This window comes from Flavobacterium sp. NRK1 (assembly GCF_024054175.1).
Taxonomy (GTDB): domain Bacteria; phylum Bacteroidota; class Bacteroidia; order Flavobacteriales; family Flavobacteriaceae; genus Flavobacterium.
In genome coordinates, this window is record NZ_JAMXLA010000001.1 from 848026 (window position 1) to 905696 (window position 57671).

Here is a 57671-nt window from a genome sequence, read left to right on the forward strand (position 1 = left end):
GTTCCATGAAATTTATGATGGAAGCTTTTCCTGACCGTGCTTTTGATGTTGGTATTGCCGAACAACATGCCGTTACTTTAGCTGCCGGTATGGCTACACAAGGTATGATTGTTTATTGCAATATCTACTCTACTTTTTTACAAAGAGCCTATGATCAGCTAATTCATGATGTAGCGTTGCAAAACCTTCCTGTTATATTTTGTCTTGACCGTGCAGGTCTTGTTGGCGAAGACGGGGCAACGCATCACGGAGTATTTGACATTGCATATCTAAACTGTATTCCGAATCTTATTATTTATGCGCCTTTAAATGAAATCGACTTACGTACTATTTTATATACTGCCCAGCTAGGGCTAGACCACCCTATTGCTATACGCTACCCGCGTGGCAGAGGAGAAAACCTGCATTGGCTTCAGCCTTTTAAAGCTATTGAAATTGGAAAAGCAAACCTTTTAAGAGGAGGCTCTCAGGTAGCTGTATTATCTACAGGTACTATAGGCAATAATGTAACTAAGGCATTGGCACAAATTGACAATGCTTCCTTGTTCTCTCATTATGATTTTGGCTTTATAAAACCGCTGGACGAAGCTCTTTTGCATGAAATATTCAGGCAACATGAAGAAATTGTTACAATTGAGGACGGATGCATTACAGGTGGTTTTGGAAGTACAATAGCAGCTTTCGCGACAAGAAATGGTTACACTTTGAAAATTAGAAACTTAGGAATTCCTGATAACTTTATTGAACACGGAACAGTAAACCAGCTACAACATTATTGCGGAATTGACGTTAAAAGCCTTAAAGATATTTTTTCTGCTTACTGAAAAAATGCCGACTTTTGCATCACATTTCCAAAAAACTGTTCAGAATGAGAATAAAAGCCTGCATACTTGCATTACTATGCATTGCATTTAGCCATACATTAAAAGCACAAATATTAGTAACAACCACTTTACCCGATACCATAACTTACTGGGAAAAAACAAACCGGGTAGGCCTTGATATTAATCAGGTAGCTTTTGTAAACTGGAATGTAGGAGGCAATAACTCTGTGGCAGGTGTTGTAAAGGGTGCCTTCGTAAGGAAGTATGTAAAAGGAAATCTCAACTGGAACAACGAACTTATCCTTAAATTCGGGCTTAACAGGCAGCAGGATCAGGGAACAAGAAAAACCGATGACCAGATAGAGCTTAACTCTACCTTTGGATATAGAACTGATACAATTTCTAACTGGTACTATAGTGCCAAGTTTAATTTTAAGACACAATTTGCCAACGGTTATAATTATCCAAATACCGAAGATGAAATATCTGGGCCTTTTTCACCGGCTTACATCTTTCTGGGGATTGGTAGCGAGTATATCCGTAAAGATTTAGGGCTTAATGCCTATTTTTCTCCTCTTACAGACAAAACAACTCTTGTTTTAAACAATACGCTTGCCGATCAGGGGGCTTTTGGGGTTGACGCTGCAATCAAAGATGCTGACGGAAACATTATAAAATCGGGTAAAAACTCACGTACTGAATTAGGTATATTAATCACCAATCAGTTTAAAAGACAAATTTTTACCAACATAATGCTGGACAACCGTTTTGTATTTTATACAGACTACCTGAATAATTTTGGTAATATTGACGTTGATTGGCAAATGCAGCTTGACCTTACTGTAAATCAGTACGTAAAGGCAAATGTTGGCATGCATATGATTTATGATGACGACATTAAAAACAAGGTTGAACGAGATGGTGAGCAGGTTACCGAAGGCCCAAGAATACAGCTTAAACAAATGATAGGCGTAGGCTTAAGCTATAGTTTTTAAGCATAAATATAGCTACTAAAAAAGGCAGGAAACTTTTAAAGTTCCTGCCTTTTTTAGTATTTGTTAGTGTTTTATTTTGCTCCTGTAATTGTATTATACAATAACACAGCTTTTCCATCTGTAAGTGTAGATACAAAATGGCAAATATGAAGCAGCCTGTCATACAGGTTCATTTTTTCTGTAATAAACTTCTCAGGGAGCAGCTTTACTATAAGCTTGTCATAGTTACTTGCTTTACCTTCAAATGTGTTGTTATAGGCCGTACAAAAAGTATCCAGAAGCGTATTAATTATTCTATATCCAATAACCTCCTTCTCTACTACTTCGCGGCTCTGATAAATATTTTTAATGCTTATATTAATAATGTCCTTCATTTGCGCGGTATATTTACCACGTTCGGTAAGTGCATAAGGATATTTCCCCTGCAATATAGCCTCTTCGTTTTCAAGAAAAACATTTACAGCATCGCCGATAAGGCTGCTTATCGCCAGTGCACGCAGGTAGCTTATGCGGTCTTCTTTAGTAACAAGCGATTTATATTTTTCTACATGAACATTATCCTTAACCAGCTTTATTAAATATTCTAAGGCAAAATCTTCAGAAATAAGTCCCAGGTTAATTCCATCTTCAAAGTCTATAATAGTATAGCAAATGTCGTCGGCTGCCTCAACAAGATACGCCAGCGGATGACGTTCATATCCTATATCATCTCCCGTTTTATTCGGAATAAGTCCTAACTCTGCTGCTACTTCCTGAAAGAAAGCCTTATCGCACTGAAAGAAGCCATATTTTTTATCGGCAATGTTATTAGTTGGTTTTTTAGGCAAAGACTCCTTAGGATACTTCATAAAAGCACCAAGCGTAGCATATGATATTCTTAATCCGCCCTCAATGCCGGGGCGTGAAGCTGTAAGCAGATTAAACCCGTTGGCATTGCCTTCAAAATCTATAAGATCCTGCCATTGCTTATCGGTAAGCTGTTCCTTATACTGCTGTCCTCTTCCTGTTTTAAAATATTCACCTATAGCTTTCTCTCCCGAATGCCCAAATGGAGGATTACCAATATCGTGAGATAATGCAGCCGCAGCTACAATAGCCCCAAAATCATTCATTTGGTAACCATGAATATCCTGAAGGTAAGGATGTTTTTCGATGATCTTTTTACCTACAAGCCTTCCTAACGAACGTCCTACTACAGATACTTCAAGGCTGTGAGTAAGGCGCGTATGCACAAAATCAGTTTTAGAAAGGGGTATTACCTGCGTTTTATCCTGAAGGCTTCTAAAAACCGACGAAAATATAATACGGTCATAATCCACTTCAAAACCCAAACGGGTATCGTCCTGTTCTTTACGTAACCTTTTGCTTGTATCGCCCTGCCTTTTAAGCGACAGTAGCTGTTCCCATTTCATCATTTTATTTATGATTTAGTTTATGCCTGACTTTGCCAGCTCTGCCTGAATAATATTATTTTTAACCTGTGTAAACACTTCATTTTTTGCCTCGGCAAAAGAGATATCATATTTACGTTCTATAGTCTGAAACGCTGCCGGATATTTGGCCAGCAGCCTCTCGTAATAAGTATTAAGCACTTCTTTTGCAGGCGATGTAAATTCAAGCCTTAACTCAAAACGCCGTATAAGTGCTTCGTCTATCATCTTGATCTGATTGGTAGCTGCAATTAAAACAGAGTTAGACGGAAAATTATCTACCAACTGCAAAATTGCATTCACTACACGCTTCATCTCGCTGCTGTCGCGGCTGTCATAATCACGTACCTGCCCTAAAGTATCAAATTCATCAAAAAACAGCACAGCATCATGATAACTCACTTCTTTAAACAATGCAGCTACATTTTTAGCCGTTTCTCCCAGTTTAGATGAAACTATATTAGAGAGGTTAACAACTATAAGTTTCCTGTCCAGCACTTTTGCAATGGCTTTTGCAGTCATGGTTTTACCACACCCCGTTTTGCCATACATAAGCATTTTATTGTTTACAGGCAGCTCATACTGTTCCAGCACTTCCCTAAAGCGGTATTCTTTTAAAAACTGTTCAATCTGTACAGCAACGGCATCGTTAAAAACAACATCGTTAATATCAACCTCGGTTCTGTCTGTAAAAAATAATGCGCTCAACCTGTATTATTTTAATTGCTATGCAAAGTTACTTTTTGTTGTTGAATAAAAAGAAATCACGTGATTTCTTAGGATATTGCTCTATACTCTTATCACTTGGATTATCTATAACCGATTTAATAGTTATTTTATCTCCAACTTTAAAGCTTTTTTCCACATGCTGATAATCAAGCAGGTATTCCCCACAAAAATAATTACCATTCTCGTCTTTCTCTATAAGTCCGGAATACACCCCTTTTTTATCTTTAGACATATTATCGTTTTTCTTCGTTATTATTTATATCCTTCATTTTTGCGGCCCTTTGTGCTTTCTCAAATTCATATATGTCTACCACCAGTGTTTTAGACAGGTTATCGTGAAAACCTATTGGCGGACGACCAAGAAACGTAATTGCTTCAAACGGAATAAGCCTGCATAATGTTCGCAATAAAATACGGGCATTATCGGGTTGTGTACCGTCCCTGTTTACTACCATTGTGTTTGTAACATACTTAGCTGCCGTGCGCATGTTTAACGATTCAAACAGGCCATAGTAAACTATATTTAAACCAAGGCCAAGCAGGGTATATTTAAAATTACCCAAAACAGGAGGGCCTATTAAAAACCCTTCCTGCCCATAATTATCATATATCCAGTTTGAACCCATGGAAACAGCAAGCTGAATTATGGTAACTATTATACTGTCTAAAATAAAGTTTACAAACCTTTTATTGCGGGAAGCAAGCATACCAAAGGTTATTTCAACAGGTTTCTGCATTTTTTTAATTTTGTTCAAGGCCTATTTGGTCAAACGATTGTCTTGATTCCAGAGCCTCTTTATATTTTTTAGCATCTACAACATAAGTACCCGATGCCGAATCATGCCAGCCCCTTGGGTTACTGCCCAAAAAACTTAGTGCTTCAAAACTTAATATTCTGCAAAGGTTTCTTATCATAATACTTCTTGCCTCAGGTTTTGTTCCGTCTTCTGAAACAACTATGGTTCCTGTAATAAATTTACCTACGCTTCTTTGAGTAAACACCTCAATTAAAAAAAGGTAGGTTACCATTACCAGAGTAGTTACAAGCCTGTCGGTTAAGCCGTCCCATTTATCAAACCACAGCGCAAAACCATTGTAGCCAAAAAGCGATAAAATTCCCGCTATAGCACCTAATATGATGAAAATTAAACAAACAACAAGAATATCAATAACAAAATTCAGTAGCCTTTTATACCAAGGCACTAACATTGCCGGGCTGATTGCCACTCCGGTAACTGTTTCCATAAATAATAATTGTTTTGGTTAGAAAACAAAAATAAGGAGCAAATTGCTCCTTATTCTATTTTTATGAAAATTTATTCATCTTCTTTATTAAGATCCGCACATTTCACAATCTTCAGGATCTGCAGTTCTTGAGCGCTCAAGCATAGCCTGAAATTCACTTACTGCAATAGGCTGAACATCTTCTGCTGTTCCTGCTGTAACTGCCGGTTTTGGAGCTGCTGCGATTTCCGGCACCACCTCAACTTTTTTATCATTATTAAGCGTAAACTTAATAGCATCCACAGCACTTTTGGTTCTTAAATAGTACATACCTGTCTTCAGGCCGCTTTGCCATGCATAAAAGTGCATAGATGTAAGTTTAGAGAATGTAGCACCTTCCATAAACAGGTTAAGTGATTGCGACTGGTCGATAAAGTAACCCCTTTGGCGTGACATATCTATAATATCCTTCATACTCATTTCCCAAACCGTTTTGTAAAGGTCTTTTATATCCTGAGGAATGATATCTATATTCTGTACCGATCCGTTTGCTCTCATAATTTCCTGCTTAAGGTTTTCATTCCACAAGCCAAGGTTTACAAGATCTTCAAGAAGGTGTTTGTTTACAACAATAAACTCTCCCGAAAGCACCCTTCTGGTATATATATTAGATGTATAAGGCTCAAACGCCTCGTTGTTGCCTAATATCTGCGATGTAGAAGCTGTTGGCATTGGCGCCATAAGCAGTGAATTTCTTACACCATGCTCCATTACTTCTTTACGAAGCGAAGCCCAGTCCCAACGGCCACTTAAATCAGCATCAGTTAAGCCCCAAAGGTTATACTGAAACTCTCCCTGAGAAATAGGAGATCCTTCAAAACTTGAATAGGCACCTTCTTCTTTTGCCAATTCCATAGAAGCAGTAACCGCTGCAAAATAAATAGTTTCAAATATTTCCTGGTTTAATGCTTTAGCCTCATCACTTGTAAATGGTAAACGCATTAATATAAACGCATCTGCCAAGCCCTGAACACCAAGCCCAACAGGACGGTGGCGCATGTTAGAGTTTTCAGCCTCTTTAACCGGGTAATAATTCCTGTCTATTACTTTATTAAGGTTACGCGTTATACGCTTAGTAACCTGGTATAAATAGTCATGGTTAAACTTACCGTTCTCAACAAACATTGGCAAAGAAATAGAAGCAAGGTTACATACCGCAATTTCATCCGGTGATGTATATTCCATAATCTCTGTACAAAGGTTTGAAGACCTTATGGTACCAAGATTTTTCTGGTTCGATTTTCTGTTAGCCGCATCTTTGTAAAGCATATACGGTAAGCCAGTCTCAATTTGAGATTCAAGTATTTTTTCCCAAAGCTCACGTGCTTTAACTGTTTTTCTTCCTTTGTTCTCAGCTTCATATTTAAGGTAAAGACCATCAAATTCTTCACTATGAACATCATAAAGGCCCGGACACTCATTAGGACACATTAGAGTCCATGTGCTGTCTTCCTGAACACGTTTCATAAACAAATCAGGAATCCACATAGCCAGGAACAGGTCACGCGTTCTCATTTCTTCTTTACCATGATTTTTTCTTAGATCAAGGAAATCAAAAATATCAGCATGCCAAGGCTCAATATAAACCGCAAAGCTGCCTTTACGTTTACCTCCGCCCTGATCTACATAACGCGCTGTATCATTAAATACACGAAGCATAGGCACAATACCGTTAGATGTACCATTTGTACCACGAATATAAGAACCTGTAGCCCTTACATTATGAATAGACAAACCGATACCACCTGCAGACTGTGATATTTTAGCTGTATTTCTTAGTGTGTCATAAATACCATCTATACTATCATCTTTCATAGAAAGAAGGAAACATGATGACATTTGCGGTTTTGGCGTACCTGCATTAAATAATGTAGGCGTAGCATGGGTAAAGAATTTTTTAGACATCAGCTCATAGGTTTCTATAGCCGATTCAATATCATTTAGGTGAATACCAACAGATACACGCATAAGCATATGCTGAGGCCTTTCAACAATTTGTCCGTTAATTTTCAACAGATAAGAGCGCTCAAGGGTTTTAAACCCAAAGTAATCGTAATTAAAGTCCCTGTTATATATAATTGTAGAATCCAGTACCTCGGCATTTGCCATAATAGCCTCATAAACCTCATCAGACAGTAAAGGCGCTTCCTGCCCTGTCCTCGGGTTTACATAATGATACATATCGGTCATCGTTTCAGAGAACGATTTTTTAGTGTTTTTATGAAGGTTAGACACCGCAATACGCGCAGCAAGCTGTGCATAATCAGGGTGGGTAATCGTCATAGACGCAGCAGTTTCTGCTGCAAGGTTATCAAGTTCAGATGTGGTTACCCCATCATATAATCCCTCAATAACACGCATTGCCACCTTAACAGGATCTACCAGTTCATTCAGTTCATAGCACAGTTTCCTTACTCGATCGGTAATTTTATCAAACATTACCGGCTCTCTTTTTCCGTCTCTTTTAACTACATACATATGGCAATAATTTTAGGTTAATAATCGGTGTGCTGCATACAGCACGCCTGCATTTGGTTAGAGGTTTGTTTTTATTAAAAATCGGCGTCAAAGCTAATTTTTTGCGAATCACCTTCATTTTTGATAACTCCCGCTTTCTGGTATTCAGAAACTCTTTTCTCAAAGAAGTTAGTTTTACCCTGAAGCGAAATCATATCCATAAAGTCAAACGGGTTACCCACGTTATATTGTCTTTCGCAGCCAAGCTCCACAAGCAGCCTGTCGGTTACAAACTCCAGGTACTGTGTCATCAGTACTGAATTCATTCCTATAAGGCTAACCGGAAGCGACTCGGTAATAAATTCTCTCTCAATATTTAATGCATCTATAAGAATTTCTTTAATCCTGTCTTTAGACACTTTGTTTATAAGGTGATGATTATGCAAATGCACTGCAAAATCACAATGAACACCTTCATCTCTTGAAATTAATTCGTTAGAAAAGGTAAGTCCCGGCATAAGCCCGCGCTTTTTAAGCCAGAAAATAGAACAAAATGCCCCTGAAAAGAAAATGCCTTCTACAGCTGCAAAAGCAATAAGCCTTTCAGCAAACGAGTCAGACTCTATCCATTTAAGTGCCCATTCTGCTTTTTTCTTAATTGCAGGAAATACTTCAATAGCATGAAACAGCTCATTTTTCTCCGTTTCATCTTTAACATAGGTATCTATTAGAAGAGAATATGTTTCACTATGGATATTTTCCATCATGATCTGGAAACCATAGAAAAACTTAGCTTCTGCATACTGCACCTCATTTACAAAGTTTTCTGCAAGATTTTCGTTCACTATACCGTCAGATGCTGCAAAAAAGGCAAGAATGTGCTTAATAAAATATTTTTCATCTTCGCTAAGCTTGGTGTTCCAGTCGTTAAGATCCTGATGAAGGTCAATTTCTTCAGCCGTCCAGAAACTCGCCTCCATTTTTTTGTACCAATCCCATATATCATGATGTTTTATAGGGAAGATCACAAAACGGTTTTTGTTTTCCTGTAAAATAGGTTCAATTGCAGACATATTGTTTTGACTTTTATAGTATTAAAGAATAGATGACATTGTCGTAAGGGGGAATACAAAGATTGGCATTTGAATTAAAAAATGAAAGCCAAACTTATTCACAATTGACTATAGTTTTTAACAACAGAAAAATTCTTACAACAACCCGCTATATTTGCAATATATTGATTTACAATATATTGCAAAACATAAATATAACGATTTTTTCGTAAAAAACAGAGTGAAAACGTATGTTTTTAAAGGTATTAACGTCTTCTTTGCACAGGGTTATCTTTAAGCTCGGCAGCTACCTTTTCAAGTTCGGCATACCAATCTTCACCAAAGCGGCGAATAAGCGCTTCCTTAACAAATTTATAAACGGGCACTTCAAGTTCTTTACCTAAAGAGCAGGCATCGTCACAAATATCCCATTTGTCATAATTTACCGCAGCAAATTCTGTAAAGTCTTTTATACGGATAGGATATAAATGACACGACACAGGTTTTTTCCAGTCAATCAAACCCTGATTATAAGCCTGTTCAATGCCGCAAAGCGCAGTTTTACCGTCAAAAATTACATAAGCGCAATCTTTATTATCAATAAGCGGCGTTTCAAGATCGCCATCGGTTCCTTTAACCCATGTTCCCTGAGCCTCTATCGCAGCAATACCTTCTTTTCTTAAAAAAGATTTTACTTTATGATATACAGCCTCCAGTATTCCGGTTTCCTCTTCATTCAGCGGCGCACCCGCATCACCATCTACACAACAAGCCCCTTTGCAGGCAGAAAGATTGCAAACGAACTCTTTTTCCAGTATGTCTTCAGACACTATTGTTTTACCCAGTTGAAACATGCCGCAAAGATAAACAAAGTTAGCAATATTGGGAGTAGCCAAAATCCTGTAAAATTGTTTGTTGCTGTTAATTATTAAGGGTAATTTTGCCGATTAAAATATTTAGCAATGGGATTTGACTGGAAAGAAATATTTACTATAAGTATGGTGCTGTTTGCAGTGATCGATATAATAGGCAGCGTTCCTATTATTGTAGACCTGCGAAACAAACTTGGCCACATACAGTCCGAAAAAGCATCTATAGTAGCTATGGTTATTATGATAGTTTTTCTTTTTGTAGGAGAAGAAATACTTAAACTTATTGGTATAGATGCCAGCTCATTTGCCGTTGCAGGCTCATTTGTGCTTTTCTTTCTTGCCCTCGAAATGATTTTAGGCATACGCCTTTATAAAGAAGACAGCCCCAGTACAGCCTCTATTGTACCCATAGCTTTTCCGCTTATTGCAGGGGCAGGAACTATGACTACACTGCTTTCCTTAAGGGCTGAATATGAAAAAATAAATATTATTATTGCTATAATAATAAATATTATTGTTGTTTACGCTGTACTAAAATCTTCTTCGCGCATAGAAAAAGTACTTGGCGTTAACGGGCTTAGCGTAATAAGAAAAGTTTTTGGAGTAATTTTGCTTGCCATAGCTGTTAAATTATTTGCAGCTAATGTTAAACAATTGTTTCTGTAATAATTATATTTCTTAAATTCACGCACTAAAAACCAACCTTACTACTCACTACATTATTCTAAGAACTCTAAACAATGAAAATTTTTATTTACATTTTAATAGTACTTGCACTTGCACTTATAGTATTTAACATTACCCTTCTTGATTTTAATAACATTTTCAGAGGCGACAGTCTTGTAGCATTAATAGGCATTGTAGCTTCATTGTGTGCTGTTTGCATACTGTTTATTTTTAAAGCTTCTAAGAATATTGAAGAAAAAACAAGACACTAAATATGTTTGACGTTTTAATTATTGGTGGTGGCGTTTCAGGCGTATCATGCGCGCTTATTATAGGTTCTGCACTAAAAAGGCCGTATGCCGAAGGCAAAAAAGCAGGAATATTTACCCATCAGAAATCAACTTCTTTACAAGATGCACTTTTTAACAATGCTTATGGCATTCCTGCCGGAACGCTAGGATCAACCCTTATGGAAACCAGTCTTAGTCAGTTAAGTTCATTATATCCGGAAATGGAACAAATAGCAAACGAAAAAGTAATGAGTATTGAAGGTGAGGCGGGAAATTTTACAGTTACAACAAACAAAAGTTCATATAAAACAAAAGCTGTAGTTGTTGCTATTGGATCTGCGGGCACATTTGCCATAGAGGGCCTTATGGATTATGTAATCCCTCATAAAAAAGCCATTCCTGAAAAAAACCGGATTCAGCTTAAAAACGAAGACCACCTGGTAGCCGAAGGCATTTATGCTGTAGGTACACTTGCAGGCCATCGCAGCCAGCTTGCCATTGCGGCAGGAAGCGGTGCGGCAGTAGGCACAGACATTCTTACTTTGTGGAATGACGGCAAGCAGACTCAATATCACGATAGTATCAGAAAATAATCAGATTGCAGCAGGCAAACAAACTTCAATCTGACTCTTAAAATACAAAAGCCCGAAATTCTATTTCGGGCTTTTGTATTTTATACTTAGGCATACTAGTAGTTACTAGTTATGAATGCTTTAAACTATTTTGCCAGTACAGCTTTTACCATATTATCTTCTTTAAGTATCATTTCATAATATACTTTCTCGTTCAGCAACTGTCTTTCAAACTCGGCGGCCAGATAATGCTTCACTCTTTCTTTATGCTTATCAAGTTTAAAAACGAGTCCGTTTTTTGTCAGATACGCAGCAAAAGCCTTAAAGTATTTATCTGTATCCATTACTTTTTCTGTAATACGGGCAGCGTTAAGGCCTTTAAATTCTTTTCTTTCTTTATCAAGCTGTTCAAACACAAAATAGCTTACTATACCACTTTGCATTATCATAGTTACTGCCTCATCGCCGTGCTTACCTTCTAATGGCACAAACATATCGGGTATAATACCGCCCCCTCCGTATACAATACGGCCCTTAGTCGTTTTAAATTTAAGCGTGTCGGCTATTTTAATACTATCGGCAGCATACAATTCACCACTTTCAAAACGCTTCTCAAAATCATTAAAATATTCGTCACCACCATGATCATAACTTCTTTGTATGGACCTGCCCGATGGCGTATAATACCGGGCTACAGTAAGTCTTACAGCACTGCCGTCACCCAAAGGCATTTCTCTCTGCACAAGCCCTTTACCAAAAGAGCGTCTGCCTACAATAGTACCCCTGTCGTTGTCCTGAATAGCTCCGGCAAGTATCTCACTGGCAGAAGCACTATTTTCATTTATTAAGATATAAAGCTTACCGTTTTCAAAATCGCCTTTTTTAGTAGCATAAGTTTTGTCTTCGCGGTTCTTTTTGTTTTTCGTCTTTACTATAAGTTCTCCGTCTTTCAAAAATTCATCGGCTATCTGAACCGCCTTTTCAAGATATCCCCCGCCGTTATCGCGCAAATCAACAATCAGCTCTGTTGCTCCCTGCGCTTTAAGGTTAATCAAGGCCCTGTGAAATTCATCATAAGTAGTTTCAGCAAAACGGTTCACTTTTATATACCCTGTATTTTTACCGGCCATAACAGCGGCATCTACACTTTTTATGGGCACAATATCACGCTGAACATCTATATTGAATTTTTTATTTTCACTTTTCCTGAAAATAGTAAGCCTTACCTTAGAACCCTCTTCTCCTTTTAACTTTGAGAAAAGCGTATCGTTAGGTAGTTTTCGCCCAAAAAGCTTAGTATTATCTGCAAATAATATCCGGTCACCCGATTTTATACCGGCTCTTTCAGACGGGCCTCCCGGAATAGGCTTAATAACCGCTACAGAATCTTTATACATATAAAAATTGACTCCGATACCCACAAAATCACCTTTCATACTCTGAGCAACCTGTTCCATCTCATTTTTTGCAATATAAACGGAGTGCGGATCCAGCTTTTCGAGTATGCTGTTTACAGTAATATCTACAATAGAGTCGGTATTAATATCATCTACATATTCACGGTCAATAAAGTCTATAAGTTTGTTAAGCTTACTTTTATTAGCACTATAAATCATTCCGCGCTGTGTTGACGGAAAATCTAAAAAACTGCCAATAAGCAGTCCTGCCGCAAGCGCGACCGATAAAGCAATAGGTAAATATATTCTGTTAATTTTCATTTATATCAGCTTCCAGATTGGCTATATGTGCCACTTCTACTCCCGCCTTAAGTAAAAAGTCTATACCTGAATTATCTTTATAACCTTCAAGGTAAACAACCCTTGTTATTCCCGCCTGATGAATAAGCTTACTACAATCTTTACAGGGAGACATGGTAATATATAATGTTGCGCCTTCGCAAGATTGTGTAGAGCGGGCCACTTTTAATATAGCGTTAGCTTCGGCATGCAGTACATACCATTTGGTAAGCCCTTCCTCATCTTCACAGCAGTTCTCAAAACCCGAGGGTGTACCATTGTAGCCATCAGATATTATCATTCTGTCTTTAACAATAATTGCGCCAACTTTTTTACGCCTGCAATATGATAACTGCCCCCATTCTCTGGCAATTCTTAAATAAGCCTTATCATATTTATTCTGTTTTCTCTCTTTCATTACAAAGCAATGAACCGCATATACTCAAATATAAGTATTGGCAGCCCGTATAAAGTTAAAAAATTACCAAAATTTATTACCTATAATCATAGGCACTACAATACCTGCTACAAAGGCCGACATGATAAGCACCCAGTCGCGCCTAGATACCCTGAAAAATTCCTGAAGTATATAGCCAATTATTAACACACAAATTACTATAATTACCTGGGCAGCTTCAATACCTAATGCAAACTCCAGCAAAGGCAGCATTTTATTGTCGGCATTTTTATCTAATACCAACTTAAAATAATTAGAAAACCCAAGCCCGTGTATTATACCAAAAAACAAAGTTGTTATTGCTATAAAATTTACAGTGTTGTTTCTAGATGCTTTTTTACCAAGTTTTACAATGTTGTAAATAGCCGCCGTCAATATGGTAATAGGTATAAGAAACTCTACCATTTTTGCATTTAAGCTTACTATGCTGTATACAGATAATATGAGCGACAATGTATGCCCAATGGTAAAAAGGGTAACAAGCAGTATTACATTTTTCCAGTCCTTAAAGGTATAAGGCACTGTAAGCATAGCCAAAAACAGGATGTGATCATATGCATTAATATCTAACACATGGTAAAGACCCGTTTCAAAATACAGCCAAAATTCTGACATAATATTACCTATAATATTTAAAGCGTAAACTTACATTTTTTTTCATAAACTTTTTCTTCCTGACAACGAGCAAAAAGGAACTTTTAATCCGATAAAATCTTTTTAAAAAATTATTTCAGCATGAAATATAGAAGTATATTTGCCGTAAAATATTAACAGAAAAAATATGTCTATTTCAGATCTATTCGATAGTGGATTTAAGAACAGGAATAAAGGGCATTTTTCTGCAATCGTAAGGGTTGCTATGGAAAATGGCCACCTAAGCACTGAAGAACGCCACTTTCTTGACAAATTAGCTAAAGAGCTTGAAATCTCTAATGATGAGTACAAGGAGATTCTTGAAAACCCTTTAAGATACCCTATTAATCCGCCGTACTTGCATGTACACAGGCTGGAGCGTTTGTATGACCTTTCAAGAATGGTATATGCAGACCATATTCTTGGTCCGAGACAAAAAGAAATACTTACACGTTTTGCACTTGCATTAGGTTTTACACCGGGCAACGTACACTACATTGTTGACAAAGCTTTATCATTACTTGTATTAAACGTAGATTTAGACACTTTTCTTTACGAAATGCAACACATGAACAAATAAAAAATCCCGCATTTGCGGGATTTTTTATTTTATCTAAGCCTATCTTCCATATTTGCCCATAAACTCTTCTGCTTTCTCTACCATGTTGTAGCTGCCACAGAAAAACGGCACACGCTGGTGCAATTCTGTAGGCTGAATTTCCATAATGCGCCCAAAACCATCAGAGGCTTTTCCTCCTGCCTGTTCGGCAATAAAGGCCATCGGGTTGCATTCATACAACAATCTTAGTTTACCATTAGGTGCCTTAGAGCTTGTTGGGTATATATAAATACCGCCTTTTATCATATTACGGTGAATGTCTGACACCAGGCTACCGATGTATCTTGAAGTATAAGGCCTGTCGCCTTCTTCAAGCTGGCAGTACTTGATATAATCTTTAACCCCTTGCGGAAAGTGCACATAATTCCCTTCATTAATAGAATAAATAGTTCCATCTTTAGGAAAGGTAAGGTTAGGGTGAGAAAGGTAAAAAGTACCAATAGCCGGGTTAAGGGTAAATCCGTTTACTCCATTACCTGTAGTATATACCAGCATTGTAGATGTACCATAAATAACATAACCCGCTGCGACCTGACTTGTACCCGGTTGAAGGAAATCTTCAAGTGTTACAGGAGTACCTACAGGCGTTACCCTGCGGTAAACCGAGAATATAGTTCCTACAGATACATTAACATCTATATTTGATGAACCGTCAAGCGGATCCATAAGCACTACATATTTATTATTGTGTGCCCCGTCATTACCTTTAATTGTAATAAAGTCGTCATTCTCTTCAGAGGCTATACCGCAAACAATTTCACGGTTTATAAGCGTCTGCATAAAAGTTTCATTGGCATAAACATCCAGCTTCTGCTGATCTTCACCCTGAACATTCTGCTCTCCAAATTTACCTATTATATCTACCAGTCCGGCTTTATTAACCTTGTAGTTTACAACCTTAGCGGCAAGCCGTATTGAGTTGATAAGCCTTGATAATTCACCTGAAGAATATTTGAAATCTTCCTGCTTTTCAATTATAAATTCGCCAAGCGTTTTATTACGTTCTTCCATTACTATATCGTTGTAGTTGTGTTGAGGGCACAAATATCGATATTTTTGTGATATTAAAATAATTTATTATTTAGAAGCAATTTTGCGTGTATTTTTGCCCAAATTTTGCTCATGTTAATACGAAAAGGACACATACAGGATGTACCCGCCATATTAGAACTTATAAAAGAACTGGCGGTTTTTGAAAATGAACCCGATGCCGTAGTGGTAACCGAAAAAGAACTGGAGCGCGATGGATTTGGCAGCGCACCTTTATTTAAAACTTTTATTGCAGAAGTTAATAATGAAGTTGTGGGTATGGCACTTTTTTATTACCGTTACTCTACATGGAAAGGCAAAACAATACATCTGGAAGACCTGATAGTAAAAGAAGATAAACGCGGAACCGGAGCAGGCAGCGCACTTTATAAAGAAGTGATTAAGTTTGCCAGACAGGAAGGCGTACGCCGTGTAGAATGGGCAGTGCTTAACTGGAACACCCATGCCATAGATTTTTACAAGCGATCTGGCGCTACTATATTTCAGGACTGGTTAACCGTTCAGATGGACGAAGAAGGAATTACAAAGTTTACAATAGATTTATAAACATTTTCAGAATGAAAGTATTCAAATTTGGAGGTGCATCTGTAAAAGATGCTGATGGTATTAAAAATGTGTATGATGTTTTAGGAAAAGTTGGCCACGAAGACGTGCTGCTGGTTATCTCAGCTATGGGAAAAACCACAAACGCCTTTGAGGCGGTTATAAAGAACTATTTTGAAAAGTCACCCGAGCTGCAGGCATCTGTACAGGAAGTAAAAAAATACCATAACCAGATTTTAATGGATTTGTTTGAAGACGACAACAATCCTGTTTTTGCAGCAGTAAATGCCATATTTACAGATCTTGAGAACTTTCTTCAGCATAATAAATCACCTAACTACAATTTTGTATATGACCAGGTGGTGAGTTTAGGAGAGGTACTTTCTACAACAATTGTAAGTCATTATTTTAATGCACGCGGACTTAAAAACCAGTGGATCGATGTTAGAGAATATATTAAAACGGATAACACCTACCGTGATGCAATTGTTGACTGGGACCAGACACAGAACAATATTAAAGGACTTAAGAAAAAGACACTTAATATTACACAGGGCTTTTTAGGGTCTGATGAAAACGGATTTACCACTACTTTAGGAAGGGAAGGATCTGATTATACTGCGGCAATTTTTGCTTACTGTTTAAATGCAGAAAATGTAACAATATGGAAAGATGTACCGGGCGTTATGAATGCTGACCCGCGTTACTTTGAAAACGCAATACTGCTAAATCAAATTTCATATCGTGAGGCTATAGAGCTTGCTTTTTACGGAGCCACAGTTATTCACCCAAAAACATTACAACCGTTACAGAAAAAAGAAATACCACTTTTTGTAAAGTCATTCATTAATCCATTATTACCGGGCACACGAGTAAGTAAAGGTGCCGATCTTGAACCACAGGCTTCCTGCTTTATTGTAAAAAAAGACCAGCTATTAATCTCGCTTTCATCGTTAGACTTCTCATTTATAATGGAAGAGAACATAAGTGAGATATTTATGCTCCTGCACAAATACAAAATCAAAGTAACACTTATCCAAAATACGGCTATTAGCTTCTCGGTATGTGTAGATGATAAATTTGGTAATTTCCCGGAACTGAAAAGCATACTTTCTAAAAAATTCCAGGTTACTTATAATGAGAATGTATCGTTATATACTATACGCCATTTTACCGAAAATTCTGCCGATGCTGTCGCAAAAGGCAAAGAAGTATTGGTAAAACAAATAAGCCGCGAAACACTACAGCTTGTTACTAAGGAAAGCGCGAAGTAGATAGTTTGCAATATTAAGTGCTTCTTAAAACATACCCTGCATATTTAGCAGGGTATGTTTTTTAAACGTATAATCGCTATTAAATATAGCCTGTCTTCATGGTGCGTAAAAAATAAGAAATCTTACCTAACACTTCCGCTTCTTAATTCTTCCCTTTAAATACACTACTTTTGCATTTTTTGAGTTTATAGTGTACTATGCTGAAAAACGGGCTTTTACTGGTGTTTTTATGTTGTGTTTCCGCACTTTACGGTCAGGAAATCACTACGCCCTACAAAAACCGTAAAATTGTAGTTACTCAGGACACTATAAAAATAGACAGTGTAAGCATTAATAAAGCCTTTTTTAAACTTAAAGACACCAAAGGCAATGATATAGATACCAGCTTTTACAAAGTAGATTTCCGTAATAGTACTTTGGTTTTCAGAAATGGATTTACTTCGCAGGACACCCTTACTTTACGTTATCTGTCATACCCAGATTATCTTACCAAAAAATACAGTATTTATGACGAAAGCCGTGTTGTGAGCAATGATGCGTCAAGGCCCAACCTGTATAAAGTCACCCGAGACCAGCTTAGCACCTATAAGCCCTTTGACGGATTAACTACATCGGGCAGTATAACACGGGGAATTACAGTAGGCAACAACCAGAGCGCTGTAGTAAATTCTAACCTTGACCTTCAGATTACCGGAAAAATATCCGATAAAGTAAGCCTTCGCGCATCAATTCAGGATACCAATATACCTTTACAGGAAGGCGGTTATTCGCAAAAGCTTGATGAGTTTGACCAAATCTTTATTGAAATGTTTACTGATAAATGGAACATTCGTGCAGGTGATCTCTTCCTTGAAAACCGCCAGTCGCGATTCCTTAATTTCAATAAAAAAGTACAGGGGCTTTCTACCAACTTTACATTTGGCGGGGAAGACAATAAAACCTCTGTTTTTGCTGCTGCTGCATTAGTGCGCGGCCAGTATGCTAAAAGTACTTTTACAGGGCAGGAAGGCAACCAGGGCCCTTATAAACTACGCGGCCCGAATGACGAATTGTATGTACTTGTAATATCGGGTTCTGAACGGGTATTTGTAAACGGTATATTACTGGAACGTGGAGAAAACAACGATTATATTATAGATTATAATGCCGGTGAGGTTATCTTCACCTCATTGTTCCCTATAACATCTGAAATGCGTATTAATATAGAATACCAATACTCGGAACGCAGTTATACACGTTTTGTAACTTATGGCGGCGTAACCCATGAAGCTGAAACCTGGAGCATTGGCGGATTTGTGTATTCTGAAAATGATGTAAAAAACCAGCCGTTGCAACAAAATCTATCGGAAGAGCAGGCTGCAATATTAAAAAATGCCGGAGATGATGTAACCAAAATGACAGCGCCTTCAGCTTTTATAGATTCCTATTCTGAAAATAAAACACTGTATAAAAAAACAATAATAGACGGTGTAGAGGTATTTGAATATTCTAATAATCCTGATGATGAACTGTATAATGTTCGTTTTAGCCTTGTGGGCAATAATCTGGGTAATTACATTTTAGCAAATGCTGCTGCCGTAGGCCGAATTTATCAGTATGTAGCTCCAGTAAATGGTATTCCTCAGGGTAACTATGAACCTGTAGTACGCCTTACCCCACCTACCAAAATACAAATTGCTACGGTATTGGGTAAATATAACCCAAGCGAAAAAACAGTTATAGACTTTGAGGCAGGAATAAGCAATAATGACCTCAACCTTTTTTCGCCTATAGATGACAACGATAATCAGGGAGTTGCCGGTAAAATTAATGCTAAACAACGTTTATATACCGGAAAGTGGGAACTGGATGGCTTTGCTAATTACCAGTTTATACAAAAAGATTTCCGTACTATAGAACGCCTGTTTAATATTGAGTTTAACCGCGACTGGAATCTTGCAAATATTGTTACTACAAATGGCGATCAAAGCTATCTGGTTACAGGTATAGCTTTTCGTATTCCTAACAAAGGACAGGTAAACTACCAGCTTGAAAAATTAGACTTTGCCAATGCCTTTAATGGAATGCGCCATGTAGTAGATGGCGGTTTTAATTTTAAAAACCTGATTATACAAAATCGCGGCAGCTGGATGCATAGCGACAGCGACTACTCTACTTCCTCTTTTATACGTAATGAGGCACTGGCTAAATACCATTTTAGTAAAAACTGGATTGGCGGTACTGTACGGCTGGAAGATAATCAGGAAAAAATAAAGCCATCTAAGCAACTCAGCACATTAAGCCAGCGCTTTAATGAGTTTGGTGCTTTTATAGGCCGTGGAGACAGCACAAAAGTATATGTAGAGTTGGGTTACCTGCAACGTGCCAATGACAGCCTTGTAAACGGGCTGCTTAAAAAAGTAAACACATCACGATCTTATTACCTGAAATCGAGATTACTGCAAACCGAAAAAAGCGACCTTACCGTTTTTGTAAACTACCGTAACCTTAAATTTGAAGATCCTGCTATAAAAAGTGAACCGTCTTTAAACTCGAGAGTATTGTATAACGACAGGTACTGGGATCAGTTGGTACAGGTAAATACAGCGTATGAAACTACATCGGGTACAATAGCCCAGCAGGAATTTACCTATCTTGAAGTAGATCCCGGTCAGGGCGTTTATACCTGGAACGATTATAACGGTAATGGCATACAGGAATTGCAGGAATTTGAAGTTGCACCTTTTCCTGACAAAGCTACATTTGTACGTGTGTTTTTGCCCAATCAGGTATTTGTGCGTACCCATCAGAATAAGTTCTCACAATCGGTTACATTGAACCCGAACCAATGGCAAAACAAAACAGGTTTTAAAAAATTCTTATCTTATTTTTATGATCAGGCTTCTTTTTTAATTGATAGAAAAATAGAACGCGATACTGATAATTTCGATCTTAATCCGTTTTCATCAAGTGAGAAAAGTTTACTGGGGCTTAGCTCAGGCATACGTAACAGTCTTTTTTACAACCGCGGAAAGCAGGATCATTCTGTAACCTATACCTATCTAAAAAACAGGGCAAAAACCCTGCTTACCATCGGCTCTCAGGAAAACAGCAGCCAGAGCCATCAAATGCAGTATGCACATCTTGTTCAAAAAACATGGCTTTTCGGCTTTTTAGGTCAGACAAACAAATCAACCTCGGCTTCTGAAAATTATGGCACTAAAAACTACAGAATAGAAGGTTATGCCCTTGAGCCTAAAATATCATACATCTTTTCGCGTAATGCAAGTTGGGATATTTTTTATGAATACAATAACAAAGAGAACCGCCTTGGTGAAATGGAAACACTAAACCAACAACGCGTTGGTACATCATTTAGCTATGCTTCAGAAAAGCAGTTTACTGCAAATGGCGAATTTTCGTTATATAAAAATGATTTTAACGGTAACCAGCTCTCACCTGCTGCTTACCAGATGCTTGAAGGGTTGCAACCCGGGCAAAATCTTACCTGGAGATTATTGCTGCAAAAAAACCTTACCCAGTTTCTTGATGTTAACGTAAGCTATCAGGGACGTAAAAGTGAATCTACTAAAGCAATACATACAGGAAGTGTACAATTAAGGGCTTATTTTTAATTTACCCGCCTATCAATAAAATTTACAGGCTTACGGCTCATAGGGTTAAACATAATACTATTAAGCTCTTCTAAGGTTGCAAAAATAATTTTAGGCGTTACCCTTAGCTTTGCCCTGAAATGATCTTTTATCTGTACCAATAATTCTTCTGTAGGGTTTATTGCCGCAGCTTTAATGAGTATTTCATCTGTACCCAGGCCGTTAGTACTTATCTCTATAATATGGTTTTGTATTTCGGGGAAAGACCTCAACAAATCAATCATTGCAGGCGGATATAAAGTAGTACCTTTATATTTTATCATTTGTTGTTTTCTTCCCACTACCGGGCCTATCCGCATACTGTTCCTTCCGCATTGGCAGGGTTCAGTATGCAGCTGTACAATATCGCCTGTTCTAAAACGTATTAACGGCATACCCTCAATACCCAATGTAGTTACAGTAAGCTCACCAGCTTCTCCGTTCTTTACAGGATTATCATTTTCATCAAGTACTTCAGCAATTATAAGTTCGGGATGATGATGCCCACCACATGAATATTCGCACTCGGCAAAGGCAGTACTCATTTCAGTAGATGCGTAGGTAGAAAACAATTTAATATTCCATTTTTCCTTAATCTTCTGTGATAATGTATTATCTGAAAAATCCTGATTACGGAGTGGCTCACCAATACATATAGCGCCTTTAATACTGCTTGCATTATAATCTATGCCATTAGCCTCGGCATATTCTACAAGTTTTAAAAGAAATGACGGTACTGTAATTAAATAAGACGGATTATATTTTAAAATAGAATCCCATTGCAGTTCCGGCACTCCGGCCCCTACCCTAATAACACCCGCTTTAATTTTGCGTAAGCCTAAAAAGTAAGCAAGCCCCGCCATAAAACGCCTGTCTATTGTTGTCATTAACTGCACAACATCGCCTTCTTTAATTCCGGAGCATATAAAAGATATAGCCTCATTATAGGCCAGTCGTTCAAGGTCTTTATCGGTAAGTCCAAAAGTTACCGGACGCCCTGATGTGCCCGATGTAGTGGTATAATCTATTATGTGCGATTTAGGTACGCATAAAAAATCATCATTATATTCCTGCAACTGCTCTTTTGTGGTAACTGGCAATTGCTGTAAATCTTCCAGCTTAACTATATTTTCTATAGCAATGGCATTATTACGAAAAAGCGAACTGTAATAGGGTGAATTTTCGGCAGCATAATATAAGGCCTCTTTAAGTCGCTGCTCCTGATATGCTTTTATTTCTGCTAATGATGCCTTTTCTATAGAAGGAATATCCATGCTATTTTAGTTTCTTATTTATCCTTTTAAGATATTCTTCTGTTTTCTCTCTGTCAGGAAGTGTTGTAACTTCTTTAGTAAGTGCTCTTTTAAATTCAGCACTTGCGGCAGTATAATATCCTTTATTGTAAAGATATACTCCTGCTTTGTAATACACCAGCCAAAAATCAGGATTTAACAACTGATAATCCTTTATGAATTCAGTGTCTAAATGATGTTTGTTATTTATAGCTTTATCAACAACTCTATCCTGAATTCTAAATTGCTCATACTTTTTAAAAGCTTCAGAATCTATAAAATCATCTTTAGGAATGGTTAGCGAATCTATAACCATAGACTGCAAAGTATCTGAATGTTCTTTGCCAAAAACAGCATTCAGATCATAAGCTACATACTCACCCAGCTGATAAGGATTAGCAGATACCCAAACCAGTTTTTGTTCCGGTTTAAATACTACAGAGTGGTGCGCCAGCAGCTGGTTAATAGCTTTTTCATTACCATAACCCAGCAAAGCATCTTTTAATCCATCCTTATTACGCATAATAGCTGCTGCTTTTACCGGATTTACTTTATCCTGTTCAGCCAGTAGTTCGGTCATTCTTTCGAAGCGATATTCAGAATGACTGTTTTGTATTGTACTATTATTGTTTTCGTCATCTTTATAAGCCTCACTCTGAAAATGATTGGAGCATATTAACTGCGAAGTATTATCTACATCATATACTCCAAACTTTTTAGGCGAAACTTCTATAAGCACCGCTTTATGATCATGAGCGCTCCCTACCATAATACTTTCCGATACAAAAACCTCTCGTTTCTTAGCAATGGCAACAGCTTCATCAATATTTTTAGCATACTGCAAGATCTCACGGGAAAGTATAGATATTGGTGTTTTAGCGATTATTGGCATATCTGATTTACCAGCATTAATAGTAACCGTAAGTCCTTCACTATTCATTCCTGAAAGGTTCCCTATCATACCTGCCCAGCCCACCGACATATAGGCGTAACCTTTATCTGGCTTAACAAACGATATTATCTTATTTTTTGCAAATTCATCTCCGGCGTAAAAATCGAGATTACGCGCTATAAGCAGGGAACCATCTTCGGTTTTATCATCCCATGCTGCAAAAGATGTGCAGCCCACTAAAGCCAGATCACTAAGAGCATGCCCAATATCGTGGGCCGCATGCAAATATAAAACGCGCAAATAAGGTGGCGCTACATTATCATACTCATGAGATACATATTGCGACAGCCCATAAATTTCTGTTTTATATTCCTGTGGTACATGCAGATATAATTTTCTGTTATACCATTTTAAAAACTGCCTTAGCAGGCTTTGCTTAAATTTAGAAGGTACTATTTCTTTTACCTTATCCAGAAAAACGTGCTCCTGAAATTTCATCAGATCTTCAGATATTGCGCCTTCGGTCAAACCTCTTTCCAAAGCATCACCCTCAACATACATTTCCCAAAGGCCGTAACGGTTCTTTAGCAGAAAGTTTTTACCACTTATAATTAAAGTATCATTCTGCTTTTGGATAACAGGAAGCGTAGAATTATAACCCTCAGTTACAGGTTTATCATGAAGTGACTTATATGTACCACATGATGCCAGCAGTAATGCTGAACAAAATAATAAAAATACATATATACTCCTTTTCATAACCCGTACTACAAGTTAACCTCGCTGTTTATTTTATTTATAAGATAATCTTTACCTACAATTTCACCGCATGTTACTACGGCTCCTATGGTTACGCCCAATACACCGTGCATATTAATGCTTTGCCCGGTAAAATACAAATTATCAATTTTGGTTTTGGCCGAAATAAAGGTCTTCATAGGGTTGTTTGAATCTTTTACATATCCGTACAAATTGCCATTATGCCCCCCTATATAATCTCTGTATGATAATGGTGTTGACGCGTGTACCGATTTGATACAATCCCTTATTCCCGGGAATTTTTTCTCTACTTCTTTTAAGAACTGCTCTGTTTTCTGATCTTTAAAACGTTTATAGGCCTCGCCTCTGTCTGTTTCCTCGGCAGCTGTGTTATATGTATGCTGCCATTGTGCAACCTCATTAAAATCCATTGTGGTAATAAGCGTCATGCTTTCAGCATATTCATCCTGTTTTGCCGACACATTCATTGACGCCATATAGCCTTCCGGCCACGACTCCTGTGTAGCATGCATGCTTTGCCATACCAGAGAACTATCTTTAAAATGATAGTAATTATGATTGAGGTATTTAAAGGTATTTGGTTTAAATACTATATAAAGGCTGAAAGCAGAAACTACACACTCTAACCCCTGTACCCTGTTGTAAAATGATTTTCTGAATTTATCTTTGCCTATAAGATTAAGCGTAGTTTTAGGCTCTATATTAGATATAAATATATCGCCAAAAACTTCTGTACCGCCTTTAGTTTTTGCCGAAACGAGCTTATTATCTTCAAAGCCAAAACCTGTAACTTCTTTGTATTTATAAGTTTCTCCTCCGTATTTTTTAAGCTGTTTTATAAGCAGCTTGGTAATCTGGCTGCCACCGTTAATACACCGCCAGGCACTTTGCATATAAGAATTTACAGAAAGGGCATGAACATATAAAGGCGATTTATCTGCTATACCTGCATATAGAAAATTAGAACCCGCCAAAACTGCCCTTAGTTTCTCATTTTGGGTAATGCTGTCTATATACTCTTTTGCATTTTGAGCCAGTACTTCAGGGTCATATTTTACATCACTGTTGTTAAGATTGTACAGTGGAAACGTGTCGCAGGTAGCTATCAGCTTTTGGCAATAAGCCTTAAGGCTTTCTTCTTCATCAGGAAAATATTTTAATAGCTGTTTTACAAAGTTATCATATCCCTGTGCATGTGGGTATTCCTGTTCATCATTATCAAACGAAATAATATCATAAGCATCCTCATCCATTCTTTTTAGCCTGAGGCCGTCCATTATACCTATATATTTAAAATAGCTATAAAGGTTTTGTTCCTTATCAAGTCCGCCAATATAATGTACCCCTGTATCAAAAATGGTTTTATCTCTTACAAAGGTCTGCAGGTTACCGCCAAACTGATTGTTTTTTTCCAGCACACAAACGCTGTATCCTTCTTTTGCTAAAATAATAGAAGATACCAATCCGCCTAAACCGCTTCCCACTATAACAACATCATACTTTTTTTTCATCTGCTTATCGCTTCCTGGCTATTACAAAACTATCTTCTTCATATTCAATATCAAAACCATCGGGCACTATAACTTCAAATGGTTTTATAAAAATAATACGTTCAGCCTTTAATGCTATATTCGTGTTTATTATTACTGCTTCTGCAATAATAACCGAATAATTTGTCTTTTCAGCATCCTCAACTGAAGAAAGATAATAAATATCCCGTTTTGTATTTATGTAGTTCGTCTTGGCAATTTCCCTTTTTTCCTGATTTTCTATATAGCAGTATATTTTTCTCTGAGGCTCCTGCAGGGCTAAAAGCACACTCGTTTCACCATAATTATCTGCTATATGCAATATGGTTTCTTTTGACCCTACAAAGCTGTTAAGCCTGTGATATATTGCAATACTGTTTTTTACATTACTCTTTACGGTGTCAACAACATCCGATTCTTTGTAAGCAAAGCTATGCAGTATTTTTCTTTTAAAATAATCAGGCGCTTCCCTTTCAGTTCGCATAAGCCTGAACTGTTCCTTAAAGTAAGCACCTATACCTTTAGCTTTTTCGGAAAAAGTTACACCAAAACGGCTGTTATCAGGAGCTATACGGTCTAATATCTTTAGCGTAAGGCTTCCGTCATAGATTATGAAATCGCCTTTAGGAAGCACCTCCGAATTACCATGTATAAGTATGGGTACTATATCAAGATTAAATTCCTGAGCCAGGTAAAATGCTCCTTTATGAAAACGCTGTATTTGATTGCTTTTAGATCGTGTTCCTTCCGGAAATACAACTAATGAATATCCTTCTTCCACTTTTTTACGCAAATGTTCTACGCCTCCCTCTATACCCTGCGATACCGGATAAAAACCTGCAAGTTTAACCCCTATTCCAAAAACGGGGGAATTGTAAACCCAGTCGCTTACCAGATAAATTATTTTAGGGCTTAACATACCTATTGCAAGAATATCAAGAAAAGAGGTGTGGTTAGCTATAATAATGGCTGGCTTATCAAAAGTTTCATTATTAGGATTAAGTATCGTTTTCTTTACAAAAGGATTCAGATACAGCACAGACTTCATGAATTTAGACATGACATACCTAAATGCCTGTATTTTCCATTTCTTTTTAAGTGGTAATATATTTACAAACAGCAGACTTATAATGGATAACATAAACGATCCCAATCCATAATACGCAAATAAAAATAAAGATTGCAAAAGTGTTCTTAATTCAAAAGGTGCATTCCCTTTTTTTACCCTTTGGGTAAAGGCAAGCCTGAAAAGTATAGGGTAAAATACAAATGTTATAATAAGGGCTCCAAAAACTCCTATTAACGATACGGAAGAAATAGATTTTAAAGCCGGATGACCTGCAAATATAAGTGCACCTATACCTAACACTGTTGTTAATACAGCCAGTAAAATAGAAGTTCTGTAGGTTGCCATTTCGCTTTTACCCGTAGTAAATTCTTTTTGCAAAGCACTGGTCATAAAAATACTGAAATCTACTCCATGCCCCAACACAAGCGTACATACAATTGTACTGAAAATATTAAGGCGCACATCAAACACTGCCATAATTCCTGTGGTTACAATACCCGTAATAATAATTGGAATACTGCTTATTATTACCAGCTCAATGCGCCTGAAAAACAAAAACAATATAAGTACTATAGCAATAAATGAATAATTTATGAGTGATGTAAAATCGTTTTTAAGGCCTCCCAAAAAAGCTTCATTCATCTGCTGCCTGTCAATCACCATCACTTTTTGCTTTGCTGAAAGCGCCGAAACAACTTTATCTCTTTGCGCATCAGATACTTTTACGACCGAAGAAACAGTATAAAATCCATTTTTCTCGGTTATAAATTCATTTAAAAAAAGTGCTTTTACCTTTAGATAATCTTTAAGGCTAATAGTAGTGAAATTATTACTAAGCAGTGCATAAAAAGGATCATAAGCATTCGGTTTAAAGCCCAGCTTATTACCTTCGGCGATTAGACCTGCCTTAACCTGATCTTTTCTTTGCGGTGTCCAGAAACTATTCCACTTATCAATCTTTTTTTGCTGTTCTCTTTCAGACAGTACTATACCGCCAATAGAACTGTAGGTTAAAAGCTTGTGCTCTTTTTTATCGTTATTAAGCTGATCATAGAGATTATTATTGTTTTGCAGTACGGCGTCGGAATCATTACCATATGCCGTAACATATAATGATTTAGACATAAGGTTTGTAGTGCCCTCCAAATGTTTTTCTGCCAGTTTAATATCGTCAGGAACATAATTAAGCTGAGAAATGTCTTTATCATAAACTACCTTATTAAAAGTAAAGAAACTTATGATTATAATTAAAACACTAACCGCTACAAGCAGTTTATTCTGATGAAATGAAAATCCTGCAAGCTTATCTAAAATTGTATTATGATGTTGTAATTCAGAACTTTTAGGCCTATATAAATGAGGAATAATAAGTAATGTAAATAGCGATGTAACCATAACACTAACCGCAGCAAAAATACCTAAGTCCTGTAATGCACCGGAGTTTACAAACAGCAGGCATAAAAATGCTACCGCAGTTGTGCTGCTGCTCATAATAAGCGGCTTGGTTATATCTTTATAAAGTATCCTTATATCGCTATTATGCTTATAGTGCGTAAGTATGTGCAATGCATAATCTATAGTAACCCCAAGTAATATTGATCCTATACTTAATGATATTGCCGATATTGTTCCTCTTAAAAAATACAGTAGCGCAACAGCAAACAATACCCCAAAAATGGTAGGGATTAAAATAATAAAGGGTATAAAAAACTTCCGGTAATACACCATCAATATCAGCATTAGCAATGTAACAGCTATCATTGTGGTAGTTTGTATGTCTTTTTTTATCTGTTTTGCATTGGCAACAGCAATATTTGTTGCGCCAAAATATTCTATTGCTGCAGTTTTGCTGTAAGACGCATTTAAACTGGCTTTAATAGCATCTAATTTATTAACAAACAGTGTATTCTTTTTGGTTTCATTGCCCGGAAGTTTCGGACTTATAAAAAGCAATACCTTTTGATTGTCTTTTGTTATTACATAACCATCCTGCAAATGAAAATCATCACCCATGCCTAACTGGCGCAGTTTTTTAAGTCCCGTAAATGAAATTCCAAAAGGATCTTTCAGTATAAAATCTTTTGTTACCAGCCCTGATGGCGATATGATAGATCTATAATTAGCATTTACGGCTGCAGCAATACTGTCTGGCTGTAGCTGCAGGGCTATGTGGTTATAATCTTCGTCATCAAGAAACAAGGGCAGGTTATTATAAACAAAATCAAATGTTTCCTGTATATTTTCATCCTCTACCTTACCCTGAATACTGTTTATATATTGCTTACAGCTTTGCAGACTGTCTAAAAAAACATTCGCCACACGTGTAAGATCTTCGGGTTTGGCACCATCCTTCGCATTTATTATAACCGTTATCTTATCCGAAAAATTAAGCTGACTCAGCACTTTAGTTGCTACGTCTGCCTTTTCATTTTTAGGGATAAGGCGTGTAATATCTTCCTCAAAATTAATTTTTGATGCAAAGTATCCAAACAGCAATAACAATCCCAAAGCTATACCGGCAGATAAAACTTTGTTCCTGTTTATAAAAAAATGTATGCCAATAAATATCTTATGCATTACTATGTGTTTTATTTCTATTTGCAGCAATAAGAATAATATATCCTGTCATGCCAAATATAAAAGATGCTGCTGCCGCAAGTATAATACTGCCTACAAGATATTGAGACAAATTTTGTGTTACATAATCTACCGCCGAAGCCTTATCATCAGGAATAACACCCTGCACAAACAAAGATCCTGTTTTTAACGACAAATAAATAATAAGAGGAATTAATGGCGGAACACTTATATTAGAAAAAGCAAAAGCTATAAGTTTATTAAGACGGAATACATAAGCCAGAAAAAGCACTATAATAGTTTGAAAACCCCATAACGGTGCAATACCGATAAATACCCCAAGTGCTATTGACAATGCTTTTTTTGTATTGCTATCGCCACTTTCAAGCACGTTTTCAATAAAAAATTGCTTCAGGCTTTTTTTTTTAAAGCTATATATAAAATCACGTGGTTTTATATATAACAGGCTAATAATAACCAATACTGTATTGAGTACGCTTATTCTTGTAAAGTCTTTAAACGGACGAAAGTGAGAAACCCGTTCATTCATATCATACAAAACCTTTACAGGAACGTTTTTTACCGGAATGCCTTTCCAGGCAGCGCCGACTATTACCTCTATTTCAAATTCAAACTTGGTAGTGAAAAATTTTGACGGAATCTGTTTTAACGGATACAACCTGTACCCCGATTGAGTATCTTCCAGCTTATTACCTGTTTCAAACCAAAACCAAAAGTTAGAAAACTTATTACCAAAGCTGCTTTTTTTGGGTACGCCTTCCTGAGCCATATTGCGGCTGCCTATAAGCAATGCCTCACCATCGCTTTCAATAGCCTCAATAAAAACGGGTATATCATCCGGAAAATGCTGGCCGTCAGAATCTATTGTAATAGCATAGTCATATCCTGCTAAGAGGGCTGTTTTAAAACCTGCACGCAATGCTGCACCCTTGCCTTTGTTTTTAGGCAAGTGAACCTGAACCAGATGCGGATAATTACTTAGTATTTGAGGGGTAGTATCTGTAGAACCGTCGTTAACAACAATTATATTACCTGTGTATTGCAATACACCGTCTATTACCCGTTTAAGGGTCTTGTGATTATTATAAGTGGGAATAATAACACAACACTTTAGCCGGTCTATTGAACTATAATATTGTGGAGCTGTGCTCATTACAAAAATTGCTGTTTTAAATAGTGCGCAAAGATACCCTTTTAATTTTTTTTGCCAAACAGAAGTTTTATTTACAAAAACATTAAAAAACCTGCTAATTAAAAGTAGCTTTTTCTTCTTTTGTAAATGATTTGGAATTATCAACAAACCCCATGGTAAACTCCTTAAGACCTGGCTTCTGTCTTTTATAATTGCTTATTAAAAAAGCTTTGTCTTCTGCTATTTTTTTATTGTAGCCTGTAATTTTCGGAGCATTCTCCTGTATGCTCAGCCTAATTAATCTGGCTTCATAATTATCAGCGTCTCTTTTTATTACTGCTTCCAGTAGTTTAGCACCTTCTGTAAATAACTTTTTTTTAGAAAGCAGCCCTTTTTCATACTTTGCTTTTAAGGTAAGCGATGCTGCCTTGTAGGCTACCAGAGTGGTTTCGGAACTATCGTTGCTCACATCTTTAAGCGATGCATATAATTCATCCGCTGCCTGATCAGATTTAGCGGCGCTTAAAAACTTCTCCCTAACTGATGTGATATCAGTTGGCATAAACAGTATTACAGCTATAAAAAATGAAAGTAATTTCATGACATTTACATTCCTATAAATTATACTTAAATATGGTAAATACTAAGCTATATACCTAATTCCTATTATAAATACAACTTAACTTTAACGCTACTGTATCATTAAAATATGATGTATTTTTCACTTTTACAGTGCCATCATCACTTACTATAATTTCAAGATCCAGTTTTAACTCCGGATTAACTTCAGGGTTAATAAGTGCCATAAACTTTATATTGCCTGCACTTTTCATTGTTAGTTTAGCACTTATGACTTGCTGGGTAAGTTCTTTAATGATTTGCATCATACAAACACCCGGAGTTACAGGGTTACCCGGAAAATGACCTTTAAACACTTCGTGGTCTTTGTTTAAAGTAATAGCAGCAGTATATTTCTGACCCTCTGTATTTACAATTGAATTTATTTTATAAAAATCTTTAAGCAACATTATTTAGTAGTTTTAAAAGTATAAGCAAGTCCAAACTGAATAACACTGTTAAGCTTTATATTATCATAACCGTTATAGTTGCCGTTATAATAATAATCGTCATACGTGTTGCCAAATATGTCAACCAGGCCTAATTTATAACGGGCTTCTAACGTAAGGCCTATAGGCAGTGTATAGCCTATACCGCCACAAATTCCAAGATCTATACCTACAAGGTCTCTTTTTGCCTGTCCTGTAAAATTATCTCCCACTTTAAAATCAAGGGTAGGCCCCACAAGCACATTAAAGCTTTCTGCAAAAGTAAACTTATTCATTACTCCTGCAGAAATGTACTGAATAGAATAATCCTTTTCAACCTTAGCCGGACTTACAACAGGATCAAATGACACATCTTCAAATGATACTTTAGAACCCTGCCTTGAATAATTGATCTCCGGCTGAAGAGTATAAAAACCGGCCAGTTTTATTGCAACAAAACCACCAACATAAAAATCGGCTTTTAAGTCCGCATTAGTATTGGTAATAGTAGAAAGGTTTAAACCGCCTCTAATACCTGGCTGTACAGTTACCTGAGCCTCTGCATGTAATGCAAAAAGGAAAACAAGTATTAAAACAATTTTTTTCATAGTATATTTTTGGTTGGTTTATGATATTATTTGGTTGTCCCTTTTGCATCAAAACTGTATGAAACTCCTAATTGCAATACAACATTAGTATTCCAGTCGTCAACAAAATTATTAGAGTTGTTATAATCGTCTGACTCTAACACATCTATTATACCAAATTTAGCTCTCCCTTCAATAGTTAACCCAAAAGGAAGTGTGTACCCTAAACCTGCCGTTAGTGAAAGGTCAATTCCAGAATTGGTGTTTACATTGCTATAGGTTTCAAAATCAATTGCAGGTCCTGCCATAAGGCTAAACTCATCTGTAAATGTAAATTTATTTAAAACGCCAAACGATAAATAATTTACAGATATATCTGAAGGTGCATGACCAACATCACTAAGATTTGAAAAATCTGCCTTTGCACCCTGAGCCGAATAATTAATTTCCGGCTGTAATGAATAAAACCTCGAAAGCTTAATTGCTACAAAACCTCCAACATAAAAATTAGATTTAAAATCAAAATCCGTATCTGAAAAGCGTGCAAAGTTAACTCCTGCCCTAAATCCCGGCTTAATAGACGTTTGTGCATAAGAAGAAACACTAAAGCAACAGGCAAATACTATAACAGAAATATATTTTTTCATAGTATAGTATTATTTGGTTGTTCCTTTCACATCAAAGCTATAAGAAAGCCCCAGCGAAAAAACAAGATTAGTTGCTGTATTGCCATAGGAATACTGATCATCATTATCATTATAATAATAGGTATCTACAGTTTCAATAATTCCCTTCTTAACCCGTGCTTCAATGGTAAGCCCCATTGGCAATGTGTATCCTAACCCAGCGGTAATACCAAGGTCAACATCATTATAAGTATAGCGTCCAGAGTTTGTTATAATATCAAATGTTGGTCCAACATGTATATTAAAACTATCGCTAAAAGTAAATTTATTTAATCCTACAAGAGAAATATATTGAAGTGATAAATCTATATTATTCTGTGTATAATCTCCTATGCCGTTATCATATATTCTAACATTTCCTTTACCTCCCTGCCTTGAATATGTAATTTCAGGCTGAAGCGTATAAAATCTTGAAAGCTTTAATGCTGCAAAACCTCCAATATAAAAATCGGTTTTTGTATCGAGATCGGTTTCTGTAATTCTGGAAAAATTAATACCTCCCCTTATTCCGGGCCTTAATGTAACCTGTGCGTTTGCAGAAATGGCCGCAAGAAAAAACAATGTAAATAGTAAAGTCTTTTTCATAATGATTTATTGGATATAGTTCAACTCAATTTTAAGTTTAATGTTCTTATGGTCTATTACAATTTTTCTCGCTAATGTATAACTTTCATTGCTGTAATCTATTACAATTTTTTCTTTTGATTTTGTGGCATTTACAAGCTTAAAAGGGGTGCCTGAAGCTTTTTCAAAAAATAAATAATTGTAACGTTTTCCTGCCTTCGATTTATAAACTATACTATTTTCTTTTTCATATTGCTGCACTATGGAATGGTGTTTTTTAAGCAATAGCATAAAATCCCGTTTAAGGGTATTAAATATTATTTTCCTGTTCAGCTCGTCAAGAATATAATTTACTTTAAAACTAGTATCGGTAATTTCAAAATCAAAAAGCTTGTTACCAAATTCCGTAGTAAAAGCAGCACGATAAAGGGTATCATTAATTTTTTTGGCAATAAATATTCCACCAAAATCTTTGCCATATATAGAGATATGGGCTTTGTAGACATAATCTGTTTTAGGGTCAGAAAAATACGTTACCTCATAGCTTTCGGCCTGAGGCTTTTTTTCTTCATACCCTTTTACAGTACCAACGGCACATGAAGTTAGCAGGTAACTGCTAATTATTAAAAACAGAATCTGCCAGCTGCGCATTGGTCACTTTATTTTTAAATACAATCGTAGTGTAATCGTTAGATGGTTCAATCATTTTAACCTGAGAAACCATATTAGCCTTTTTATCAAAATAAAGTTCCATTTGTTTAATGTATTTTTTTAAGGCAGCATCTTTAGGAATAAGTTTAGTAATGTTATGTTCCCCGGATTTATAATAATTTATTATAAATTCATTTTCATCAAACATATCACCACTCACACTGCCTACAATAAGTTTATTAAGCTTACCAAACATTTTGCTATTCCCCACATTCATTTCGCTTTTTTTCCCTGCATCGTTAATAGCTATCGTATTATTTTTAAATACCACACTATACTGATAGGGTTTTGTATATTGCCATAACAGCTTACCTGGCGATTTAAAACTCATTTTACCCGAGGTCTCAATATCTTTCGATAAAAAGTCCATATGCTTATATTGCACAAAATCTGTAGTGAGCGTTTTTGTGTTTTTTGCAGTGGCATTTACCGCATTTTTAAAAGAAGTAATTTCTGCCGTGCTCATTTTTTGTTCCTGTGCATTTAATCTCAACATTCCGGCAATTAACAAAAACACATAAAAAAAACTATTCTTCATAAGCAGGTATATTTAATAATTCATTTACCGTTACGGCATTATATTTTTCCTGCTGCAAAAGTATCAATAATTGTTCCAGCACATTAATTGTTTTTTGCGAAGTATCATGCAGTAATATAATACTACCCGGTGCAAGTCTTTTTTTTATACGCATAAATATTTTCTGTTCCTGCTTAATAACTGTATCAAGGGAACGGATATTCCATCCTATAACATAATGACATGTTTGTTTAAGTACTTTACTCAAATTAGGATGGGTTACACCATAAGGAGGCCTGAAAAGCAACGGTTTTAAACCATAGTTTTTAATTATCCTATCTGTAAAAGTTACCTCATCCATGACTTTTTGCACAGAAAAAAAACCCATTTTTGGCGAATGTGTAAAAGTATGATTCCCCACAGTATGCCCCTCTTCAATAATAGTTTTAAAAATATCCGGATGCTTTTCTATTTGCTGCCCAATACAAAAAAAGGTTGCTTTAGTATTATATTTTTTCAGCAATGCCAAAACTTTGGGTGTTTCAGGTGTTGGCCCGTCATCAAAAGTAATGGCAATTTGCCTACCAGGTGTCTTAAGATTTTTATTCAGGGTTTTGATATGATAACCGGACTGAACAAAAGCCGATCCTAATGCTGCAATAGTAAACCATAACAGTATAGGCAGCCCAAACAGCCACCACGGCAACGGATTAAAAATTGAAAAAACAGCCAGAAGAAAAATTACAGCCAGAAGAAAGCCTGTATTTATTTTGTGGGTCAGCATTTTGATATAAGAGTAAAGCTATGATCGTACCCTCTGTATTGATTATAAAGCAATATATTTTTATAGTCTTTAACTTCTACGGTATTCACTTTTAATACATGTGGGATTTGCTGCATTTTTATGATGTGTGAAGCCACCCACAACCCGAAAGCCGAAGCTGTATTAAATTCACCGCTAAGGTGCTTATAATAAACCTGTGGAATAGTGGCAAAAACACCCTTAGCCAGTGTGGCATAATAATCATCAAAGCCTGCGTCGCCATTGTAACCAAGCACAACGGCATCAATATCTGTGCTACTAAGACTATTTTGATTTAAAAACAGTTTCAGTTTAGCTTCCAGCTCTTCCTTTTCCAGTATGTTGTAAACAGATACATCTTTAAGCTCTGCATAGGTAGTTTCTTTCTTTTCATTTTCAAGCACAAAAAAAACCGCTCCTTCAGAAAATACAGTCCCGTTAGTATCAGAATCCAATAAGCTGTATGGCGATTGATCTTTGTTTTTTATTACGCCAGATAGCTGTAAAAATTTCAGTGTGTTTTCAGAAGATTCTTCTACACCTCCTACTAATATTCTTGTGGCTTCATCTGCCTCAATCTGCATTTTTGCATCTATTAGTGACGATTCAAATGAAACAGCGCCATTTACATAAGTAAAGTTATAAGCCTTGCATTGCAAACCTATGGCAATTTGTCCGCCTACAGTATTATGTGTAGATTGTATAAAAGATGTAGGTGTTAAAAACTCCTCTTTATTATCTATAAGTGCTTTTAAAAACTTTTCAGAATCTACACTGCATCCCATACCTGTACCGGTAATTATAGCATCTAAATTTTCGGCTCCGGCTTCTTTTATGGCACTGGCAGAAGCAACTATGCCGTTCTTCACACCCTTTGCCATTCGTCTTGCAGCAGCCGGAGCTATAAATTCCTTATAATCAGGCTGTGAAACGTCAAATATATTGTCATTTTCATTTATAATGATCTCTTCCAAAAAAGCCGTATTTATGGTTTTTTGGGAAGAAACACATCCGGTACCGTTAATAAAACATTTTTTCATTAGCTTTTTGAAAACAACAGGGTTGAACAGTTACCACCAAACCCAAAAGAATTTGACAGTACATTATTAATTTGCTTTTCTTTTAAAACCGTTTGCGGAACAATAGTAAACTCTTCCATAGGCGTTTTAAAATTAAGATTAGGATAAACAACCCCATGCTGTAATGCCAGCACGCTGTACACAGCTTCTACAGCCGCAGCAGCAGCAAGAGTGTGTCCTGTAAAAGGCTTGGTGGAGCTAAAATCAGGCATAGCATCACCAAAAGACCTTATAAGTGCCCTGCCTTCAGAAAGATCATTGTTAGGCGTTGCCGTACCATGCGCATTAATGTAATTAATATCTTCAGGCTTTAATCCCGAAACTTTAAATGCTTTTTGCATAGCCAGAAAAGCACCATCTCCATTTTCGGAAGATGCCGTCTGGTGGTAAGCATCATTGGCATTACCATAGCCAGACAGGTATGCCAATACTTTTTTATTTTGTTTTTTAACTACTTCATCACTCTCCAATACCAGAAAGGCAGCCGCCTCTCCCAGATTAAGCCCTTTCCTGTTATTATCAAAAGGCGTATTGTAAGTATCGGAAAGTATCATAAGGGTTTTAAAACCATTTATGGTAAATTTAGAAAGCGCATCTGTACCACCTACAATTACACGATCCAGCTTTCCTGATTTTATAAGCCTTGCCCCAAGCATAATAGCATTAGCTGCCGAAGAGCATGCAGTACTAATTGTAGTAACCATACCCTTCAACCCTAACTCATTGGCTATTTTGTGGGTAGAATCTCCCGCATCATGCGCTAGAATATACCTTCTGTTCTCTTCGCTTTCCAGATAATCATAAAAAAAACGCTCCGTCATATCCATCCCGCCAACAGTGGTTGCAGATATAAGACCTGTACTGTATTTGTTAATATCGGTTATGCCAGCATTCTTCACAGCCTGTTTGGCCGCAATAGTACCAAGCATTGCCGTACGCGAAAAGTTATTATGGGCAGGCAATTCAAGCTCCAGAATAAGCTCACTGTTTGTTTTTTTTATTTCGCCTACTATAATTTCATTTTTATGTATGGTGGCAATATTTTCTATTTTAGTAATACCCGGTTTACCATTTATAAGGGCATTAAAGTTTTCATCAACGGTGTTACCTATTGAAGATATAATACCCATACCTGTTATGGCAACTCCTTTACTCATTATTACTTAGTACGGTTTTCTGAAATATATTTTGCCATTGTCTCTATAGACTGAAATATGGCTTTACCTTCTTTAGGGTCGGCAAGCTTAATACCGTAATCTTTATCAAGCATTACTATAAGTTCTAAGGCATCAATAGAATCAAGCCCAAGTCCGTCTCCAAAAAGAGCATCATTGTCATTAACGTCTTCTACCTGAATATCTTCAAGATTTAAAACATCGATAATTTTTTCTTTAAGTTCCTGTTTCAGTGCTTCCATGCTTAACTTTGATATATTGTTTGTATGTTTTTTGCCGTATGTTCCGGTCCATTCTCTTTAGATACCAGATACATAAAGGCTTTATATTCGTCTTTAAAAAATTCTACCCATCCGCATAAAACGTTTTCCGCCTTGCCTGTATCCAATAAAATTGAAGCATAATTGGCAAAAAACGCCGGATTGAATGCCTCAAATATAAAGAAACTATTTTCAGTATAAAGTTTATGCCTTATGCTAATTTCGCCTATGCAAATATTAGGCAGCGTATATACAAATACCGCCGGACTGGGGTAATAATTTTCCCTGTCGGCAATAGAATCATTATATTTTACATCCGTATCCAGACTGGATGATGCATTGGCAAATAAAAGTGCTGTATTGTTACTACCATCTGCTATCTGGCCTTTAAGAAGCAAATCGGCAGCAAGAAAAGATAACTTACTAAGGTTATCCATCTTAAAAAATTTAGGGTAATCTGTTTCAGTAAATTTATACGCCTGCTTAGCAAAATCAGTAAATAGTGTTCCCTCCGGAACAGTAAAAAACTCCTGCCCGTTAAGACTAATTTTACCGCCTTCTATAATGCAGTAACCTGATATACTATATTTATTTGCCATTATTAACTTTTTGAAAAACCACTGCCGTATTACAGCCTCCAAAGCCAGATGCTGTTTTAAGGAAGCAGTCTATCTTTCTGTCTTCATTTTTTACTATCACATTTATGGGCTGCGATACTCCCGGCTCATCATACCCTAATGAAGCAAATACTTTATTTTGAGCCATAGATTCCAGCGCAATAACAGTTTCTAAAAGTCCCGATGCTCCTAATGTGTGCCCATAATAGCCCTTAAAACTATTTACAGGTACATGGTTTAATCCTGTTCTGTTAAAAGCAATAGCTTCCATTTCATCATTAAAAGGTGTAGCCGTACCGTGTGCCGAAATATAATCAACTGCGCCGGCAGTAATCTCAGCTTCGCGCATTGCACTTTCAATACTTTTCACCAAACCTTCGCCCGTACGCGATGGCCCCGATATATGATTCGCATCGTTTATAGATCCATCTCCCGCTATTTTTGCTTTTGCACAAGTACTATCTGTAGTAATAAGAGCAGCAGCAGCAGCTTCACCCAATGTTACTCCTTTCCTGTTGGCTGAATACGGCCTGCAGGGTTCAGGGCTTAAAGCCTGAAAAGAATTGAAGCCGGATAGTACAAATTCAGATACTTCGTCGCCACTTATTACAAATACATTATTATAAATTCCTGCCTGAACCAGTCTTTTTGCTACAGACACTGCCATAGTACCCGACACACAGGCATTAGATATCACTATTGGCTGTGTTGTAAACCCAAAAAAATCTGCAATATTTTGTGCCAGCTCCTGCAGGTAAGCTTCTTTCGGCAAATCTGCCTTATTAGTAAGCGAAGTTATATTTCCTTTGGTTGTAGAAAGTATCAGTGCCGTTTTATCATATGGCATGCACACCGATTTTTTTATTACAGGTTCCAAAGCCAGCAGCATCATTTTTTCCAGCCTTGTATAAGCTTTAGTACTAAGAGCAGCAAAAGCCGTATCTAATTTATCATTATGTATAACCCCTGCAAAAAAAGGTTCAGGTAACAGCGCACTATTATCCTGATAGCTAATACCTGTCAGGCCGTTAGCTATAGCCTGCATATTACTCTCTACAGTAAACCCAAGCGGGGTAATGCAGTTAGTATGGGTTATATATACATTTTTTTTGTTCATTATTTATCAAGTCCTTTTTTTCGTCTCCACTCTTCAAAAAAAGGCGGATAATTAAGCACCATCATTCCTTCAATATTCACAAAAACCTGAACTGTTTCGCCTGTGCACGCAAGGTTATTATTGCCGTCAAATATTTTATACCTGAAAATAATTTTTGCAGCAGGTGTATTTACAATTGTAGTTTCTATTCTTGCCACATCACCATAACGCAAAGGCAGTTTATGTTCGCAGCTTGATTTTACTATGGGGGTAGTATATCCATACTTATTTACATCAAGATAGCTTATACCATGCTCACGGCCAAATGCCTCGCGGCCATCTTCAAAATAAGTAATATAATAACCATGCCATACAATACCTAACGGATCGGTTTCGTTAAAGCGAATCCTTATGTCCTTAGCTATGGTTAGCTCTTTAACCTCCTTATACTGCTCTTTTCTTTTCATCATAAATAATTGATATAGCCACCATGACTATGAAAAAAAGGAGTAATGCTGCAAGCAGCGGCAAAATTCCAACTAGTGTAGTATGTCTTAAAAGCACATCATAAAAGGCCTCAAGCCCCCAGTTCATAGGCGATGCTTTTGCTATATACTGCATTACTTTAGGCATTGCAAAAACCGGAACCCATACCCCGCCTATTGCTGCCAGTATTACTACCGATGTTGCCCCAAACGGAGCCGACTGTTCCTGTGTTTTAGCCATTGTACCCAGCAATATTCCAAAACCTATTGCTGCCAGTCCGCTAAATAATGCCACAACGCTCATTAATAAAAAGGTTCCGTTAAGCTCTAATACCGGCAATCCTATTTGAGGAAAAACATACATACCCATTCCCAGCATAAGAAAAAACTGCAGCATACAAATTATAAGATATGTAACTGTTTTACCTGCAATTACTGTAGTGTATGAAACCGGATTTGTTCTCAGCCTTATTTGTGTACCCTGATTTTTTTCTTTAACAATGTTTATAGATAGAGGCACTACTATAAAAAACATAGCAAACAATGTCCATGCTGGCACATTGTGCTGTGTAGAGTTAGGTACCATAGCCTTGTTTTTAAAAACAGGCACAATTTCTTTAAAGCTTATATAGCTTTCCTGCTGAAAAGCCGCAATACTTTCTTCGCCAAGCTGTTCAGTAAAAGCATTATATATAGATTTGGTTTCTATCTGCGAAATCATTTTATCTACCGTACTTTTTACAGCAGTTTTAAAGGCGGTCTGAGAAGCGGGGTCAAAATAAAGCCTTACCTCTTTAGGTGCTGTTTCCTGCTCTTTTTGTTTTGTTGCAATTGAGTCGGTAGTATCAATACCCTCCATTATTTTAGCAACATTACTATCTACTTTTGCCTTGAGTCCCGAGCTTAAATTTTGCGGAATGATGATTGCCAGCTGATAATCGCCGTTAAATACTTTTTCTTTTGCAAAAGCCTCGTCTATAGGTTTTCCGTTATTTTGGGTTATAACACTAAAAGTGCTGCCCGAATCAAGGTTTTTTAAAACCATTTCAGACACATTTCCTTTATCATTATCAACCAATAAAATTGGTATTTTGCTGTCTGTAGCCGTTTTAAAAGTACTATCCTGTATAAGTGTTATGGTTATAACCAGGCATAAAGGCATTATAAATAAAATTACCAGTCCGCCCATATCGCGCTTTAGCAATAATATTTCCTTATATATAGACATTCGCAATTTATACATCTCTCAAGTCATTTCCGGTTAATGATAAAAATACATCTTCAAGGGTGTGGGCATTATGAGTAATTTCTATAATTTCATTAGGCGTTCCCTGTATAATTATTTGTCCATTATCAATAATTGCAATATGCGAACATAAGTCCTGCGCTTCTGCAAGATGGTGCGAAGTATATATAATCGTTGTTCCTTTCGCGTTAACCTGTTTAAGATAATCTATAATTACATTTTTAGAGTGTACATCAACCCCTACGGTAGGTTCATCCAAAAATAGTACTGCAGGCTCATGTAAAAGTCCGGCAATAAGGTTTATCCTTCTTTTCATACCTCCGGAAAAAGTGTCAATTTTTTTATTGGCAAATTTTGAAAGTCCAAGATATTGGAGGGAATCGTTTATTTTTTGTTTTAGATCCTTGCCTTTAAGGCCATACATACTACCAAAATACAAAAGATTTTCATATGCGGTGAGTGTAGGATACAGTGCATATTCCTGTGGCACAACACCTATTGTTTTTTTAATTGCTTCCGTATCATTTTTATAGGTATAACCATTTATGGTAAAGCTGCCTAGTGTTGGCTTAAGCAAGCCGCATAATATAGAAATAAGTGTAGTTTTACCGGCACCATTGGGTCCAAGCAATCCAAAAATCTCTCCTTTGTTTACCGTCAATGATAAGTTGTCAACCGACAGGAAATCGGCATCTTTATATTGTTTTGAAAGAGATTGTATTTCTATTATTTTTTCTATCATCAGGTTTATATTGCTTTTTTAAGCTTTTTAAAAAATTGCTCTTCCCTGTTTGCAATAGCTGTAAGATGATCTGCAAGCATAGTATAAACATCCTGTTTAGCACTACGCTGTTTATAGACTCTTGATGCTTCTAAAGCAAAATCACGCCACATATCGCCTATTTCAGTCATTTCATACGACAGGTTTTTCAGCTGTTCATTTTCAAGAATTTTTGCCGCTTCTTGTAAAAACGCTCCATATATAAAACGGAAACCTCCTCCTCCTGTACCTATTTCCTCCTGCATACGCACTATTTGCGCCAGGTAATGATTGGCTTTTCTAACTCCGAGTTTTACAGGCCACTTTCTTATTTGCTTAGCAACATATTTCATACCGCTTACCCCTATTAAAGGCATAGGAGCCAGCATATCACGGCACGTAGCCTTTATAGCTTTGGTAATTGCTTTTTTAAGATTAATATTCTCAGGAATATGTGTTGGATAATACATTTGGCCCTTAGGTGCAAATGCACCTTTTGCAAAACGAACCCTGTCAAGATCTTCGGAAGTTAAGGTGGTTACACTCTCCATAACCGGGTCACTTATTAAGTAGTCGTTATCTGTTTTACCATATACCACAAGGTTATGGGCATTAAAGTGAAAACGGTAATCGTCAGGAAAATAAGTAAGGTTATATACCCCTACCTGAAGTCCTGAAGGTATATTGTTTTTCAGGTTATCATCCAGTGCTTGAGCCGCAGCTTTAGACCCTGAAAATTTTTGTCTTTTTATTTTTATGCCAAGCCTTTTTGCAAGCCTGCTAAAAATTGCCCCGGGTAAAGGGCGGTAACTAAATGCCGGAGCATGATTTACTTTTATAAACGGAAGATAAACAAAAAACAAGCCCGACCCAATACCAAAAACCATTGGTTCGCTTATGTTAAGCCCGTTATGTTTTAATAAGTTTGAGGCAACACCATTTTCGCAATGTGCAGATTGGTGATGCTTAAAATCAGTCGTCATTATATCAGCCCTTAAAATTTTTTAATTCATCTACCGTAATTGAAAATGCATTTGCATATTTCTGAAGAGCCTTTTTACTCAATCCCTTAAAAATTTTAGGATTAAAATGCCTTTTTATACGCCATTTCCACATACCTACATAGCCCGCCAATATACCTACATCCATTTTACTATGTTCCATAAAATACAATATAGGGCTTGCTTCGCCATTAGCTACCTTTAATCTGGCCTGTTCTGTACGTTCTTTTATATCTTCTATAGCATTGCTTAAAGCAATAGTTTTAGGCTCCCAGCCAGAACTTAATGCTGTGGTATAATTGCCATTTTCATCGGTAGCATAGCACAATTCGCGCATATTTACCGATTCTATATTACTTTTATCCTGTGGTACTTCATTTTTTTTCATAGCCCCTGAATAAATAAATTTATTTCACCTTCTAAAAGCAATTCATCGTTACAATAACTTTTGCAGCTCATCATGCAGGTTGTATAAACTCCCGTATCAAACCTCGAAATAAGCTTAGCCTTTGTTATAATTTTACTGCCGGTTTTTGGCAGTAAATGTATTTTTATTGTTTTTATAGAACTTATAAATCCTATAACGTCTGCAATGGGCTCGTCTCTCTCTTCATCTAAAAAATATGACTGAGCCACAATTGCCGAACAGGTTTGTGCTGCATTTTCTATAAGTCCCGCTTCGCAAAAACTGCCATTTTCTATAAAAATATTACCTTCTTTTACCTCAAAACCTGTTTTAACATTTTCTGTAGTTAAACTCAATATCACATCAACCATAAGCATTGGCTCACGATGCGGAAGATAATTGTGTATGTTTATAACCTTATCCATTAAGGTTTATTTGGCCAGCACCGTTTTCATCTGGCCTGATGCTATTTTTATCGTATTACATCTCGTTACTATATCTACAAGTGTAACACCCATAAATTCCTGAATAACATTTACCTCTGTTACCAGATCTTCTCCGGGCAAAGGCAGCTCAAGTATTTCAACATCTTTTACAGAGCCTATGTAACCTTCGGGCGCTGACTGCTTATTTAAATAAAACTGATATCCTGTATATAATGCTACAGACTGTGCCATATGTTCTACAATACCCGACTCATTAAACCTGCCGTTCTCTACAAAAATATTATTAGTATCAATCGTTAACCCTGAGGTTAATGTATTTTCGCCAAAAGCAAACAATTTATCAACCATTACAAAAGGTGCCTTTTGTGGTATAAGACTCTCAACAATGCTTTTTTCAAGTATTGATTCCATATTAGCAAACAGTTAAATAAGCAATTGAATAGCTAAATCTCCCGCTTTCAGGCACTATAAGCAACAGTTTTTCTCCTTTTTTTAATCGTCCTGAATTAAAAAGCTCCTCAACCATAAGGTAAATGGAGGCTGCACCTACATTACCTACCCTGTTAAGATTTAAAAACCATTTGTCTTCAGGTATATTTATTTCTCTTTCGAGTAAAGAATGATATAATTTAGAACCAAAGAAGTTAGACGAAACATGAGGCAGCAGATAATCTATTTCTTCAGCATTCACTCCGTGTTTATCAAGAGCTTTTTTTGTACTGTCAGATCCCAGATCCATTACATATTTATCAAGCAGCTTTACGTCCTGCTTTACAGAAAATATAGATTGTTTAAGCCATTCTTCCGGCGTATAGTCCTGCCAGGGTTTTAATGTACCATCTTCAAGCTTATCACCTCCTGCATACATGCATGCTTCCAGTTCATGTGCATAGGAAAATGATTCCATCCACTCAATTTTTAACGAAACCTCTCCCCTTGGCTTATCCTCAAGAAGAAATGCCCCGGCACCGTCTGAAAGCATCCAGCGTAAAAACTCTTTTTTAAAAGCAATAATTGGCTGTTCTTCCAGTGTTTTTAGGTTAACAACCTCATTATTAAACTTTTCTGCCAGCATCCATGTAGAAGAACGCTCTGATCCTGTACAAACTGCATTTTTTGAGTTACCCGATTTTACACTTAGGTAGCCATATTTAAGTGCATTCATTCCTGCACAGCAAACCCCGGATGAAGCATTAAGTTCTAAAGACCTGTTGTCCATTAAACCATGTACCATTGATGCATGTGAAGGAAAAAGATTATCTGGAGACGAGGTACCGCATGAAAGTACCTCTACATCATTTTTTGTAAAATCATCTCCATACAACTGCTCTATTGCGAGATGCGTAAGCTGGGCATTATTATGGGTAATATTACCATTTTTATCTATAGCATAATACCTGTTTTTTATACCGTTATTACGTAATACAATCCGGCGTGCTTTAGAGGCGGTATCATTTATCAGTCCCAGTATATCTTCCATTTCATCATTAGAAACCGGCTCATTAGGCAAGTATTTCCCCGCTCTTGTTATATAAACATCAAACATAGTTGTCTATCCGTTGTTATGCGCTCTCAACGCCTTTATAATATTTTACTGCCTTTTTGTTTTTATTTATTTTAAAAGGATAAGTAAGAACGTGCAAGATATATACAATTGGCGATATAACCCAAATTGCAAGAACCAAATAAATCACAAAAATTTTGAGTAATTTTTTCCTTTTTTCAGTCCTTTTTATAATAAAAGACGCCCATTTACTAAAAATAAAATTACCCTTTTTATCTACTGCAACAAGGTATGGACTAACCCTCACCGCATCCTGCAGCAAAAGCTTATCCTGAAGGGTGTCAAAATTATTTTGGTTTAGTGCGCTGATTATGGTATGGCCAAATTTAACCGAATCATCTATATCTTTTTGAGATACTCCCGGCAACGGAAAAATGCCCAAATGCTTTTCTTTTTTTCCGCTAAACATCCATTCAACAATGGTAATAACGCTTATAAGATTACCTGCCCTGTCTACCAAAGCAATATTACCTTTTAGCAAGGCATTATTTTGTTTAAGAAGGACTTTTATTTTTTCCTGTGCCAAATACCACATGTTCCTGCTTCCACTAATGGTTACAACAGGTGTATTGTTAAGCAGTATTTTTGCTTCGGGACTTTTTAAAAATGAATTAATAGGAATAGAGGGTGAAAGAAACCATACCTGATAATGAAATAAAACCAAATCATATTTCATTTCCATTATTTTCTGCGGTACGGGTTTTAGTTTTGCAGGTATTTGCAAAAAAGATTCAGGAAAAGCATCAAAAAATAATTCCTTATTCCACGGAAAAGGGAAAGGTTTTTCCATCTCTATCTGATGAAATACTACATTAATATCCGGATCGGCAAGTAACGGCTCTGAAATGTTTTTAGCTATCTCCTTTAATTGTCCTGATTGTGAATAGTAAACTACAAGAACGTTTTTCATTTATTTAGCTATGCTTTATCCTTTTTTCGATTATATAACTTCTTTAAAATGCCTCACCTTATCTTCGCGCTTTTTGTGTACCCATTCCGGCCATGTTGCAGCATCTTCTGCATCATATATTCTTAATTGCTGACTCTCATCTGCAATAAGCAACTCCTCGCGGGTACAGTTTAAAATTACGGCAGCAGCATCAACTCCGGAATAAGTTGCACCCGCCACACCGTGCGATAATGTACTGGCGCCGCAAAGATAGAGATTATCAATCTCAGATTTTTTTTTGTAAGCAAACGGGCCTACATATTTTAATGTTTTCTCTGTACCGTAAACATTGCCGTTTGTACTGTTTACATAATACTGGTTTGTTTTTGGCGTACCCAATTCTATCTGTACAATATTTTGCTTTGCTCCTGGTATAATACGTTCTACAGTATTCATAAACTTTGCAATAATTTTTTGCTTAAAAACATCATACTCTTCACAATGATAATCTTCTGTCCCCTTAAAATCAGGAAGGCTATTATAATCTATATAAGTAACCGCCTCAAAATTATGATACCTGCCATTAAAGCTAACCGGATCTTTTAAAGTAGTGCAGCTTATAAACATTGCCGGAAATTCATCACCTTCTGCAACATTAGCAGATGTAAGCTCTGCAAACTGCCCATCTACATTTTCATCTCTAAATACCCATGTATTGCCTGAGTCTATACCGGCTTTTGTAACATCCATATCGAGCGTAAGAAAAAGGATAAGAGAAGTAACGGAGTATTTGGTATTATCTAATTTTTTAATGAGCTTTTTACTCAAATTTTCCCTGCCTGCAAGTTTTAAGTAAGTAATCGAAGGATCTGCATTTGAAATAATAGCTTTAGCAAAAAGCTGCTCACCATTTTCCATTTCAACACCAATTGCAGTATTGTTTTCTATAAGTATCTTCTTAACGTTCATATTAACCATTACATTTCCACGGTAGCGTTTAATACAATTGGTCATTGCTTTTACAATACCGCTTCCGCCCCCTGCCGGATAAAAACCGCCATTAGCATAATGCCCCATAACAGAACTATGTACTATAAAGCTTGCCTTTTCAGGCGGCAGTCCATGATCGCCACACTGCACATTCAGTACAGCCTGTACTTTTGCGTCTTTAACATGCCTGTTAATGATTCTTTTTAAACTAAAAAAAGCATTATGAACAAAGTCTTTGGTTTTAAAAGGTGCCGTTATTATTTGCTTAAAGCCTCTTATTTTAGGCATTAACTGCATTTGGGCATTTACTTTTTCTATAAGTGTAAGATAACGTCTTATGTACTTTTTGCTTTCCGGAAATTTATTGCCCAGGCTTTCAGCAAAATTATCAAACCCTGCAGGTACATCAAATTTTTCATTGCCTATAATACAATGCTCATAAGCATTTTTATTCATCCTGAAAAAAACAAGGTCATTTGCTATACCAAGCCCCTTATATAAATCATTGGTTGCGCTGCCTTCGTCAAGTTGCCCTATGTAATGTACTCCAGGACTGAAACGCTGACCGTTAAGCGTAAAACTATGGCACCAGCCGCCTGGTACGTAATGCTGTTCAAGCACAAGAACTTTTTTGCCGGCACGTGCAAGGCAGATTGCAGCGGCAAGTCCGCCTGCTCCCGATCCTATTATAATAATGTCTAATTCAGGTGTATTGTGGTGCATTTGCTAAAGATAGCAAACCTGCCCCATAGTAGTATATGCCCCCTAAAAATTTATCTATTTTTTAAAGACCTGCCAAAAATCGAAGTAGTTAAACCATTGCAGCGGATATTTTTTAAGCATCCATTCTAAATTTTCAATATAGGCTTTTAATAAAGACTTGTCATCTCTATGTTTTACTTCAGCCTCACGCGCATACAAATGGTAATGAAGATTTTTTTCTTTCATTACATATACAAAAATCACAGGTACTTTAAGCCTTGAAGCTATAAGAAAAGGCCCGGCAGGGAAATTAGCATTTTTACCTAAAAGCGTAGCATTAAAATGCTTAACACCATCAAGATAACGGTCTCCTGTAAGACAAATGAGTTCATTGTTGGCAAGAGCATTATTAATCTTATAAATATGCGAAAGATCTTCTTCTATTATTATAAACTTTACCGAGGTTTTAGAAGCAATGCTTTCAAGATATTCCTTAATTGCCCTGTGTTCCAAATCTGAGATGAGAAGGTTGATCTGAAATTCGTCGCCCAGATCGGAAAGAAAATATTCGGCAATTTCAAAATTACCGATATGAGAACTTATAAGTACGCCGCCATTTTTATTAGCTAAAAGATTTTTAAGCCTTTCTATACCATCAAATTCATAAGTAAATTTATCACGCATCCCGGCAGATATAGCTGTCTTATCTATCAGGGTCTGGCCAAAAGTATAATAGCTCATAAAAACCATTTTTCTGGCCTTAGAGCGGGAATATCCTAAGCGGTCATGAAAATAATAAAAGGTAACGCGATTGGTTTTCTTTAAAAAAAGAAAGTAGTAAGCAGCAACAAAGTAAAGAACAAAATAAGAGGCTTTTACTCCAAGGTTTCTGATGCAGAATACAAATATTTTGTACCCCAGAAGATTACCTTTAGATTTACCATCCCAATCGCTCATTATTATTGTTTGGCTTTCAGTTTATTCTCGATAAGGTCATAAAAATTCTGGAAGGTAGCAATGCCAACAAAATCGGCTTCGCCAAGCTTAACTCCAAAGTTAGATTCTACAGTAACCACAAGATCAACATAATCAAGACTGTCAAGCCCTAAAGTATCTTTTAAATTGGCATCAGGTGTTATAGTGTCTGCATCAACCTCAAATTCATCAACTAAAAAATCATTAATCTTCCCTATAATCACTGTTTTGTCCATGTTTAGTGTTTTTTTACAATTAAAGCTGAATTGGTTCCTCCAAACCCGAAAGAATTCGACAAAAATATATTAATTTCCTTATTTATAGTACTTCCTGCCAAATTTAATTTAGCCGAGTCCTCATCAGGATTTTCGAAGTTTATATTAGGTGCTATAAAAGAATTCTGCATCATTAATATAGAATAAATAACTTCGCTTGCACCCGCCATCCAGCACTCATGTCCCGTCATAGACTTGGTAGAGCTTACATAAGGTTTATTGCCAAATATCTCAAATATAGCCTTTGCTTCATTAGCATCTCCTACAGGGGTAGAGGTAGCATGTGCATTTATATAATCTACATCTTCAGCCTTTAATCCTGCCTGATCAAGTGCTTTCTGCATTGCAGTTGCCGGGCCTTCTACATTTGGGGTAGAGATATGCCCTCCGTTAGACGAAAAACCATAACCTGCAATTTCAGCTAAAATTGTTGCTCCTCTTTTTATAGCCGAATCATAACTTTCAAGTATAAGTGTTGCTCCGCCACCACTTGGCACAAGCCCGTTACGGGAAGCATCAAACGGACGCGAAGCCTTAGCAGGGTCAGCTTCATCAGGAGAAAAAACACCAAGGCCATCAAAACTACTCATTGCAAATTTATTTATCTCCTGTGCGCCGCCGCAGATAATTGTATCCTGCAATCCGCTTTTAATCAGGTAGTATCCCATACCCAGCGAGTGAGATCCGCTGGCGCAGGCTGCACTTATAGTAAGGTTAATACCTTTTAGTTTAAATATTGTAGAAAGATTCATGGTAACAGTAGAATTCATAGACTTAAAAATAGCCCCTGAACCTATTAGTGCTGTATCTCTCTTTTCTCTTAAAATATCGGTAGATTCAATTATAGCTTTAGAAACACTGTCGTTTCCATACATAATGCCTACCTCATTCTTTTCAAGAAAATCATCATCAATACCTGCCTGGTGTAATGCCTGTATTGTTGCCATGTACGCATATTCGGTTTCTTCGCCAATGCTTATACGCTGCCTTCTGGTAAGTAAATCCTTCAGCTCCGGTCTGGGTACCATACCAGTAAGAGCAGACCTAAATCCAAATTCTTTTCTTTCCTCATCTATCTTTATACCCGATTTACCATGATATAATGATTCCTTAACCTCTTCAAGCGAAGTGCCAATACAGGAATAGATACCCATGCCGGTAATAACCACTCTTCTATCCATTGTTCTTATTTTGGATTTATATTTTTAGGAGTAAATGCCTCCGTTAATATTAATTATTTCACCTGTAATATAACCCGCTTTTTTTGAAGCCAGGAAACTTACCAGGTCTGCCACTTCTTCCGCTTCGCCAAACCTGTTGGCAGGCACCATTTTAACCAGTTCTTTTTCATCAAGGTCTCCCGTCATATCTGTTTTTATAAATCCGGGAGCCACGGCATTTACGGTAATGTTACGTTTTGCAACTTCCTGTGCCAGTGCTTTGGTAGCTGCAACAACTGCGCCTTTAGCCGCAGAGTAATTGGTTTGTCCCGGTGTGCCTTTAACACCCGATACTGAAACCATATTTATAATCCTTCCATACTTATTACGAAGCAGTTTTTGTATAAAAAAGCTGGTAACATTATAAAAACCATTAAGACTTGTATTTATAACCTGAGACCAGTCTTCCTGAGACATCCACATAAAAAGCCCGTCTCTGGTTATACCGGCATTATTCACTATAACTTCAACAATAGCTTCCGGATTAGCCTCCTGCCATTGCCCAAGTACTGTTTTTACCTCATCGGCATTACCTACATCAAACTTTAGCAGTTCTCCGGTTGCCCCATTATCAATTACTTTTTGCAAAGTTTCCTCAGCCGCCTCAAGATTAGACTGATAGTTGATAAGGATATGATAACTGCTATCGGCAGCAAGTTTTTGGCATATTGCACTACCAATACCTCTGGACCCGCCTGTAACTAATGCACACTTCATAATTGTATATCTTACTTAAATAATTCTGCATTTTCAAACCACTGGTTACCCAGCAATTGCCCTTTAGTATCTAAAAAGCCCCATTTTTTCTGATCTTTTACTGCGGCAAGCCCTTCCGAGAAACTTCTTGCTTTATCATATACCGGTTTTATAACAAACTGTCCTGTCTTGTCTATATAACCAAGTTTACCGTTTTGCTTAACCAGCGACATTTCCTGTGCAAATGACACCTGAACACATAAAATTAAAAATAACAGAATTTTTTTCATGATTGGATTGATTGATTTATAATTGATTGGATTGTTTTATTGCATTAAATACTCTTTAACAGCCTGCACATACGGATACATTGCCTTATCTTCAGAGAAAACAGGCAGTATTGCCCTTATATCGTCATATATTTTGCGCGTACCCGAAGACACCTCATCTTTATAGTTTAACGCATCTATAGCCTGAACAATAGCCATTGCTTCTATTGCAAGCACTTCAAAAGCATTTTCTACAACTTTAGCAGTTAATACTGCTGCATTAGTACCCATGCTGACAATATCCTGATTATCATTATTGTTTGGAATACTGTGCACATACATTGAGTTGGAAAGCATCTGGTTTTCTGCCGTGGTAGATACTGCTGTAAACTGAACACCCTGCAAACCAAAATTAAAACCCAGTTTTCCAAGATTGGTAAATGGCGGTAGCAGTTCATTAATTTTTGAGTTCATCAAATAATTAAGCTGACGCTCGCCAAGCATAGAAAGTTTTGTAATTACAAGGCGAAGTTTATCCATTTCAAGAGAAATATAATCGCCATGAAAATTACCGCCATGATATACCTGCTGGTTCTTTACATCTACAATCGGGTTATCGTTTGCAGAGTTAATTTCATTTTCCAGTACCAGTGCTGTTTCATTAATAGTATCGAGCACAGGACCCAGTATTTGCGGAACGCAGCGCAGGGAATAATATTCCTGTACTTTTTCTTTAAAAATAGTCTCCTGATTTTCGCCACTGTAAAGATGTTCTTCTCTTTTGCGCACAAGCTTACTGTCTTTAATATGCTCCCTCATGCGCTGTGCTATTTCTTGCTGGCCTTTATGCAGTTTGGTATTGTTAAGTTCTGCCGATAAATGATCGTCATATACCCTCACCACTTCATTTATAGCTGCCGAAAATTTAAGCGACCAGTTTAGTAACTTTTTTGCGTTTACAACATTAACAACCCCAATACCTGTCATTACAGATGTACCGTTCATTAATGCAAGTCCTTCTCGAATTTCAACATTAATTGGCTTTAAACCTTCTATTGCAAAAACTTCTTCTGTTTTTCTGCGTTCTCCTTTATAAAACACTTCACCTTCGCCTATAAGCACGAGTGCAAGATGTGCAAGTTGTACTAAATCGCCACTGGCTCCTACTCCTCCATGTTCAAAAATAAGTGGGGTAATGTCTCTATTTATAAATTCTTTCATGAGATGTATTACCGACTCATGAACTCCCGAATTACCCAAAGAAAGCGTGTTCAATCTGGCTAATATTGCCGATTTTACAAAAATGGGCGATAAGGGTTTGCCCGTACCCGATGAATGGCTCCTGATAAGGTTATACTGAAGCTGAATCCTGTCTTTATCTTCAACACGGTACTGTGCCATAGGCCCAAAACCGGTATTAACGCCATATATAATTTTATTTTCTGAAAATACTTTTAGAAAATCGAAACTTTGCTTTACTCTTTCAAGCACTTCAACACTAACCTCAACCTTATTGCTACCAAACACAATAGACTCAAATTCAGCAAGGCTTAGATATTGGTTTATACTGCTCATTATTTTGTTTTATATTAGAATTTCCTTAAGAGAATATATTTCTTTACTATGTAAAAATCTCATAATTTTACAAGGGTTACAAATGTAGAATTTTTTTAAGATTATTTTAAGATTAATACAATTTATCAATGTTAAAAGAGCATGTAGATGTATTGGTAATTGGCGCAGGGCCTTCGGGCTGTGTAGCAGCCTCTTACCTGTATAAAAATGGAGTAAATGTTAAGGTTGTGGAACGCTCTAAATTTCCCCGTTTTGTGATAGGCGAAAGCCTTATACCGAGGGTGATGGATCATTTTGATGAAGCAGGCCTTTTAGAAGCTCTTTTAGAAATGGATTTTGAAAAAAAATTTGGCGCACGTTTTATAAGAGATGAAGAACTTTGCGTATTTGACTTTAGTGATAAGTTTGGTGACGGATGGGACTGGACATGGCAGGTACCCCGTGCCGATTTTGATAATACCCTTGCTCAGGAAGTTAGGCGAAAAGGTGTAGACCTGGAATTTGAAACAGAAGTACTGAATGTTGTTTTTAACGGAACAGACTCAATAACTACTGTCAAGGATAAAGATGGAAACATTCGTGAAATAGAAGCTAAATTTATAATAGACGCCAGCGGATACGGCCGTGTACTGCCACGCATATTAAAACTGGATGCTCCTTCTTCCATTCCTGAAAACTCATCAATGTTTACCCATGTTAAAGATATAAACAGGCCTAAAGGCACAGAAGGAACCCTGATTACTTTTGATATTCTGGAAACTAAAGTATGGCTTTGGGTAATACCTTTTTCTAACGGAAACACAAGCATAGGGGTTGTAGGGCCAACAAGTTATATTAATGCTATAGGCGGAGCCAACAATACCGAAGCATTAAAGAAAATTATTAATCTTTCCGATTTTTATCGTGACCGTTTTAAAGATGTGGATTTTTTATTTGAACCGCATAAAATAGAAAACTACTCCTGTTCTGTAAAACAGCTTTATGGTCCGGGCTATACCCTTACGGGAAACAGTTCTGAATTCTTAGATCCGGTATTTTCTTCAGGAGTTTGCTTTGCCACAGAATCCGGCATGCTTTCGGCTAAATTATTCCTGAAAGAATTAAAAGGCGAAAAAGTGGACTGGGAAACAGAATATTCAGATTACATGAGAAGAGGGGTTGACGTTTTTGCTACTTATGTAAAAGAATGGTATACCGGAAATTTGCAAACACTGTTTTTTCACAGACCGGAAAATCAGGATGTAAAACAAAAAATATGTTCTGTACTGGCAGGTTATGTGTGGAATGAGGAAAACCCGTTTGTAAAAAAGCACGACAGGGTTATAAAATCTATGGCATATATGCTGCAAAATGAATAAAGCGCCCAATAGGCGCTTTATTTTTTTATATCAGGTATTAAAAAAGAAACTCCCAAAAAGGGAGCTTCTAAAAACCAATCAAACCAATAGTTAGTTATTTAACTATTTTTACCGAAGCTGTACCGCCAGGAGTTGTAATCCTAAGAATATAACTGCCGCTTTGCAGTTTAGATGTATCTACATCAATTTTATCTGCATTTACAGATTGCGATATAACCGCCTGGCCAAGCATATTAATTACAGTTACAGCTGTAATTGTATCTTTATAGGAAACACTAAGCACATCATTAACAGGGTTAGGATATACCATTAATTTTTTCATATTGAAAGTTGGCGTGCCCAAAATTTCATCAGCAGTAATTTTTAAAGGTTCACTTTCACAATCGCCTACCGTTTGGGTTACATAATAATCCTTACCATCTACAAGTAAATGATCCATACCTATAGGCTGTAAGTTATCTCCATCCATAACATACCACTGAATAGTAGCGCCTTCAACAGTAGTAATGGTAAAATCACTCACATCGTCACCTTCTTCAAACTGCTGGGTTGCATCGCCACCCGGTTTTTCAGGTGTAGGCAGTAATGCTACAATCACTTCTTTAGCAGCACTTGTACATCCGTTTACTGTTTGTGTAACATAATAATCTCCGGCAGTTAATACAGCATCTGCACCTAATGCAGGGCTGCCTTCCGGCTTATGCCATGTAAGTACTGATCCGGCAATACCATCAGCCTCAAGATCGCTTACTGTTGAGCCTTCACAAACACTCTGGTTGTGTTCTGCTTCAGGAATAGGCAATTCATCAATATTTATTACAACACCACGTCTGTTACTAACACAATCGCCCACGGTTTGCGAAACAAAATAATTCTCTCCATCTACAAGAACGGTAGATTCGTCAATAGGTTCACCGCCTTCTGCATTTTCATACCATGTAAATTCAGCATCAGGCAATCCGTTAACAGTTAGGTTATTTATTGTAGCTCCATCACAAACAGTAGCTATTTCACTAGGCACAGTAGGTTTCTCTAAAGTTGTATAGCTTACAACAATATGTTTTCTTTCGCTGGTACAATCACCAACTGTTTGAGATACATAATAATCTCCGGCAACCAAAACCGTAGAGCCTGTTAAAGCTGTACCTCCTGTAGGAGTTATATACCATTTTATAACAGAACCATCCTGCCCGGTAGCTACAAGGTCTTCAACTGTGCTTTCTGAGCAGAAAGACTGCTCTTCACTTGCAGTTGGCTTAGGTATAGTAAATAAACTTACCGTTATTAAAAGCCTGTCGCTTGTACAGTCACCCACTGTTTGAGAAACGTAATAGTTAGCATTGCCAAGCACAGTTGTAACAGGTAAAACCGTTCCGCCTACAGGTTCATTATACCATGTAAAAGTTGCGCCCGGCTGCCCCATAACTTCAAGATTTGCAATAGTTTTTTGTGAACAAAATTCAGGAGTGCTGTCAGCAATTGTAGGCTTAGGTACAGTAGTAATTGTTACAGCTACTGCGGTTCTTGTACTTTCGCAGTCTCCAAGTTTTTGAGAAACATAATAGGTAGTATTTGTAAGTACTGTTGATCCTGTTAAAGCGGTACCGCCTGTAGCATTGGCATACCATTTTAAAGTTGCACCTTCTAATCCTGCAGCTGTGAGATCTTCAACAGTTGCCCCGGCACAAAAAGTTTGAGCCAAAGCATCAGGAGCATCAGGAGCAACACAGTTATAAGCATTGTTAAGGCTATACCCACGATTGGTACCGTGTGCATTTATAGTATTTGTGGCAGAGCTAGCCTTTGCCCATGCAAAATCTATATTGATATCACTATAAACAAATGTAAAATCGTCATTGCTGCCAGTATTAAAAGCTCTTGTAGCCACTATAGTTCTGGTAGTTCCGGAAACAGTACTTGAACTTGTCCAGTCGTTAACCGCATCAATACTTGGTGTTATGCCCACACCATTTTGGTTGGCATCAACAAGTGTTGTTCCGTTCCAGTACACCAAATCGGCTCCGTCCTGCATACCGCCGCTATTTGTAAAAGACCCTATCTGTAGGGCAAACCATCGGTCAGAAGGCCCCGTAAATGTAAGTGTAGCGGTTGATGTTGTGCTGTTAAGTTCTAATTTGGCCGTCATGCCGGTAGTAAGGCTTACCGCCGCAGTTGCTTTACTTTGGGCATGCAGGCCTGCAGCACCCAACAGTAAAGTTGTAAGGAGTAGAATTTTTTTCATTTTCACTAATTTAATTTATGTTGAGTTTTATGTTTCATTTTAACAGGTTTATAATTTCCTGATTTTTATTAAATACCGCATAATCCATTGCCGTTTTACCTTCATTATTCGCAAGCTTTTTATTTGCTTTATACTTTAGCAGCAGCATAATAATTTCTTTATTTTCAAACTGCGAAGCATATAAAAGGGGTGTCATACCCATACCGTCTGCAAGGTCCGGGTTCGCCTTGTTTTCCAGCAGCATTTTAACCATTCCTGTATCTCCTTTTACAGCTGCTGCTGCCAGCGCAGAACCGCTTGGGCTGTTATAATTAACATCTTTTACATGTTTAACTAAATATTCTGCAACAGGTGTATTACCTCTGTAACAGGCCAGTATTAAAGGTGAAAACCCACTTTGATTGAGCAGGTTTATGGTATCTTTATTTTTCTGCACCAATATTTTCATTTCTTCAACGGTACCCGAACGGGCAACATCAAATACATCTTTTGATTTTACCTGAGCATTGGATAACGCAGAAAGTAAAACAAGTAAGGAGAAGATTTTTTTCATATTTATACTATTTAGATAAAGAAAGGTTATAAGTAACTTCTACTTTTTCAGACACTTTACTACTTACCACTTTAGGTATTTCTATATCAAAATCGGCAGGTTTTACATCAAAACTCCCAACAACAATTATATTGCCTCCTGATTTACTAATCCTGGCTGTATCGGTTATCTTTTTAGTTTTACCATGCAGGGTAAGATCACCGGTTATAGTGAAGGTTTTAGGTTCTGCAGATAATTTAGAAATATCAAAACCTTCTATTTTTCCTTTAAAAGTAGCTTTAGGGTATTTGTCTGACTCTACATAGTTTTCATTAAAGTGCTCTTCCATTAATGCTACTTTAAAACGAAAACCTTTCATAAGGCTAAGAACTGCAAAGTCGCCATTGGAAGATTCAAGTATAGCTGACGCCGATTTGTTTTCGGCTGCTACTTCTTCAAAAGAAGGTACAGATGCTTCAAACTTAAGGTTACC

At 36.9% G+C, this 57671-nt stretch carries 59 protein-coding genes (2 of these 59 only partly in view); 10 read left to right on the forward strand and 49 right to left on the reverse strand.

The window, feature by feature from the left end; all coding sequences use genetic code 11:
- Positions 1-824: the end of a 1-deoxy-D-xylulose-5-phosphate synthase gene (locus tag NHE85_RS04085; RefSeq protein WP_252809918.1), read on the forward strand. 943 nt of this gene lie to the left of the window's left edge; only the last 824 of its 1767 coding nucleotides appear in the window; its start codon lies beyond the left edge, outside the window; the stop codon is at positions 822-824.
- A 44-nt stretch (positions 825-868) separates the two neighbouring features.
- Positions 869-1819, forward strand: coding sequence for a DUF3078 domain-containing protein (locus NHE85_RS04090; protein ID WP_252809920.1), 951 nt, complete (start codon positions 869-871; stop codon positions 1817-1819).
- A 71-nt stretch (positions 1820-1890) separates the two neighbouring features.
- Here the strand turns inward: NHE85_RS04090 and NHE85_RS04095 are convergent, their stop codons facing one another.
- The 8 genes from NHE85_RS04095 to NHE85_RS04130 form a co-directional block, all read right to left on the reverse strand.
- Entirely contained in the window at positions 1891-3231 is a 1341-nt protein-coding gene (locus tag NHE85_RS04095) for a deoxyguanosinetriphosphate triphosphohydrolase (protein ID WP_252813275.1), read from the reverse strand.
- A gap of 15 nt (positions 3232-3246) precedes the next feature.
- Entirely contained in the window at positions 3247-3957 is a 711-nt protein-coding gene (locus NHE85_RS04100) for an AAA family ATPase (protein ID WP_252809922.1), read from the reverse strand.
- Between the two features lie 28 nt (positions 3958-3985).
- Entirely contained in the window at positions 3986-4210 is a 225-nt protein-coding gene (locus NHE85_RS04105) for a hypothetical protein (protein ID WP_252809925.1), read from the reverse strand.
- Position 4211: 1 nt separating this feature from the next.
- Positions 4212-4715 (reverse strand): RDD family protein, encoded by a 504-nt coding sequence (locus NHE85_RS04110; protein WP_252809926.1) that lies wholly within the window; start codon positions 4713-4715, stop codon positions 4212-4214.
- Between the two features lie 4 nt (positions 4716-4719).
- On the reverse strand, positions 4720-5223 hold the full coding sequence (locus NHE85_RS04115) for an RDD family protein (RefSeq protein ID WP_252809928.1): 504 nt from the start codon (positions 5221-5223) through the stop codon (positions 4720-4722).
- Positions 5224-5310: 87 nt separating this feature from the next.
- Positions 5311-7740, reverse strand: coding sequence for a ribonucleoside-diphosphate reductase subunit alpha (locus tag NHE85_RS04120; RefSeq protein ID WP_252809930.1), 2430 nt, complete (start codon positions 7738-7740; stop codon positions 5311-5313).
- Positions 7741-7814: 74 nt separating this feature from the next.
- Positions 7815-8792, reverse strand: a complete 978-nt coding sequence (locus tag NHE85_RS04125) for a ribonucleotide-diphosphate reductase subunit beta (RefSeq protein WP_252809932.1) — start codon at positions 8790-8792, stop codon at positions 7815-7817.
- Positions 8793-9037: 245 nt separating this feature from the next.
- A complete protein-coding gene (locus tag NHE85_RS04130; protein ID WP_252809934.1) occupies positions 9038-9625 on the reverse strand; it encodes a DUF3109 family protein in 588 nt (195 codons plus the stop codon).
- A gap of 108 nt (positions 9626-9733) precedes the next feature.
- On the opposite strand from NHE85_RS04130, the gene NHE85_RS04135 reads away from it, so the two are divergent.
- From NHE85_RS04135 to NHE85_RS04145, 3 genes are all read left to right on the forward strand, one after another.
- A complete protein-coding gene (locus tag NHE85_RS04135) occupies positions 9734-10309 on the forward strand; it encodes a MarC family protein (RefSeq protein WP_252809936.1) in 576 nt (191 codons plus the stop codon).
- 74 nt (positions 10310-10383) lie between these two features.
- On the forward strand, positions 10384-10581 hold the full coding sequence (locus tag NHE85_RS04140) for a hypothetical protein (RefSeq protein WP_252809938.1): 198 nt from the start codon (positions 10384-10386) through the stop codon (positions 10579-10581).
- 2 nt (positions 10582-10583) lie between these two features.
- Complete coding sequence (locus tag NHE85_RS04145; RefSeq protein ID WP_252809940.1) at positions 10584-11192, forward strand: FAD-dependent oxidoreductase; 609 nt, start codon at positions 10584-10586, stop codon at positions 11190-11192.
- Positions 11193-11317: 125 nt separating this feature from the next.
- Here the strand turns inward: NHE85_RS04145 and NHE85_RS04150 are convergent, their stop codons facing one another.
- From NHE85_RS04150 to NHE85_RS04160, 3 genes are all read right to left on the reverse strand, one after another.
- Positions 11318-12889 (reverse strand): S41 family peptidase, encoded by a 1572-nt coding sequence (locus NHE85_RS04150; protein WP_252809942.1) that lies wholly within the window; start codon positions 12887-12889, stop codon positions 11318-11320.
- Positions 12879-13325, reverse strand: a complete 447-nt coding sequence (locus NHE85_RS04155; protein WP_252809944.1) for a dCMP deaminase family protein — start codon at positions 13323-13325, stop codon at positions 12879-12881. The genes NHE85_RS04150 and NHE85_RS04155 overlap by 11 nt, the downstream gene beginning before the upstream one ends.
- 63 nt (positions 13326-13388) lie before the next feature.
- On the reverse strand, positions 13389-13979 hold the full coding sequence (locus NHE85_RS04160; protein ID WP_252809946.1) for a HupE/UreJ family protein: 591 nt from the start codon (positions 13977-13979) through the stop codon (positions 13389-13391).
- A gap of 166 nt (positions 13980-14145) precedes the next feature.
- On the opposite strand from NHE85_RS04160, the gene NHE85_RS04165 reads away from it, so the two are divergent.
- Positions 14146-14577 (forward strand): TerB family tellurite resistance protein, encoded by a 432-nt coding sequence (locus NHE85_RS04165; RefSeq protein ID WP_252809948.1) that lies wholly within the window; start codon positions 14146-14148, stop codon positions 14575-14577.
- A gap of 39 nt (positions 14578-14616) precedes the next feature.
- Here the strand turns inward: NHE85_RS04165 and fbp are convergent, their stop codons facing one another.
- Positions 14617-15627 (reverse strand): class 1 fructose-bisphosphatase, encoded by a 1011-nt coding sequence (gene fbp / locus NHE85_RS04170; RefSeq protein ID WP_252809950.1) that lies wholly within the window; start codon positions 15625-15627, stop codon positions 14617-14619.
- A gap of 111 nt (positions 15628-15738) precedes the next feature.
- On the opposite strand from fbp, the gene NHE85_RS04175 reads away from it, so the two are divergent.
- The 3 genes from NHE85_RS04175 (at position 15739) to NHE85_RS04185 (ending at position 21097) form a co-directional block, all read left to right on the forward strand.
- A complete protein-coding gene (locus NHE85_RS04175) occupies positions 15739-16212 on the forward strand; it encodes a GNAT family N-acetyltransferase (protein ID WP_252809952.1) in 474 nt (157 codons plus the stop codon).
- Positions 16213-16223: 11 nt separating this feature from the next.
- Entirely contained in the window at positions 16224-17483 is a 1260-nt protein-coding gene (locus NHE85_RS04180; protein WP_252809954.1) for an aspartate kinase, read from the forward strand.
- A gap of 197 nt (positions 17484-17680) precedes the next feature.
- Positions 17681-21097 carry a hypothetical protein gene (locus NHE85_RS04185; RefSeq protein ID WP_252809956.1) on the forward strand — a complete coding sequence of 1139 codons (3417 nt, stop codon included), beginning with the start codon at positions 17681-17683 and terminating at the stop codon, positions 21095-21097.
- Here NHE85_RS04185 and NHE85_RS04190 read toward each other — a convergent pair.
- The 34 genes from NHE85_RS04190 to hutH all read right to left on the reverse strand — a co-directional run bounded on the left by NHE85_RS04190 (position 21094) and on the right by hutH (position 53046).
- The gene (locus tag NHE85_RS04190) at positions 21094-22389 is read right to left on the reverse strand and encodes a phenylacetate--CoA ligase family protein (protein ID WP_252809958.1); all 1296 of its coding nucleotides are present in this window, start codon (positions 22387-22389) and stop codon (positions 21094-21096) included. The genes NHE85_RS04185 and NHE85_RS04190 overlap by 4 nt on opposite strands.
- A 1-nt stretch (position 22390) precedes the next feature.
- The gene (locus NHE85_RS04195; protein ID WP_252809961.1) at positions 22391-24058 is read right to left on the reverse strand and encodes a C45 family peptidase; all 1668 of its coding nucleotides are present in this window, start codon (positions 24056-24058) and stop codon (positions 22391-22393) included.
- An 8-nt stretch (positions 24059-24066) separates the two neighbouring features.
- A complete protein-coding gene (locus NHE85_RS04200; RefSeq protein ID WP_252809962.1) occupies positions 24067-25590 on the reverse strand; it encodes an NAD(P)/FAD-dependent oxidoreductase in 1524 nt (507 codons plus the stop codon).
- A 4-nt stretch (positions 25591-25594) separates the two neighbouring features.
- A complete protein-coding gene (locus NHE85_RS04205) occupies positions 25595-29254 on the reverse strand; it encodes a 1-acyl-sn-glycerol-3-phosphate acyltransferase (protein WP_252809964.1) in 3660 nt (1219 codons plus the stop codon).
- Entirely contained in the window at positions 29247-30428 is a 1182-nt protein-coding gene (locus NHE85_RS04210) for a DUF2062 domain-containing protein (protein WP_252809965.1), read from the reverse strand. The genes NHE85_RS04205 and NHE85_RS04210 overlap by 8 nt, the downstream gene beginning before the upstream one ends.
- A gap of 94 nt (positions 30429-30522) precedes the next feature.
- Positions 30523-31008, reverse strand: a complete 486-nt coding sequence (locus NHE85_RS04215) for a hypothetical protein (RefSeq protein WP_252809967.1) — start codon at positions 31006-31008, stop codon at positions 30523-30525.
- A 55-nt stretch (positions 31009-31063) separates the two neighbouring features.
- Complete coding sequence (locus tag NHE85_RS04220) at positions 31064-31435, reverse strand: 3-hydroxyacyl-ACP dehydratase (protein ID WP_252809969.1); 372 nt, start codon at positions 31433-31435, stop codon at positions 31064-31066.
- On the reverse strand, positions 31435-32061 hold the full coding sequence (locus NHE85_RS04225) for a porin family protein (RefSeq protein WP_252809971.1): 627 nt from the start codon (positions 32059-32061) through the stop codon (positions 31435-31437). Before NHE85_RS04225 ends, NHE85_RS04220 begins: the two co-directional genes overlap by 1 nt.
- A gap of 26 nt (positions 32062-32087) precedes the next feature.
- Positions 32088-32687, reverse strand: coding sequence for an outer membrane beta-barrel protein (locus NHE85_RS04230; protein WP_252809974.1), 600 nt, complete (start codon positions 32685-32687; stop codon positions 32088-32090).
- A gap of 9 nt (positions 32688-32696) precedes the next feature.
- Positions 32697-33311 carry an outer membrane beta-barrel protein gene (locus NHE85_RS04235; protein ID WP_252809976.1) on the reverse strand — a complete coding sequence of 205 codons (615 nt, stop codon included), beginning with the start codon at positions 33309-33311 and terminating at the stop codon, positions 32697-32699.
- 6 nt (positions 33312-33317) lie between these two features.
- A complete protein-coding gene (locus NHE85_RS04240) occupies positions 33318-33941 on the reverse strand; it encodes a hypothetical protein (RefSeq protein WP_252809978.1) in 624 nt (207 codons plus the stop codon).
- On the reverse strand, positions 33907-34539 hold the full coding sequence (locus tag NHE85_RS04245) for an outer membrane lipoprotein carrier protein LolA (RefSeq protein WP_252809980.1): 633 nt from the start codon (positions 34537-34539) through the stop codon (positions 33907-33909). The genes NHE85_RS04240 and NHE85_RS04245 overlap by 35 nt, the downstream gene beginning before the upstream one ends.
- Positions 34529-35302 carry a polysaccharide deacetylase family protein gene (locus tag NHE85_RS04250; RefSeq protein ID WP_252809981.1) on the reverse strand — a complete coding sequence of 258 codons (774 nt, stop codon included), beginning with the start codon at positions 35300-35302 and terminating at the stop codon, positions 34529-34531. The genes NHE85_RS04245 and NHE85_RS04250 overlap by 11 nt, the downstream gene beginning before the upstream one ends.
- On the reverse strand, positions 35296-36360 hold the full coding sequence (locus NHE85_RS04255; protein WP_252809983.1) for a beta-ketoacyl synthase N-terminal-like domain-containing protein: 1065 nt from the start codon (positions 36358-36360) through the stop codon (positions 35296-35298). The genes NHE85_RS04250 and NHE85_RS04255 overlap by 7 nt, the downstream gene beginning before the upstream one ends.
- A complete protein-coding gene (locus NHE85_RS04260) occupies positions 36360-37556 on the reverse strand; it encodes a beta-ketoacyl synthase (protein ID WP_252809985.1) in 1197 nt (398 codons plus the stop codon). The genes NHE85_RS04255 and NHE85_RS04260 overlap by 1 nt, the downstream gene beginning before the upstream one ends.
- A gap of 2 nt (positions 37557-37558) precedes the next feature.
- Entirely contained in the window at positions 37559-37816 is a 258-nt protein-coding gene (locus tag NHE85_RS04265) for a phosphopantetheine-binding protein (RefSeq protein WP_252809986.1), read from the reverse strand.
- Between the two features lie 2 nt (positions 37817-37818).
- Positions 37819-38433: a 3-oxoacyl-ACP synthase gene (locus NHE85_RS04270; RefSeq protein WP_252809988.1), complete on the reverse strand. Its 615-nt coding sequence runs from the start codon at positions 38431-38433 to the stop codon at positions 37819-37821.
- Positions 38423-39568, reverse strand: coding sequence for a beta-ketoacyl synthase N-terminal-like domain-containing protein (locus NHE85_RS04275; RefSeq protein WP_252809990.1), 1146 nt, complete (start codon positions 39566-39568; stop codon positions 38423-38425). The genes NHE85_RS04270 and NHE85_RS04275 overlap by 11 nt, the downstream gene beginning before the upstream one ends.
- Positions 39568-40017, reverse strand: coding sequence for a thioesterase family protein (locus NHE85_RS04280; protein WP_252809992.1), 450 nt, complete (start codon positions 40015-40017; stop codon positions 39568-39570). Before NHE85_RS04280 ends, NHE85_RS04275 begins: the two co-directional genes overlap by 1 nt.
- Positions 39992-41260, reverse strand: a complete 1269-nt coding sequence (locus tag NHE85_RS04285) for an ABC transporter permease (protein ID WP_252809994.1) — start codon at positions 41258-41260, stop codon at positions 39992-39994. The genes NHE85_RS04280 and NHE85_RS04285 overlap by 26 nt, the downstream gene beginning before the upstream one ends.
- Before the next feature lie 7 nt (positions 41261-41267).
- Positions 41268-42020: an ABC transporter ATP-binding protein gene (locus tag NHE85_RS04290; protein ID WP_252809995.1), complete on the reverse strand. Its 753-nt coding sequence runs from the start codon at positions 42018-42020 to the stop codon at positions 41268-41270.
- A 5-nt stretch (positions 42021-42025) separates the two neighbouring features.
- On the reverse strand, positions 42026-43021 hold the full coding sequence (locus NHE85_RS04295) for a BtrH N-terminal domain-containing protein (protein WP_252809997.1): 996 nt from the start codon (positions 43019-43021) through the stop codon (positions 42026-42028).
- 4 nt (positions 43022-43025) lie between these two features.
- Positions 43026-43427: a hypothetical protein gene (locus NHE85_RS04300; protein WP_252809999.1), complete on the reverse strand. Its 402-nt coding sequence runs from the start codon at positions 43425-43427 to the stop codon at positions 43026-43028.
- Positions 43424-43870, reverse strand: coding sequence for an ABC transporter permease (locus tag NHE85_RS04305; RefSeq protein ID WP_252810001.1), 447 nt, complete (start codon positions 43868-43870; stop codon positions 43424-43426). The genes NHE85_RS04300 and NHE85_RS04305 overlap by 4 nt, the downstream gene beginning before the upstream one ends.
- A gap of 6 nt (positions 43871-43876) precedes the next feature.
- A complete protein-coding gene (locus NHE85_RS04310; protein WP_252810003.1) occupies positions 43877-44302 on the reverse strand; it encodes a hypothetical protein in 426 nt (141 codons plus the stop codon).
- A gap of 1 nt (position 44303) precedes the next feature.
- Complete coding sequence (locus NHE85_RS04315; RefSeq protein ID WP_252810005.1) at positions 44304-45437, reverse strand: beta-ketoacyl-ACP synthase III; 1134 nt, start codon at positions 45435-45437, stop codon at positions 44304-44306.
- A 16-nt stretch (positions 45438-45453) separates the two neighbouring features.
- Complete coding sequence (locus NHE85_RS04320) at positions 45454-46365, reverse strand: dialkylrecorsinol condensing enzyme DarA (RefSeq protein ID WP_252810007.1); 912 nt, start codon at positions 46363-46365, stop codon at positions 45454-45456.
- Between the two features lie 30 nt (positions 46366-46395).
- Positions 46396-48057: an NAD(P)/FAD-dependent oxidoreductase gene (locus NHE85_RS04325; protein ID WP_252810008.1), complete on the reverse strand. Its 1662-nt coding sequence runs from the start codon at positions 48055-48057 to the stop codon at positions 46396-46398.
- Between the two features lie 54 nt (positions 48058-48111).
- The gene (locus NHE85_RS04330) at positions 48112-48993 is read right to left on the reverse strand and encodes a lipid A biosynthesis acyltransferase (protein ID WP_252810009.1); all 882 of its coding nucleotides are present in this window, start codon (positions 48991-48993) and stop codon (positions 48112-48114) included.
- 2 nt (positions 48994-48995) lie between these two features.
- Positions 48996-49247 carry an acyl carrier protein gene (locus tag NHE85_RS04335; RefSeq protein WP_252810011.1) on the reverse strand — a complete coding sequence of 84 codons (252 nt, stop codon included), beginning with the start codon at positions 49245-49247 and terminating at the stop codon, positions 48996-48998.
- Between the two features lie 2 nt (positions 49248-49249).
- Positions 49250-50467 (reverse strand): beta-ketoacyl synthase, encoded by a 1218-nt coding sequence (locus tag NHE85_RS04340; RefSeq protein ID WP_252810013.1) that lies wholly within the window; start codon positions 50465-50467, stop codon positions 49250-49252.
- A 24-nt stretch (positions 50468-50491) separates the two neighbouring features.
- Entirely contained in the window at positions 50492-51223 is a 732-nt protein-coding gene (gene fabG, locus NHE85_RS04345) for a 3-oxoacyl-ACP reductase FabG (protein WP_252810015.1), read from the reverse strand.
- Positions 51224-51234: 11 nt separating this feature from the next.
- The gene (locus tag NHE85_RS04350) at positions 51235-51492 is read right to left on the reverse strand and encodes a WG repeat-containing protein (RefSeq protein ID WP_252810016.1); all 258 of its coding nucleotides are present in this window, start codon (positions 51490-51492) and stop codon (positions 51235-51237) included.
- 36 nt (positions 51493-51528) lie between these two features.
- A complete protein-coding gene (gene hutH / locus NHE85_RS04355; RefSeq protein WP_252810018.1) occupies positions 51529-53046 on the reverse strand; it encodes a histidine ammonia-lyase in 1518 nt (505 codons plus the stop codon).
- 128 nt (positions 53047-53174) lie between these two features.
- On the opposite strand from hutH, the gene NHE85_RS04360 reads away from it, so the two are divergent.
- The gene (locus NHE85_RS04360) at positions 53175-54404 is read left to right on the forward strand and encodes an NAD(P)/FAD-dependent oxidoreductase (RefSeq protein WP_252810021.1); all 1230 of its coding nucleotides are present in this window, start codon (positions 53175-53177) and stop codon (positions 54402-54404) included.
- A gap of 94 nt (positions 54405-54498) precedes the next feature.
- On the opposite strand, the gene NHE85_RS04365 is transcribed toward NHE85_RS04360, so the two are convergent.
- The 3 genes in view from NHE85_RS04365 to NHE85_RS04375 are tightly spaced (at most 34 nt apart) and all read right to left on the reverse strand, a layout consistent with a single transcriptional unit that may run on beyond the window.
- Positions 54499-56646, reverse strand: coding sequence for a T9SS type A sorting domain-containing protein (locus NHE85_RS04365; RefSeq protein ID WP_252810023.1), 2148 nt, complete (start codon positions 56644-56646; stop codon positions 54499-54501).
- A gap of 34 nt (positions 56647-56680) precedes the next feature.
- A complete protein-coding gene (locus tag NHE85_RS04370; protein ID WP_252810025.1) occupies positions 56681-57199 on the reverse strand; it encodes an ankyrin repeat domain-containing protein in 519 nt (172 codons plus the stop codon).
- 7 nt (positions 57200-57206) lie between these two features.
- Positions 57207-57671, reverse strand: partial view of a YceI family protein gene (locus tag NHE85_RS04375; RefSeq protein WP_252810027.1) — the 3' portion only. 87 nt of this gene lie beyond the right edge of the window; the window shows 465 of its 552 coding nt (coding positions 88-552); its start codon lies beyond the right edge, outside the window; its stop codon occupies positions 57207-57209.

Bases quoted from the DNA above. Each gene is read 5' to 3' on its own strand.
- NHE85_RS04235 (WP_252809976.1), bottom strand. From the start codon at position 33,311: ATGAAAAAGACTTTACTATTTACATTGTTTTTTCTTGCGGCCATTTCT.
- NHE85_RS04280 (WP_252809992.1), bottom strand. From the start codon at position 40,017: ATGATGAAAAGAAAAGAGCAGTATAAGGAGGTTAAAGAGCTAACCATA.
- fabG (WP_252810015.1), bottom strand. From the start codon at position 51,223: ATGAAGTGTGCATTAGTTACAGGCGGGTCCAGAGGTATTGGTAGTGCA.
- NHE85_RS04250 (WP_252809981.1), bottom strand. From the start codon at position 35,302: ATGCTGACCCACAAAATAAATACAGGCTTTCTTCTGGCTGTAATTTTT.
- NHE85_RS04360 (WP_252810021.1), top strand. From the start codon at position 53,175: ATGTTAAAAGAGCATGTAGATGTATTGGTAATTGGCGCAGGGCCTTCG.
- NHE85_RS04145 (WP_252809940.1), top strand. From the start codon at position 10,584: ATGTTTGACGTTTTAATTATTGGTGGTGGCGTTTCAGGCGTATCATGC.
- NHE85_RS04300 (WP_252809999.1), bottom strand. From the start codon at position 43,427: ATGAAAAAAAATGAAGTACCACAGGATAAAAGTAATATAGAATCGGTA.
- NHE85_RS04150 (WP_252809942.1), bottom strand. From the start codon at position 12,889: ATGAAAATTAACAGAATATATTTACCTATTGCTTTATCGGTCGCGCTT.
- NHE85_RS04190 (WP_252809958.1), bottom strand. From the start codon at position 22,389: ATGGATATTCCTTCTATAGAAAAGGCATCATTAGCAGAAATAAAAGCA.
- NHE85_RS04255 (WP_252809983.1), bottom strand. From the start codon at position 36,360: ATGAAAAAATGTTTTATTAACGGTACCGGATGTGTTTCTTCCCAAAAA.
- NHE85_RS04225 (WP_252809971.1), bottom strand. From the start codon at position 32,061: ATGAAAAAAATTGTTTTAATACTTGTTTTCCTTTTTGCATTACATGCA.
- NHE85_RS04330 (WP_252810009.1), bottom strand. From the start codon at position 48,993: ATGAGCGATTGGGATGGTAAATCTAAAGGTAATCTTCTGGGGTACAAA.
- NHE85_RS04325 (WP_252810008.1), bottom strand. From the start codon at position 48,057: ATGCACCACAATACACCTGAATTAGACATTATTATAATAGGATCGGGA.
- NHE85_RS04195 (WP_252809961.1), bottom strand. From the start codon at position 24,058: ATGAAAAGGAGTATATATGTATTTTTATTATTTTGTTCAGCATTACTG.
- NHE85_RS04090 (WP_252809920.1), top strand. From the start codon at position 869: ATGAGAATAAAAGCCTGCATACTTGCATTACTATGCATTGCATTTAGC.
- NHE85_RS04285 (WP_252809994.1), bottom strand. From the start codon at position 41,260: ATGTCTATATATAAGGAAATATTATTGCTAAAGCGCGATATGGGCGGA.
- NHE85_RS04350 (WP_252810016.1), bottom strand. From the start codon at position 51,492: ATGAAAAAAATTCTGTTATTTTTAATTTTATGTGTTCAGGTGTCATTT.
- NHE85_RS04175 (WP_252809952.1), top strand. From the start codon at position 15,739: ATGTTAATACGAAAAGGACACATACAGGATGTACCCGCCATATTAGAA.
- NHE85_RS04140 (WP_252809938.1), top strand. From the start codon at position 10,384: ATGAAAATTTTTATTTACATTTTAATAGTACTTGCACTTGCACTTATA.
- NHE85_RS04335 (WP_252810011.1), bottom strand. From the start codon at position 49,247: ATGGACAAAACAGTGATTATAGGGAAGATTAATGATTTTTTAGTTGAT.
- NHE85_RS04210 (WP_252809965.1), bottom strand. From the start codon at position 30,428: ATGAGCACAGCTCCACAATATTATAGTTCAATAGACCGGCTAAAGTGT.
- NHE85_RS04260 (WP_252809985.1), bottom strand. From the start codon at position 37,556: ATGAGTAAAGGAGTTGCCATAACAGGTATGGGTATTATATCTTCAATA.
- NHE85_RS04230 (WP_252809974.1), bottom strand. From the start codon at position 32,687: ATGAAAAAATATATTTCTGTTATAGTATTTGCCTGTTGCTTTAGTGTT.
- NHE85_RS04245 (WP_252809980.1), bottom strand. From the start codon at position 34,539: ATGAAGAATAGTTTTTTTTATGTGTTTTTGTTAATTGCCGGAATGTTG.
- NHE85_RS04095 (WP_252813275.1), bottom strand. From the start codon at position 3,231: ATGAAATGGGAACAGCTACTGTCGCTTAAAAGGCAGGGCGATACAAGC.
- NHE85_RS04120 (WP_252809930.1), bottom strand. From the start codon at position 7,740: ATGTATGTAGTTAAAAGAGACGGAAAAAGAGAGCCGGTAATGTTTGAT.
- NHE85_RS04160 (WP_252809946.1), bottom strand. From the start codon at position 13,979: ATGTCAGAATTTTGGCTGTATTTTGAAACGGGTCTTTACCATGTGTTA.
- NHE85_RS04220 (WP_252809969.1), bottom strand. From the start codon at position 31,435: ATGTTGCTTAAAGATTTTTATAAAATAAATTCAATTGTAAATACAGAG.
- NHE85_RS04290 (WP_252809995.1), bottom strand. From the start codon at position 42,020: ATGATAGAAAAAATAATAGAAATACAATCTCTTTCAAAACAATATAAA.
- NHE85_RS04130 (WP_252809934.1), bottom strand. From the start codon at position 9,625: ATGTTTCAACTGGGTAAAACAATAGTGTCTGAAGACATACTGGAAAAA.
- NHE85_RS04240 (WP_252809978.1), bottom strand. From the start codon at position 33,941: ATGCGCAGCTGGCAGATTCTGTTTTTAATAATTAGCAGTTACCTGCTA.
- NHE85_RS04305 (WP_252810001.1), bottom strand. From the start codon at position 43,870: ATGGATAAGGTTATAAACATACACAATTATCTTCCGCATCGTGAGCCA.
- NHE85_RS04115 (WP_252809928.1), bottom strand. From the start codon at position 5,223: ATGGAAACAGTTACCGGAGTGGCAATCAGCCCGGCAATGTTAGTGCCT.
- NHE85_RS04270 (WP_252809988.1), bottom strand. From the start codon at position 38,433: ATGGCAAATAAATATAGTATATCAGGTTACTGCATTATAGAAGGCGGT.
- NHE85_RS04310 (WP_252810003.1), bottom strand. From the start codon at position 44,302: ATGGAATCAATACTTGAAAAAAGCATTGTTGAGAGTCTTATACCACAA.
- NHE85_RS04155 (WP_252809944.1), bottom strand. From the start codon at position 13,325: ATGAAAGAGAGAAAACAGAATAAATATGATAAGGCTTATTTAAGAATT.
- NHE85_RS04205 (WP_252809964.1), bottom strand. From the start codon at position 29,254: ATGCATAAGATATTTATTGGCATACATTTTTTTATAAACAGGAACAAA.
- NHE85_RS04215 (WP_252809967.1), bottom strand. From the start codon at position 31,008: ATGAAATTACTTTCATTTTTTATAGCTGTAATACTGTTTATGCCAACT.
- NHE85_RS04320 (WP_252810007.1), bottom strand. From the start codon at position 46,365: ATGAAAAACGTTCTTGTAGTTTACTATTCACAATCAGGACAATTAAAG.
- NHE85_RS04105 (WP_252809925.1), bottom strand. From the start codon at position 4,210: ATGTCTAAAGATAAAAAAGGGGTGTATTCCGGACTTATAGAGAAAGAC.
- NHE85_RS04340 (WP_252810013.1), bottom strand. From the start codon at position 50,467: ATGGATAGAAGAGTGGTTATTACCGGCATGGGTATCTATTCCTGTATT.
- fbp (WP_252809950.1), bottom strand. From the start codon at position 15,627: ATGGAAGAACGTAATAAAACGCTTGGCGAATTTATAATTGAAAAGCAG.
- NHE85_RS04295 (WP_252809997.1), bottom strand. From the start codon at position 43,021: ATGACGACTGATTTTAAGCATCACCAATCTGCACATTGCGAAAATGGT.
- NHE85_RS04180 (WP_252809954.1), top strand. From the start codon at position 16,224: ATGAAAGTATTCAAATTTGGAGGTGCATCTGTAAAAGATGCTGATGGT.
- NHE85_RS04165 (WP_252809948.1), top strand. From the start codon at position 14,146: ATGTCTATTTCAGATCTATTCGATAGTGGATTTAAGAACAGGAATAAA.
- hutH (WP_252810018.1), bottom strand. From the start codon at position 53,046: ATGAGCAGTATAAACCAATATCTAAGCCTTGCTGAATTTGAGTCTATT.
- NHE85_RS04135 (WP_252809936.1), top strand. From the start codon at position 9,734: ATGGGATTTGACTGGAAAGAAATATTTACTATAAGTATGGTGCTGTTT.
- NHE85_RS04200 (WP_252809962.1), bottom strand. From the start codon at position 25,590: ATGAAAAAAAAGTATGATGTTGTTATAGTGGGAAGCGGTTTAGGCGGA.
- NHE85_RS04370 (WP_252810025.1), bottom strand. From the start codon at position 57,199: ATGAAAAAAATCTTCTCCTTACTTGTTTTACTTTCTGCGTTATCCAAT.
- NHE85_RS04365 (WP_252810023.1), bottom strand. From the start codon at position 56,646: ATGAAAAAAATTCTACTCCTTACAACTTTACTGTTGGGTGCTGCAGGC.
- NHE85_RS04110 (WP_252809926.1), bottom strand. From the start codon at position 4,715: ATGCAGAAACCTGTTGAAATAACCTTTGGTATGCTTGCTTCCCGCAAT.
- NHE85_RS04275 (WP_252809990.1), bottom strand. From the start codon at position 39,568: ATGAACAAAAAAAATGTATATATAACCCATACTAACTGCATTACCCCG.
- NHE85_RS04315 (WP_252810005.1), bottom strand. From the start codon at position 45,437: ATGTTTGATGTTTATATAACAAGAGCGGGGAAATACTTGCCTAATGAG.
- NHE85_RS04265 (WP_252809986.1), bottom strand. From the start codon at position 37,816: ATGGAAGCACTGAAACAGGAACTTAAAGAAAAAATTATCGATGTTTTA.
- NHE85_RS04185 (WP_252809956.1), top strand. From the start codon at position 17,681: ATGCTGAAAAACGGGCTTTTACTGGTGTTTTTATGTTGTGTTTCCGCA.
- NHE85_RS04125 (WP_252809932.1), bottom strand. From the start codon at position 8,792: ATGTCTGCAATTGAACCTATTTTACAGGAAAACAAAAACCGTTTTGTG.